The sequence below is a fragment of the Mycobacterium sp. genome (assembly GCF_049647605.1).
In the GTDB taxonomy this organism is placed as follows: domain Bacteria; phylum Actinomycetota; class Actinomycetes; order Mycobacteriales; family Mycobacteriaceae; genus Mycobacterium.
Map to the genome: position 1 here is coordinate 1 of NZ_JBARXZ010000161.1, position 57,671 is coordinate 57,671.

Below are 57,671 nucleotides of genomic sequence, written 5' to 3' on the forward strand. Positions count from 1 at the left end.
CCACCACGCCGCCACCGACACCCTACGCCGAGCCACCACCGGAACCCGCCAACCACTACACTGACCGATGCTCACAGGTGGGGATTTTCAGCGAGCACAGCTGGGGACTTTCGATGAGCGCCGTCACTGTAATGAGTCACACCCAACAGGCGGGTGGACAAGCTTCTAATCAGGACACCCGGACGCAGAGGCCGAACCCGACTCGTCCTCGGACATGTCCTTTTCCAGACACCACGTGCGTGGGTCCGCTCTACCGAGAGTCACGAGTACGAGCCAGGTCCAGCTTCTCAGCCAGCCTCGGGCCGACCACACTCATTACAGCTCTACCCGCTCGTAAGTGAGCTCGTCGCCGACGGGATTCCCGTGGCGGTGACGTCCCGGGTACTCAAGCTCGCTCGTCAGCCCTATTACCGCTGGCGGGCCCACCCCATCACCGACGCCGAACTCGTGGAGGCTTACCGCGCCAACGCCCTGTTCGACGCCCACAAAGATGACCCCGAGTTCGGCTACCGCTACCTGGTCGAGGAAGCCCGCGATGCCGGTGAGCCGATGGCCGAGCGGACCGCCTGGCGGATCTGTGCCAGCAACCGATGGTGGAGCGCGTTCGGTAAGAAGCGGGGCAAGAACGGCAAAGTGGGCCCGCCCGTCCACGACGATCTTGTCGAGCGCGACTTCACTTCTGATGCGCCAAATCAGTTGTGGCTCAGCGCTATCACTGAGCATCGTACCGGTGAAGGCAAGCTGTACCTGTGTGCGATCAAGGACGTGTTCTCCAACCGCATCGTGGGCTACTCAATCGATTCTCGGATGAAGTCCCGGCTGGCCACCGCAGCGCTTCATAGTGCGGTGGCACGCCGCGGTGAGGTGGCCGGTTGCTTCGACCGCTTGAACCCAGTCAGTTCAGATCAACGAGATTTGTGCTCGCGTTGGGCCGTTACGAGATGGTCGGATCGATGGGACGGGTCGGGGCGGCCGGTGACAACGCGGCTATGGAGAGCTTCTTCAGCCTGTTGCAGAAGAAGGTTCTGGACCGCCGCCGGTGGGACACCCGCGACGAGCTCCGGATCGCAATCGTCACGTGGATCGAACGGACCTATCACCGGCGCCGACGCCAGTCCGGGCTCGGGCGGTTGACCCCGATCGAATTCGAAGCAATCATGACCACACCGGCCAGTCAGGCCGCGTGACCAAAACTGTCACCTAATCGTGCAGCAGACCCCATTGGCGATCTTGGGGTCAAGCGACGGGGAGTCGATCAGGTAGCGCAACGCTAACCGGTTGTCGTACGTCGACAGGAGGTCGATGACTTCTTCGCGGGCCGCGTCGGTGAGCCCGATCCACGCGGAAGGTATGGCGGTGAAGGCGAGGTCGCGGAGTGCGCGGTCGTCTGGTCTTGTCATGATCGTCACCTCTTGTAGCTTCAGGCCGATGTGGAGCAGAGCCCCAATCCCGAGAGTTCTGACGGCCGATCATTTAACGGCTTTCACGGGGGAAACCCTGCTCCACTACAAAAGATAGCTTGCCGAGGGCAGGGGGAGCAGCCGTTTAAAGAGAAGCAGGGTCAGCCCGCGCGTTCAAACGGCCGGTTACTGCACAGCTAGCGCTGGGGACCCTGCTCCCGCTGGCGCAGGGCGTTGACCCCGCGTTTTCTGACGGCCTGTTATTTCAAGGCTGGCGCGGGAACGCCCTGCTCGCTCGATGGTAAGCCAGGCGGTGTAGTCCGCGCACGGAGTCATTCGTCTTCTTCGAGTAACAGGGTGATGCGGTGTCCGGGCTGCGAGATCCGCGGATCGCCGGCTTCACCTCTGTGGACGGCGGACTCGGATCCTGCTGCTCGACGGTTTCGCCGGCAGAGTTGCTGCCGGCGACAGCTTCGTCGCCGAACAGGAAACAGAACAGCTCACGACGCTGCTCGGCGTCGACCCTGGCACGACCGAAGATGATCTCGGTTGCCGGTCTGTTGACTTTCAATGACATCGGGGGCCTGGGGAATCGGGAGGGATCCGATCTGGTCCTCAGAGAAGTTGGACGTCTGGCGATAAAGCCTCCGGTTGAACGGTCGAGTGAGACGGCCGAGGCCGGAAGGGACCAGAACATGGGCCCGCGCGGGTGCCGCATCGCGAAACATGTCGGGATCTCCGAGGCCTGCCTGCATCGCCGGCTCAAGATCGCCGACCTGAGGATGGTGGTTGGTTACCTGCTCCCGAGAGGTGGTGCGAATCATCTGCGCCATTTGCTTGTTTCCATCCGTATGACCGAACTACCCGATGCCGTCGCCTCCACCGCGCTGGTTGATCCGGTGCTCCTGTCGGAGGCGCTGAGACCAGTGATCGAATCAACCGCGCTGGAAAGGGAATTACGCAGTGCCGCACCTCGGCGGCTGCGGGATGCATTGCGGGATGCGGGGGCGTTTCGCATGCTGACACCCCGAGAATACGGTGGTAGCGAAACGCCGTTGACGACTGTGCTCGGTGTCTACGAGGGATTGGGGCGGCTGGACGCGTCCACGGGATTGATTGTCTGGAATGCAAACTTCGGCTTCATCGGTGCATTGCTCAGTGATACGGGTGCACGGAAGATCTTCAGCAGCGCGCAGGAACCGATTCTGGCGAACTCAGGGCGAGCCGGCACTGCCGAGATCGTCAGCGGCGGATACCAGCTGAGCGGTGAATTCCCGATAGTGACAGGGGTTGAGTCTGCAGACTGGCTCGTGGTGTGCGCCATTGTGACTCGCGGCGGAGATCCGTGTCTGGTCGATGGTGTTCCGGACTTGCGACTGTGCGCGGTGCGCTCGGGTGACTTCACCGTCGAACAGACCTGGAATGTCAACGCCATGCGGGGCACCGGTAGTCACAATGTCACGATTCACGACGTTTTCATCCCTGCGGATCTTGTCACGCCGCCGCTGCCAGAGCCACCGCGGATCAACCGACCGCTCTATCGTGGCTTCATCCCCACCCTGGTTTTTGCCGGTTGTACTGCGGTCACTCTGGGTGTTGCCAAATCAGCGGTCGACGAGTTCACTTCCCTGGCGGAGCTGACCACCTCGTCGAAGGGCGGGTTACGGGCCGACGACATGCACTGCCAGTACACGATCGCCAAAGCAGACACCGCGATCGCTGCAGCACGGCTGCTGTTGTTCGACACGGCAGGGGCGCTGCAGATCGCTGCTCAACGAGGCGACGAAGTGACAGTTCAGCAGCGGGCAGCATTCCGTGCTGCAATGTGCCACGCAGCGGAAGTCAGCCGGGAGGCCTTGGTCGCGATTTACGAAGCCGCAGGCTCATCAGCGCTATACCGGGACAACCCGATAGAGCGCATGTTCCGCGACGGCATGGCTGCTTTGCAGCACGCCAACCATTCGCGACGCTTTCTCGTGGCTGCGGGGCGGGTGCACCTCGGCCGGGAACCAGGGTTGCCCCTGTTCTGAGTTGCGTCGCTTTCAGCCCACCACAGCGTGCTCAGCCCGAACCCCTGCTGATGTCTTCACCAAGGGTGGGTCTGCATCGTACTACCAGGAAGGCCACGGCTGGGAGTATCGGGGCCTGTCTATGTGAAGACCGTGCGCAGTGGATAGTCCTGTGCGCCGGTGGAGTTCGTGGAAATCTCTCGAAGGGACCATACAATGCAGTCCTCGACTGTTCGTGCCGGTGCCCTCGTGAGGAGCCGCTTCGGCGCGCTGCTTCTCCTCGTGATCGTGACGGCAACCGGTTGTGCGAGTGCGTCGTCCGCCCCGCGGAGGCTGTCCTTCCTAGGACAGCAGCTGGTGGCACCGGGAACGATGGTCGATGGCACGGTGGTCGGCGGGCTCTCCGGCATCACCTACGATCCGGATCGACAGATCTATTACATGGTCAGCGACGACAGGTCTGCAAAGAATCCGGCCCGGTTCTACAGTGTCCGTATCGATGTGTCACCTCCAGCGGGTCTGGGACCGTTGCGGTTTGAGTCTGTACGGCCGTGGCTAGATGTTGATGGCGCACCCTTTGGGCCACTCGATACCGCCGCGCACCCGCCTGTCGTGCCGCCCGATGCCGAGGGTATCGCTGTGGATACCCGCCGACAGCGGCTGTATTGGTCAAGCGAAGGTGAACGTCTCGTCGAAGACGGGGGCGCACCCGTGCTGGCCGATCCGTGGATTCGGATAGCCGATTTTGACGGCCGCTACCTCGGTCAGTTCACTCTTCCGGACCATTTGACGACAAGTGCCGAGAACAGGGGGCCGCGGCAGAACCTCTCGTTGGAGGGGTTGACGCTGACCCCGAGTGGGCGATGGTTGTGGGCGGCGATGGAGGCGCCTCTCTACCAGGACGGTGAGCTTGCGTCGGAGGCGCAGGGGGCGCTGACCCGGTTGACCCGTTTCGACGCGGAGACCGGACTGGCGACGGGTCAGTACGCCTATCCAGTGGATCCGGTGTCGGCCGGGCCCGGCGGTGATAACGGTGTCTCGGATCTTGCCGCGCTAGGGGACTCTTCGTTCTTGGTGATCGAGCGGGGATTCAGCACCCACAACACCGTCCGAATCTATCAAGCTGACATCGGAGACGCCGAGGACGTATTGCATCGCAACAGCTTTAGCGGTCAACCCGTTCGTGCGGTGACCAAAAGGCTGGTTGCCGATCTCACTGGAACGGACGATGTCGCCCGGATCGACAACATCGAAGGAATCACGTTGGGACCCAGGCTTTACGATGGCCGACAAACTGTTCTACTGGTCAGCGATGACAACTTCTCGCCGAGGCAGGTCACGCAGGTGTTGGCGTATGCCTTGGCGTTTCGCTGGTAGTCGCGCAGCGGGGCTCGTCAGCGTCGTTCGCCCATGGCGCCTGGCGAAGGCCACGACGGGCGCTGCTCAAAGCGGGTACGAACAGAGTCTCGACCGCAGTGGGCGAGGGTTTTTGATACAGGTCGAAGCAACTCGTGGACGCCGATCCACCAGGCGGCGAGCCGGATCGCAGCAGAGCGCAGCAGTTTCATCGTTCTCCAATCGAGTACCACACTGCCGGAGGTGTGGCGGTGTCAGGGGGTTTTGCTTCAGAGCATGGCCAGGGCGGCACGCAGCTGGTCATCCAGATTGTGGCCATCACGTGTATAGAGAGGCCCGCACCCGTTGGTGAGTACTTGTCGCAGGCGGGCCATTCCTCTGGCATTCACGGGGTGTGGCGAGTGCAGTCGGAGCGTGATCGCGTCGATCGTTTCCTCGGCTTCGGCGACATTGCGCCGGTGGACCGGGACAGTTGCAGCCGTTGTGGCGCGGCCCTCACGCGCTTCGATCACAGCGCGCCGAAGTGCTCGCGCCGTCACCTGACGTTCATTGACGGACTCGAGGTGGGTGGCGCGGAGGCCGATCGCGCTGTCAGGTGGGCCGATGATGCCCATGGCCAGTTGTCCGTCGAGGTGCCCCGCGAACAGGCGAGCCGCCAGTCGGACGCGTAACGGGAGCCGGCCGAGGGGGCCGCTGGGGATGTCTACACAGCAGTGAGGGGAGACGAAGGGCGGGTAGTAGGTCACAGAGACTCCTCCGGTGGATGGTCGTTAAATCGGTGTTACATACGTTGAGACGTGTCGGAGGCGCCATTCTCTTCACCGGGAGACTGACATCACCGACAGCGGCCGGCGACTTCTCATGTGCCAGGGATTGTGTGAGTGCACCAATTCGCCAGGGGCAGAGCGGTTCACGACGGAGCCGATGCGCACTTGTATTTACAAGTCGTTGACAGTTCACCTGCGACATGCAATATATTAGCGATCGGGAACCACTCGGGTCGATTCGGGCCCGCAGGGTGCACCGCGATTCGGGGAGGGGACAGATGATGATCAAGACCGTTCTGACGACAATGACGAACCCTCGGCGTAAGTCTGGCCATTGGCTCGCAGACCATGCAGATACTGGGTATGGCTCAAATCGCAGCGCAGAAACCGCAGTTGCTGCCCGAGACCTTGCTGGTGTCAGCACAGTCGGTCTTGGATCAGAGTAACGGTCACATCGCCCAGGAGACGGTTGACCGGATAGGGGTGGCTGTCAGGGGAAGGCCCACTGCAGAGCGCTGGCGATCGACGATATCGACGGATTCGTCGCCTCGGCTGGTCATCGGGGTGACACCGGGGTGATTGGTACAGCACGGCGTTGTACACGTCGCTTGATGATCCGGCGGCGATGTGGCGCGATCTGCGAGGAGGCATCCGCCCATCGAGCAACGCTTCTGTCAGCGGGCAGCGGATTGGCGGTCTACGACGACGCGAACTGGCGTACGGCTGCTGCCGCCGGGATCACCCGCTTCTTCGAACCTTTCACGGCCGCCGGATACGTGGTGATGTCGGCGGCAGGACTCAGCGTCCTGAATGTCTTTGTACTCGGATTGGTGCAGCGCCGGGCGCGAGCGCGCGGTTCTACGCGCAATCGAGGCTACGCAGCGGCTCGAACAAGCCGTTCTGCTCACGCACGCGAGCCTGCTGCTGATCGTGGTTTCGGTGGCAGGCGGATTGGGCGGGATCGGACTCACCTACCTTCAGTCCCTGGGATCTCCAGCCAACTACGGCATCAAGATCGAGTGGGGACTGTCGGCGACGTCCCTCAGCACAGGCGTCTCGACACTCGCGGTGTTGATCCTGACTTCAGCCGCCCTTCCAATGGTCCACGCTGGACGACTGGAGATCGGTGACCAGTTACGAACCACCGCATGATCGTTATTCACCTTCGGAGAGACTCACATCGGAGGCCCACTGCGTGATGTGGACATGCTGACGACCATCAGTTCTCAGTGAGGGGCGGGATTCGGCTCCGATGCCGGGGGCGCGGATTCTCCCCACAATCTCCCGACTGTCGCCAAGTAGATGCCAGTGCTTGCCGCCAGTATTGCTGTCGGGGCCGCCGGTGAGACGTCGCGGGTGAGAAACATTGGGACGGTGCATTGTTCGAACGGGGGGTCTTGCCCCGGCGGCCGGGCCCTTCAGCGTGATGACGAGCTGGGATCGGCGCCCACGCTGGGGCCAGAGCATGACCACAACGCGACGATGCGGGCGGTGCACCAACCAACAACGAGTTGAACGAGAGCTGACATGACAACCAGAGTGAGCTGTGACCAAGCACCGGGCGGCCAGACTTGTCTCGACTTCGAACAGGAGGTGATGCCTTTGGTGGACGATCTGCTTCGACGTGCCACGGCCTACACGCAGAATGTGGCCGATGCCGAGGATCTCGTTCAAGAGACGCTACTCAAGGCCTACCGGGGTTTCGAGACATTCGGCCAGGACCGCCACCTCAGAGCCTGGCTGCTGCGCATAATGCGGAATGCTTGGATCAACAACTACCGCGCCGGCCAGTGCCGGCCCGCGGAATCACTCATCGGTGATCTGGCCGATGGATACCTCGACACCGCATCGCGGTGGTCACTCCATGAGCGCTCCGCCGAACACCTCGCGTTGCGCGGGGTACCTGATCCGGGCATTGTCGCGGCTCTGTCAGAGCTCCCTGAGAACCTCCGGATGACAATGTATTACATTGCCATTGTTGGGCTTTCCTATCGTGAGGTCTCCGAAGCGATGAAAGTTCCGCCGGGCACTGTCATGTCGCGGATGCACCGGGGTCGGATTCTGTTGCGTCGATCTCTCGGCACGCACCGGGGCGAGTCCGGCAGCAGCGCACACATCACACCGTGTCCTGCGCACTGAGGGGGCAGAGCAGTTCTCGGCTGAAGGCGTCTCTTGCCTCTTCAGTGCGCGGCGAGCTGGATTACTCTGAGGTCGGTGAGAGCGCTGACGTATCGAGCGCCGGTCAGATCGTCAGGCAGAACGAGGCGGGCTTCGGAAAGTGGGACCTCATCCTCCGACCAGGCAACAAGTGCCGGGCGGGGTGCCAGGGCCGGTGATACTTCTGCCCAGGAAAGCGTGACCGAGTATCCGTCGGCGCCGGTGGCGAGAACGGCGAGGGTGATGTCCGGATGTTTCGCCCCCGGGATGAGGAGTGGCTGCGCGGCGGCCAGCAGTGTGTCGACCGGGGCCCCCAGGTACGAGTGTGATTGCATCCCCGATGCGGTGTGGAATGTCACGGACTCGGTGCGGCTGGTCAACGCGCGCAATGAATCTGGTGTGAAAGCCAGAGGGTTGTGCACGTCACCGGAGATGTTGACGTCGCCGGCGTTGTGCACCGCTTCTGGTGAAGGCTGTGCCTGCGATGTGCCTGCTTGACCGAGTAGCAGGGTGAGGATCGTGGTCAGGACAGCGACGACGCGCTTCAGCACTGAGGTGCATTCGGTGGTGGTTTTGGCGTCGGCCATGTGATGATCCCCCTATTTCGGAATGCAATATATCAGTCTTGGCTGCGCCTGGGCGCGGCAGGATTTTCGGTCCCGCTGGCGCGTGCGCAGCGCCCGGTCCTCGACGGATTCACCATGTCAGGAATCGGAGAGGGAAATCCCTGGCCTCACAGGGCGTTGCGCTGGATTTCGGTGAGCGGGCGCTGCTTGTCTTCGTGGCCCACCGGTGTGGTTCCGGGTCTTGCCTGGTGTACCTTCAACGCGAGCTGTAGAGGAAACCACTCCGAAGCGGCGAGAATGTCGAACCCGCTGAGTTGGGTGGCGCGACCAAGCCTCTGGTTCAGGGTATTCCGGTGAACATAGAGACTGCGCGCCGCGGCGGTTTGGCTCCGGAAGTGAAGGAACGCCGCCAGGGTGTCCAGTAATTCGGTCCCTTTCACCCGGTCGTATTCGGCAATTCTCGCGATGGCAGTCGCATAGCGATCACGAACCGAACTGGCACCCGAGACCCGGCTCAACAACAGGTGATGGCCGACGTCGTCCAATGTGAACACTCCGTTGGGGCTGGTCAGCGAACTCCCGATCGCCATGGCCTCCCGTGCTTCGGCCAACGCGTGGTTGAACTCCTCGATCGCCGAGACCGGACGGGAAATGCCGAAGGTGAGGGCGGTACCGGTACTGGAGCGGAGGTGGGAGCACACTCGCAACAGCGGCGTGCGGAGGTTATCGACGGCGTCCGCTTCACCGTTCCACGGGACAAGCGCCACGGTTTGATGTGATGTCACCGAAAAGTGGGTGGTTGCAGGGATTTCGGGCACCTCGGCCATCAGCTTTTCGAGTCGGGGATTGATCTTGACCGAACTGACATCCACACCGGGCAACGGTTGTGCGGCGACGCTGCCCACGACAAAGATGTAGCCGTAGGCGTTGTCGAGCCCGAGTGCGGACGCTCGTCGTCGTAACTCGTCGGCATTGGTCCGCCCGGCGGACAGATCTCGTAGGAACCAGGTCAGGCCGTGGCGCTGGGTCAGTTCTTCGGAGACTACCGCCAGTTTCAAGGCCACAGCGGCATGGTTGGCGATCGTCGCCACGGTGGCGACGTCGCCGCTGGCGAAGGGTGCGTTCCTGAGGCGGTAGCAACCCAGGATTCCGAGTTCGTCGGCACCGACTCGGATTGCGGCCACCGTCACTGAATGGGAGATCCCAGTCAACACTTGGCCCACTTGTTCACCGGCGGCTCGCCAACTCAACCTGCCGTGTCGGATGTCCTGATCGATGTTGAGCAGGTTGTGCCGAACGGACTCGAACACCTCGCGTGACGTTCGATCAGCCGACGGTGCGACGGCCTTGATGTGCATTCGGTCAGCGCCCGAGGGGTCGGTGACGACACAGACGGCGAAATCGGAATGGGTGGTGTCTCGGGCCAGTTCGGTGGCGCAGTCGAGGGCGCGCGCAATCGGCGCCCCCGAGGCAACTGTTGCGGCCAACTCGGCAACGCCGTCCGCCACGAGGGTGAGGCGGCGCGTGGCTTCGACGAGCCGAGCAGTCTCGAAGGTGCCGGCGACCAGCGACGCGACGCGTTCGACGAACGGCACCTCGTCAGGGTCGAAGGGGTGACCATTCGTGGCCCAGACCGTGACACACCCCAGCAGTTCTTCCTTGGAGGACACTATGGGAACGGAGAAAATCGCGCCGTACTGTTCTTCCCCGATGCCCGGGTAGGCCAGGAAGTGCGGGTCTTGCGACAACTCGTCATGGATCAGATAGCTCTGGCGTGACGCGGCGACCCACCCCGTCACTCCCTCTCCGTAGGCGACGCGAAGGGTGCCGACCTGACTGGCTGCCGGGCTCTCTGTCGCCCCGGCCAGCACCAGCTCGTTGGTTTCTGGATCGAAGACATAGAGGTAAACGTCGCGATTTCTGCGACCCCCGGCGATAGCTGCGGCAATCTTCTGGAGCACCGTGGACAGCTCATCGGGGGAGCGAAGCGCGTGTGCGATCTCCTGCACCGCCCTCAACTCGGCGTCAGCCATCCCGGTGTCGGCCATGGCTAAGGGTAAGCCGCGGCCCCCGTATCGCACAGTGCAAGCCGCAGACATGTGGCTAGATTCGATCGAAGTACCGCTTCACTTCCCAGTCGCCTACGGCTTCGCGATGACGATCTCGCTCCCAGATACGAGTGGCGAGGTAGTGGTCTACGAACGTGTCACCGAAAGCTCTGCGGGCGAGCTGGCTGGTCTCGAATGTGGCAACGGCCTCTGCCAGGGAGAATGGCAGCTCGGTGCCGGGCTTGTCGTATGCGTTACCCGCTACCGGTGCCGGGGGTTCGAGCTCGTTCTCGATCCCGTGCAATGCGCTGGCGATACACGCAGACAAGGCCAGGTAGGGGTTTGCGTCGGCTCCCGGGAGCCGATTCTCCATCCGGCACGACCGCTCGTCGTTTGCGATGACGCGCAGTGCTGTGGTGCGGTTGTCTTCGCCCCATGCTGCCGAGACCGGTGACCACGATCCTGGAACACGCCGTTTGTAGGAATTCACCGTCGGGCAATAGAGAATGGTGAACTCACGCATCGTCTCCAACTGCCCCGCCAGGATGTGTCGCATCGTGGGTGATGGACCGTTGTCGTGCCACATCGCGTTTCGCCCCGATTCGCCGGTCCGGACCACGCTTTGGTGGATGTGGGCACTGGAGCCAGCCGAATCGGTGTTGACCTTGGCCATGAACGAGGCCAGTAGACCGTGCTGCTCGGCGATGCGGCGAACGCCGTTTTTGTAGATCGCTACGCGGTCGGCTGTCTTGAGGGCGTCATCATGTTCGATATTGATTTCGATCTGACCGGCGCCATACTCGGTGTTCGACGCGAGTATCGGGATGTCGCACGCGCGCATGCCTTCTCGGATGGCACCGATGACGTCCTCGAGCGCCGCGGCACGGTGCAGACTGAACGTTGCGATCCCCGGCGTCGCTGGCGTGAGGTTGCGGAATCCTTTTGCTGCTGCCGATTCCGATGTCTCCCGGTAGAGATAGAACTCGATTTCGTAACCGGCCGTGAAGCGCAGACCCATGGCGGCAGCCCGCTCGACCTGCCGTTTGAGGACGGTACGAGGCGCGACCTCTACCGGTGTCCCAACGGCATCAGTGACATCACAGAGCACCATTGCCTGACCCGGGTCCCACGGAATCGGCCGGATGGTCGACATGTCGGGTCTGAGCACGACGTCGGAATAGCCGGTTTGCCAGCCGGAGAAGCTCAGGCAATCCATCAACGTGTCTTCGATGTCCCAGCCGAAGACGATGTTGGGCACCGTCGACCCGTGGCCGGCGATGGATTCGAGGAAGAAGTCGGCGGGAACAAATTTGCCCCGCAGCACGCCGTCGATATCGGGCATCCCGAACTGGACCGTACGAATCTGGTGCCGGGCGAACAGTGCGCGTACCTCGGCGACAACAGCCTCGTCGGCGCTCAGGGGGTTGGCAGCGTGCGCCTGTGTATCTGTCATCGTGTTAGCTTTCCGGACCAGCCGGCCCATTGCGGCACGGCGCCTCATCCCGTCTCATTGCTGATGAGTCGACCTGCCGACAGCGCCGTAGCCCGCCGGTGTCTGTCATTTGCCCAACCTAACCGCCCGACAGTCATCAGGCAGCGTGCAGGTTGCCCACATTTTCGTGGCATCCCTGTTCGGCACTGACGGTGCGCCGTACTTTCGGACAGTGCAAGGCCAGGTGGCGAGGGTCGAAAACCATTCTCTGAGAGGAATCAGCGTGTCGAACTGGTCGGATCTGACTCGCGAGGAGGTCGGTATGGCAGCGCGCTCAGGTGCGGTGGCCGTGTTGCCCATCGGTGCGGTTGAACAACATGGGGATCATCTGCCGACCGGCACCGACGCGTTGTTGGTCGCGCAAGCAGTCGAAGACGCAGTGGCGCGGACCCGAGATATCGCTTTGCCCGTTCTCGCGTACGGCTGCTCGTTGGGGCATACCGAACACTGGCCCGGCACACTGTCACTGAACGTCGCGACGATGACTGCGGTGCTGAGCGACATCGGCCGATGGGTACACGCCTCGGGTTTCCGTAAGCTCGTGGTGCTCAACTCCCATGCCACCAACGGACCTCCGTGCCAAAGTGCGCTGCTGACTTTACGGTACGAGTTACCCGCGCTGCGAACGTTGTTCGCTTCGCTCTACGACATCACACCTGCAGCCAGAGCCGGATATCACGCCGATGCGGAGGACCCCCACGCAAACGAAGCCGAGACATCGATGCTCTTGCACATCGCCCCGGAGCTTGTGCAGGGTGACCGTGCAGTCGACGAGGTCGATCGGACGGTGGGTCGCGTGCTGACCTACCCGATGCCCGAGGTGACCCTGAGCGGGGTCGTGGGCGCTCCGAGCGAAGCGAGTGCGGTCGCTGGAGATGCGCTGTTCAGTGCCATCGTTGACGGGATTGCCGACCTGCTTGCCCGCGTTCGAGCTGAAACCGACCCGCTGTCCGAGTAGCCCGGTACCAGCGCGGTATCGCACGTCCTTGTCTAACAACGCGATCGTCGAGAATCGTCGTGATCGACGGGGCTTGTGACGAACATCGCTCTCCCTCAGCGATTTTTGGCCAGAACTGAACGTTTTTCCGATCGGCTACGTCGATACATGTGTGATCATCGAATACCTTTCGTCGATCGGTGTCCGGCATGTGTTTGGCGTGGGTGGAGCCAACATCGAGGACCTGTACGACGCCGCGCACTTCCGCGACGACATCACCGCGGTCCTTGCCAAGCACGAGTTCGCCGCTGCCGCTATGGCTGATGGGTACAGCAGATCCGGTGCCGGGCTCGGGGTGGTGATGGCAACCTCGGGCGGGGCCTCGTTGAACTTGGTGCCGGGCCTGGGCGAGTCCTTGGCCAGTGGGGTCCCGGTCCTGGCATTGGTCGGTCAACCTCCCAGTGGCCAGGATGGGCACGGAAGCTTTCAGGACACCAGCGGTCGCAACGGTTCTCTGGACGCGCATGCGCTCTTCTCGGCGGTGTCGCTGCACTGTGAGCGGGTGATCGATCCGGCTGACACCTTTGGTGCGCTGTCCCGGGCGGTTGCTGCCGCTCGTACCGGCGGCCCGGCGGTTGTCCTGCTCCCCAAAGACATCCAGCAGAGCCGCCTGCGGCTCGATGACATGCTTGTCGACAGATCCGGCCACGCCACGGTCGATCACGGTGCAGATCTCACGTTGCTCGCCGGAGAACTGGCCCGCGCTGTCGGCCGGGTGACGATCATCGCCGGTGAACAAGTGGGTCGAGACGACGCACGCGAGGACCTGGAGCGGCTTCGCGTTGCACTCGGCGCCGAACTCGCCACGGTTCCTGACGCCAAGGACGTCAGCAGATCCGCGACGCTCGGGGTCACTGGGGTCATGGGGCATCTGGGTGTGGCAGACGCGGTGCGACGAAGTCAGGTGTGCCTAGTGATCGGCACCCGGCTGGGGGCAACCGCGCGAGCAGGCCTCGATGATGCGCTGGCAAGCGTGACCACCCTGTCGATAGGTGCCGAGGCGCCTTACATTTCCTGCCGCCACGCTCGATCGACCGATTTGCGGGTGTCGCTGAGCACACTGACGGCTGCCCTGAGTGCCGCAGGTTCGGACCCACTGCCTGAGTTGTGGTCGTCCGTGCATCGCGGACCGGGCATCCGCTTGCCTGAGCTACGGCCGCCCGCGCATCGGGGGCCGGGCATCCGCTATCGGGAGGCGATGGCTGTCCTGGATCAGATGCTGCCCGACGACGTCGACATCGTTGTCGACGCGGGCAATACCGGAGCCTCGGCAATCCACTATCTACCTGCCCGGCCGGACGGTCGATTTGTCGTCGCGCTGGGGATGGGTGGGATGGGGTACAGCTTCGGGGCTGCCATCGGCGTAGCGTTCGCCAGAGGCAGGAGAACCGTGGTGATCGCCGGCGACGGCTCGTTCTTCATGCACGGCATGGAGATTCATACAGCGTGTGAGTACCGGCTTCCGATCACCTTCGTGCTGTTCAACAACAACGCGCATGCCATGTGTGTCACCCGTGAACAGATCTTCTACGCCGATCAATACAGCTACAACAGGTTTCGGCCCAGCCGTCTCGGTGGTGGGCTCGCGGCGATGTTCCCCGGTCTGTCCGCCTTGGACATCTCTGAGATCAACCACCTGCCCGTCGCGCTCGAGGCTGCCTTGGATGTCGACGGACCTGCCGTGATCAGCGTCGAATGCTCGGCCGACGAGATCCCACCGTTCGCCCCGTTTCTGACCGAAACGAAACCCGCTGCACCTCAACGACAGAACAAGGAGAACCAGCACCATGTCACTGCCGGCGCTTGACGATATCGTCCGACCCCTGGACGGGGTGACCAGAATCGAGACCAGCCCGCGAGAGCAGGCGACCCCGATCATCATGGAGATGATGCGGTCGGTGTACCCACACGAACAGGTGTACGGCGACTATTGCACCGTCAACGACTACATCGACTGCCCGCCCGATGAGCTCTTCGAATATCTATCGGACACCAGAAGTCTGGAGGAGTGGACCTACAGTCTGCGTGGATTCACCCCGACGGAGCAGCCGGGCCTCTGGCTGGCATATGACAGGCTGGGCACCGAGACGGAGATCTACACCCGCACGGTGGCCAACGCCGCTGCCCGCACCGTGGACTACCACTGTGCCTGGGATCAGGGCACCCATCTCTGGATGATCTACCTGATGCGCGTCGTCGACGCGCAGACGGTGCTCAACAAACCGGGCTCGGTGGTGTTGTGGACCAACTGCCGCCACCCGTTCTACGACCAAAACCCGTACCCGGAGACCGCGCCTGCCGGGCGGCCCGTGTGGGTCGGCGACTTCTGGGACATGTTCGGACCCGGGCATCTGTTGGAGTTGCAGAACCTCAAGGCCATTGCCGAGTACCGCCACCGCACCGGACTGCCGATCACGCCGGACTGGATGAAGAAGGATCCCGAATGACCGCCGTCAGCCTCATGGACGTATCCACCTACCTACCCGCAAACAGGGTTCCCGCCCAGTACTACGCCGATTTCGCTGGAACCGACGACCTCCGGGAGAACCTGATGTTTCGGGCGCCGGAGTATCGCCATCACGTCGAGAAGGACTGGACCAACGTCGACATGGTGGAGCAGGCCGCCGCGGGTCTCCTGGGCCGCCACGGCGCAGACGTGTTGGCTGACGTAGACGTGTTACTCACGCATTCTCAGCTTCCGGATCTGCCCATCGTGGGTGCCGGCGGCGAAGTCGCCCACCGCCTTGGCATGCACCCCGAGTGGATCATCGATGTGCACAACGGCGGGTGCGCGGCATTTGTGTTGATGCTCAAACTTGCCCGGCAGATGCTTGCCGCCGGGGCAGGACGGACTGCACTGATCGCTGTGGCGCAAACCTGTGCGGGGAAGGTGTTCGATCAATCGGAGGTTCGCAAGAAAGCGCAGTCCTCGGTGCCCGGCGACGGCGCGGCCGTGGGATTGCTCAGAGTGTCCGACGAGTCGCCGATCCTGGATGTGGAGTGCCGATACTACGGTGAGTACGCGGGGGACATGACGCTGGCATCCGACCCGCCGCGGCAATGGTGGCAGGCCGGCGCGGGCCAGGGGTACGTCAGTTTCAACGAAGCCAAGATCACCAAGGTGCTGTCGCGGGGAAACCGTTTGGTTCCCGAGGTCGCGCTGGCGGTCTGCGATCGCATCGGCGTCAAATCCAAAGACCTGGATCTGCTGGTGACCAACCAGCCCAACCGAGTCTTCCTGCGGAACTGGAATGAGGCGCTGGAACTTCCACGAGAGCGCCACCGTGACACGTTCCATGAATGTGGCAATCTCTTCGGCGTTGGCATCCCGGTGAACTTCGAGGCCGCTATCAACGACGGCCAGATCAAAGCCGGTGACACCGTGATGATGGCCGGATTCGCTCACGCCGGTGACTTCGCTGGGGCTGCCGCGATCCGTTGGGGTGGCCGACCATGACGGGAGCGCTACACGCCATCAGCGACGCCGTTCCATCTCCTCAGCCGGTAGACCCGATGGCGTTGTCGCTCAACGAGAATCCGTACCCTCCACTTCCGTCGGTGCGCGCCGCCATCGTCGAGAGCATCGGTGCAGTCAACCGCTACCCGGAATTCCTTCCCGAACGGTTGCGTCGGGTCATCGCAGGACACGTCGGGGTCCGCAACGAGCAGGTGGTGATCGGCGCCGGTGCCACCGGTGTCGCCATGCAGGTACTGAACGCGGTGACCACCCCAGGTGACCGGATAGTCTTGGCGGAACCGACATTTGATGGATATCCGATTCTCGCGCGGATGGCCCACCTGACATCTGTCGCGGTGCCGCTTGACCGTTGCGGTCACCATGACCTGGACATGATGGCCGACGCCGCCACTCAGGCCAGGGTGCTGGTGTTGTGCCGGCCGCACAATCCGACTGGCACCATGGAGTCAGCCGCCAGCGTCCACCAATTCCTGTCGCGGGTGCCGAGAGACACCATTGTGTTGCTCGACGAAGCCTATATCGAGTTCGCTGCTCCGCAGCGCCGGCTGGAGACCCGGTACCTGATCAAGAAGTTCCCGAACGTCGTTGTCGTACGGACATTTTCGAAAGCCTACGGACTGGCGGGGATCCGCACCGGCTACGGCTTTTGCGGACTCGATCTGGCCCGGACCTTGTGGACGATGCAGATGCCGTTCGGCGCGGCGATCACCAGTCTGGCGGCGGTGACAGCCTCGTACGAAGCCGAGAACCAACTGCAACGACGGGTTCGGGCGATTGCGGATGAGCGGAGCTACCTGCGCTCTCGTCTGAGCGCACTCGGTGTCGTCAGCAGCGACTCACATGCCAACTTCGTCTATCTGCCCCAGCGCGGCCGGCCGTGGTCGGACGCTTTTGTCGACACGGATCTGCGCATCCGGTCCTACGCTGACGGTGGGGTCCGTATCACTGTCGGCGAACGCACTTCCAGCCGTGCGGTTCTACGGGCGATCACTGCTTCGTCGCGCTGAGTCCGCCATGCCATCCCGCATCCGGTGGATTCCGGCGGACGGGCTACTTGTCCTCCGGATGCGGGATAGAGCATCGCCTCCTTCGCGGGAAGAGAGCCGCTGGACAAAGTCGGGGCGCCGACGTTTGTTGTCTAGCGCAGAACAGCTTCGATGATCGACAGGTGACTCGCCGTCGGAATCGCCCGGTTCACCCGGAATCCTGCTGTGTCCAGGAGCGTGTCGTACTGCGGCCGGGTGCGTTCATGCCCGCCGGCGAAGATCAGCATGTCGAGATCGAGGAACTTCGACAGGTGCGGCTTGTTGTTGGACGGTAGTACGGCTTCGATCAACAGAAGTGTCGCCGTGGGCGCCATGGTTTCCCGGATACGGCCCAGGATCATCCGGGCATGGTCGTCATCCCAGTCATGGATGATGTGTTTGAGAACATAGAGATCCCCGCTCGGCGGCACTGTGTCGAAGAACGAACCGACTTCGACATCACTCCGGTGACCGACCCCTGCTGCAACAAGATGCTCGCGGCTCTTCGCTTCCGTTGAGGGGATGTCGAAGAGCACACCGCGCGCTTCGGGCGCCGCTTTCAGTATCGCGGAAAGGAGCCGGCCATTTCCGCCGCCGACGTCCACTATCGAGCGTGCTCGCGAAAAGTCGTACGCGGCCAGTATCGGGGGGATGACCAGCGAACTGGTGCAGGACATCGCGTCATTGAATACCTTGGCCACCTCGGGCTCGTGACCGAGGCATTCGAACAACGTCATGCCATAGCTTGTTTCGATGCTGGACCGCCCCGTGCGTACAGAATCAGTGAGCCGACCCCAGTGTTCCCAGTACAGCGGGTGGCTGAGCAACAGGAGAAGCGGTCGCACCGACATCGGCGTGTCACTGCGCAGCGTCTGGGCGGTTGCGGTCAACTCGAACGTTCCGTCGGTCCTATGGACGAATATCGACTGCATGGCCAGTGCGCGCAGCAGTCGATGAGTTGCCGCGGGGTCGGCGCCGACACGGGCGGCAATCACCTCGGCGGTAAGTGGACCGTCTGAGAGAACGTCGGCAATTCCCAGCCTCGCGGCCGCATAGATGGTCTGTGCGGTGGCGACTCCACCCATTGCCGCGTCGAGAATGCCGACTGGCGGCGGCACCATCTTGAAACTTGCTTTCCGGAGCCCGTTGCGGAGTGTTTCGACAGATCGCGCCAACCATACGGGCGGCACTCGCCCCGCAACCCCGGCCCCGAACTCGCGATGTGATGAAGGGGCGGAGTGGGGTCGAGAACGACTGTTGGGAAATGGCATTCGTACATCCTCCGCTGGCGCTATGGTCTGAACTGCTGGCATAGGAGATAACACGCGCCACCTTGATTCCCTTCGCCACATGCTGACGTCGCCACGACTGAAGGTTCGGGAAACCTACCCGCGATTGCCGGTGGGTATTGCAGCGATGTCACCGCATTCGTTGAACCCGAACCTGTCATGGAGCCGAACCAAGATTCGAGGCGCCCACCAATTCCATGGGCCGAGCGCATGAATGAAGGCGGGCACCAGAATCATCCGCACCAAGGTGGCGTCGACGAGCACGGCCAACGTGAGGCCAACACCGAACATCCGCATGAAGGACACCTCCGCGGTGATCAACGCTGCGAACGAAATCGACATCACCAACGCTGCTGCAGTGATCACCCGGGCAGTGCGAGCCAATCCAACAGCAACGCTGTCGTCGTTGTCGTCACGGGTGCGACCGCTCTTGAGCCAGTGTTCGCGGATTCGCGACACGAGAAACACCTCGTAGTCCATCGACAGGCCGAACGCGATGCAGAACAACAGCACCGGCACGTTGGCGACGAGGGTGCCGGTTGGCGTAGTGCCGAGGGCCCCCAGATGGCCATCCTGGAAGATCCACACCAGAGCCCCGAATGTGGCTGTCAGTGAGAGCGCATTCATCACAAGTGCTTTCAGAGGAAGCACGACGCTTCCGGTCAGCATGAACAACAATGCGAACGTGACCATCCCGATGAACCCCAGCACCATGGGCAATCGTGACGTGATCGCTTTGACGCTGTCTCGGTTCACCCGCGCCACACCGGACATCTCGACATCACGACCGCCGGGGCCCGGCACGGCCTCGAGCCTGTCCAACTGGGCCTCGGAGGCATCGGAGAACAACGGAGCCGTGCTGCTCACGGTGAGGAAGACGCTGCCTCCAGCGGCACCCGTCGGTGCCGCTGGAGGACCCGACCAGTGCCCCCCGACAAACGTCCCAGACGGGGCTGCAACCATGGAAACATCTGGCACCTGAGATAGTGCGACAGCGTAGCTATCAATGATCGTCGCCGGCAGCCCGTTGGCGTCGGGGACGACGACGGTCACCGAAGTGTCGGTATTGGCGGCGAACGAGGAGCGCAGATCGTTACCGACTTCGTGGGCGGACGCCGACGGTGGAAGCACCCGTTCGTCCGGGAAGCCCCATCTCACGCCGACAAACGGCATTCCCAGCAGCACCAGCAACGTGGCTACGGCCAGACCGAGCGGAATCGCGCGGCGCATCACGAATCGCGCTGACCGGTGCCAGAACTGTTCATCGAGAGCCGTGGTCGCGGGCGCTGGCCGACGCAGCATTCGCCGCGCAAACATGCGTACGTCGAGCGAATCGACCCGGGTGCCCAGCAGCACCAGGGCTGCCGGTGTGACCACAATCGCCGCACCAGCAGAGAATGCCACCGTGGCGAGGCCGGCAAACGCGAACGATTTCAGAACGTACATCGGGAACAGCACCAAGGCGGCCATCGACAACGCCACTGTTGTCGCGGAGAACACCACGGTGCGACCGGCGGTGATCATGGTCTGAACGAGCGCGCGCTCCGTGGTTCCACCATCGGCCAACTCGTCACGATACCTGCTGATGATCAGCAATGTGTAGTCGATTGCCAGTGCCAAACCCATTGCCGCGGAGAGGTTCAGCGCAAGTACCGAGACGTCGGTAACGACAGTGATCAGTCGCAGTACCGACATCGATCCGACGATGGCCAGTGCGCCCACCACCATCGGCACAGCCGCGGCCAGCAGCCCGCCGAATATCCAGACCAGCACCAGAAAGCTCAATGGCACAGCGATGACTTCCATCAGCAACAGGTCACTCTGAGTCTGCTGATTGATCTGCGCGTACGTCATCGCTGAACCGCCGGCACGTACCTGGACGCCTTGGTATTCGGGAACAATGTCATCCGCAACGGTGTCGGACAGCGTTTGCGCATATCTCGGCGCGTCAGTCACGCCCCCGGCCAGCTCGGCGACAATCAATCCCGTGCCACCGTCCCTGCTGAACAGGTTGACCGCGGACGCCGGAGGGGACGTCCACGGCGACATCACGCTGGTCACATTTGGATCGTTCTCCAGGAGGTCGACGATGTCCCGACCCGCGTTGCGAGCCACCGTGCCATCTGCACCGTTGTCCACGGTGAGGGTGAACATCAGTTGCATGTCGCTTCGGGAGAACTTGTCCTGGAGTAGCTGCTCAGCCCGCGCCGACTCCGAATTGGGATCTTGAAAGCCGCCTGAGGAGAGACTTTTCGCGACGGGCAGGCCAAAGATGGCCGCACCGATCATCACCGCAACCGAGAGGGCGACGACGCGCCGGGGAGCGGCGAGCGCCAGCAGCGCGATCCGGTGTAGCACGATCCATCCCCTCCGCCCCTCGAGAACACCACAAAAAGCAGCGTGTAAGCGGTCCCGACCGAGTGGCGGCGGGGAGCAGCCTCGCCGCCGTCACTTAGGACAACAAGGCGAGGACCAGAAAGCTTCGGTTCCACAGCGGCGATGTGGGTGTCGCCATGTGATCACCAGCTGATCTGATTCAACAGGAGTTGGCACGCGCTGCCGACGTCATCGCGATCCCTGGAGGAGGAAGTGCGGAATTGTCTGTCTCCGTGATTGTTACAGAACAAGACGATGACGGAGACTGCCGAACGCCATTGCTCAGCAGTCTCGGCCTCCTCTCAGCCGACCATTGCCCTGACACTCGTCCATGGTGCCGACGAACCGATAGCCACGGCCGCGAATCGTTCGGATGTAACGTTGCGATTCGCCGTCGTCGCCGAGGACTCGGCGCGCCATTTTGATGCGGCTGGTGAGAGCGGCCTCGCCCACGAAGCGACCTCCCCAGACACTGTCGAAGAGTTCAGTCTTGGTGACCAGGCGGTGGTGGTTGATCACCAAATGTGTCATGACATCGAATACCTGGGGCTCCATCGGAATCACGACCCCGTCGCTGCGCAGTTCGTAGCGCGCCACATCGAGGACAAACTCATCAAAATGCCACGCGCCCAGGTCAGTTGTGGACATTCCGGCCAAGAGCACAGTCACGTTGTTCCTTTCGAAGAGCTCGCTGTCGAGCCGGTCGACCGGTACGACGATCGCGGCCGCCGAAAGGTTCATTGAGGGTCAGATCCACGGGTGAGGCAGGAGTTACAGCCAGTGGGTGAGGGCTTATCGGACGCGTCGACCTGCCCGGGTGTAACACTCGATCGTGGCCATCACAAAGGCTCCGCTGCCACGGCCGGAGATGCCCCGGACCGAAGAGTTGAACCGTTCTGCGTGTTTGACGATCTGATACATCATCACTCCATGCAACAAGGGGGGCGGTCCTTCTCAGCCATGAACGCAGCCGAGACCCGTGCACACGCACAACACCACGTGTCAGTCCGGTGTGGATGACTCGTCGCGATGCGGAATCACCGCGAGGCGGCGGGCATGTCGACGAACTCCTCATCAGGATTCATGAAGAGCACTCCCAGGCGCTTCTTCGGTATGTGCTGCGGCTGACTCGAGGAGACCGGGAACTCGCCGAGGATGTCGTTCAGGAAGCCCTGCTGCGCTTGTGGCAGAAACCCAGCCTCCTGACCACACAGTCCAGCGAGTCCGTGCGGGCATGGCTCCACACCGTGGCCCGCAACCTGGTGATCGATGACCGACGCAGCTCGCGCTACAAGCGTGAGCTACAGACCGACAGCGTCCCCGAACAGCACGCGCCAGACAGTCTCGGGCCGGCAGTCGACAAGTGGGTGGTGGCCGAGGCGCTTCGCGCGTTGAGCCCGGAACATCGCGCAGTGCTGGTACGGGTGCACTACCTGGGTCAAACCGCGGTCGAGGTCGCTCGGCAGGAACACATTCCGCCAGGCACCGTGAAATCTCGTCTGCACTATGCACTTCGGGCGCTGCGCGTCGCCCTGGAAGAAAGGGGAGTGGCCCAATGAACTCCGATGGCAACATGTCGGACTGGGATGCTGCCTACGTTCTCGGCGCACTTACTCCGGAGGAGAGGTCGGAGTACGAGCAGCTTCGCGCGGCCGAGCCGACGAACATCGCGGCGCTGACAGACTTCGCGGACACAGCTGCTCTGCTCGACCTGCTGTCACCGCAAGAAGCGCTGGCATTGCTCGACGAGGCTGTTGAGGGTGCGCCAATTCCCGAGGTGGCACCCGCAATCCTGCTGCCGGCATTGGCGGCGGCGGCCGAAAAGCGCCGGGTCCGGTCCCGTCGTGCCGTCATCGCCAGCGTCTTGGCGTCGGCAGCGGCGTTCCTCCTCATCGGAGGAATCATCGGATACAACTCGATCGGCGCTTCCCCGTCTACCGGCGTCACATTGCAGGCGATGGCACCCGGGCAGCGCAAGGGAGTCAGCGCATCCTTGGCCGTGACAGGCGAACGGTGGGGAACGAGGCTGGACTGGCAATGCCAGTACACCAAAGACTGGGCTTCGACTGTGACCAGTTACGGCCTCGTTGTGACCACCATCGGCGGAGCAGAATCGACGGTGGCCACCTGGAGCCCGTCCGGGCACGAGGCCTCGGGCCTGGCGGCGGCCACCGTCATCCCTACCTCCGAGATCCGCAGCATCGAAATCCGGGAAACAGGCACAACCACACCACTTGCGGTCACCACGCTCAACTAGCGCAGCGTCCAGAGCCGAGAACAGGTTTCGAAGAGCAAGGCGAATGAGCGTCGGGCAGCCATCAGGGCTAGTCGCCAGGGGAAGGTGCTCGGAGACAACGAACCGGGAGCCGAGTGCGTTTTGACTGCCGCGCTGAGGTCCCCCTGAAGTGTGGGAGTTGCTCAGAAGATGCCACTGTAGGCATTGAGGGCCTGCTGGCCGCCCAGATGCGCGTAGAGAACCTTCGAATGGGGTTCGATCTGCCCAGACTGAACCAGGTCCACCAGGCCGGCCATGGACTTACCTTCGTAGACGGGATCGAGGATGACTCCTTCGAGGCGTCCGACCAACTTGATCGCATCGATTGTTGATTCGACCGGTACGCCGTAGCGATCGCCCGCCCACCCTTCGAGAACTGTCATCTCGTCATCACGAAGGTCACGGCCGAGTCCGATGAGCTCTGCAGTGCTGCGGGCGATGCGCGCAACCTGTGCGTGGGTCTTCGTCAAGGTCGCCGAAGCGTCGATGCCGATGACGCGGCGTGGCCGGTCCTGGCCGGCGAAACCGGCGATCATCCCTGCCTGAGTCGATCCTGTCACTGTGCAGACCACAATGGTGTCGAAGAAGACCCCGAGTGTTTGTTCCTGTTGCTGGACTTCGTATGCCCAGTTGGCGAAGCCGAGGCCGCCCAACCGGTGATCGGATGCACCTGCAGGGATGGCGTATGGGATACCACCTGCACGCTCGACATCCTCGATGGCCTTCTGCCAGCTGTCTTTGAACTCGATGCCGAAACCGGAGGGATCGAGACGGACGTCGGCGCCCATGATCCGTGACAGAAGGATATTGCCGACTTTGTCGTTGACCGAATCGGGCCAGTCAACCCATTTCTCCTGGACAAGGACCGCCTTGAGGCCCAGGTGGGCGGCGACGGCAGCCACCTGACGGGTGTGGTTGGACTGAACACCCCCGATCGAGACCAGGGTGTCGGCTCCCAGCTCGAGCGCTTCGGGGATCAAGTACTCCAGCTTTCGGGTCTTGTTGCCGCCATACGCGAGTCCGGAGTTCACATCCTCGCGTTTGGCCCAGATGTCAGCGCCACCGAGAAAGTCACTCAGCCTGGGAAGCGGATGGACCGGGCTCGGGCCGAAGGTCAGCGGGTAGCGCTCGAAATCTGAAATAGCCATGGGTTGTCTCCTGGAGTACGGACATAGCCGCGGTAGCTGAGTACGACTCGCAGAGCGATCCGCAGCGGATGGGATGGGTCTACGGTCAGCAACATCCAACGCGCAATATATTGCGATGCGCAAAGGTTTCTTGTCAACCGTCGATGGGCGCTTTCAACCACTTGACTCTCCCGCTGGGGGAGGTGGCACCGTGTCGCTATGACACTTGACAAGGACGTCGGTCCTGGTATCCCCATCTGGGGAACCGAAAGTGAATCAGATTCGGTCCACATACGTGTAATACGGTGTGCCATCAGCAGCCGATATCGGCCCTCTTGCGGAGTTCCTGAGAAGTCACCGTGAGCGACTTTCGCCGGAGCTGGTTGGTATCCAAACACGGGGAGTTCGCCGTGTGCCTGGACTGCGGCGCGAGGAGGTGGCCATTCGGGCCGGAATCAGTATCGAGTACTACACCCGTCTTGAACAGGGTCGCGAGCGCAATCCTTCTGGAGCCGTGTGCGATGCGCTCGCGGACGCGCTCACTCTAGATCGCTATGAAGCCGGGCACCTGCATGCGCTTGCCAGTCCTCGCAAGTCAAATGTCGATGTCCGTTCGCCCAGACCGGAAGTCCCCGAGGGATGTCGGGTACTCGTACGGACGCTCGGAACACCGGCAATCATCCAGACCCGGTACACGGATGTACTCGTCTCAAATCCCATGGCGGAAGCGCTGTCGCCGGCCTTACACCGCGGTGTGAACCGTATTCGGTCTCTGTTCATCGACCCATCGGAGCGGGCCATGCATCTCGACTGGAACCGGGCAACGGCCAATTGCGTCGCACAGCTGCGCTTTGCGGTTGGTGGGGAGCTCACGATGTCGCCTGCCCGGGAACTGATCGCCGATCTGTTGCAGCGTAGCGCCACCTTCCGGGGACTATGGTCACGCCACGAGGTCAACCACGCTCCCCTCAGTCCGATCCGTCTCCGCCACCCAACCCTGGGGCGCCTCAAGCTGTTCCGAGAGAAGCTCATCCTCGCGGGCACCGACGATCTCGCCATGGTGGTCTTCCACGCCGAACCCTCATCGCATTCCTGGTCGGCGCTGCAGCGGTTGGCTCAGCATTCGGCTATCTAGGCACAAGGATTGGCGAACTGGTGATTCACGAGTTGAGAGCTGATGCACGGAGCAGGTCGACGGCGACAAGCCGGCCGCAGGTTGGTCCATTCTCACCCACGTTATGACCTGAGTGTGGCCATATCGCAACGATGCGGGAGGTTCACCGACCGACAACTAGTTGAACGAAAGCTGACATGACGTCCATATCGAGTTTTGATCAAGTACGGGCCGGCCAGGTCCGTCCCGACTTCGAGCGGGAGGTGATGCCTTTGTTGGCAGACCTTCGTAGGCGTGCCTTGGCGTACACCCACAATGCGGCCGACGCGGAGGACCTTGTTCAAGAAACGCTGCTGAAGGCCTACCGGGCATTCGCTACGCTCGGCCGCGACCGTTACCTCAAAGCCTGGCTACTGCGCATCATGCGAAACACCTGGATCAACAACTATCGGGCGGGCCTGTGCCGGCCGACTGAGGCACTTGTCGGGGATCTCACCGATGGCAATCTCGATATCGTGTCGCAGTGGTCGCGCCACGAGTGCTCGGCTGAGCACATCGCCTTGCGTGGAATGGCAGATCCGGGAACCGTCGCGGCGCTGTCAAGCCTCCCTGAGAAGGTCCTCCTCACTGTGTATTACATCGCGATTGTTGGATTGTCGTATCGCGAGGTATCCACAGCGATGAACGTTCCGCCAGGTACTGTGATGTCCCGGATGCATCGCGGTCGGCTCCTACTGCGTCGCTCACTCGCGGCGCACCGGGGCGGGCTCGTCACGATTGGGTGCGTTACCGAGAACGCGACGGCTGAAGGTACTGAGGGGGCTGCCCGCTGCAGAGGCAACTCATTGGCCTGAGGACTACGACTCCGCCGACGGTCTTTTGAGGTGATGTGGCGCCACCGATGGCATCGGTTTTGTTTAAAAGTGCTCCGAGGCAGAATTTTTGGATCGAAATGCCAGTCGGTGCTCCGGGCTGGAACCAGGGTGGGTCTGTCACTACTAGGACTGGCAGAGATCTGGTGATCGGCAGGGCTTCGTTGGAGACTCGCTCTGGTGATGATTGCGAATTATGGCAAGGCGGGACGAAACCCGGCGGAGCCTCTCGACGAGATAGATTCATTCCCCAACGCTGGCGGTTGAAGCCGAATTGACTCTCCCCGGGGAGAAGGTGCATCGGCAATTGTTGTTCGCGTGAACGTAGGTCCACGGCAATGTGATTCGAAACGCTTGAGCGTGGGGGTCGCGCGACGGGACCGCCGATCGGCACTTCTCTGTCAGGTGCTGTCTGCATATTTTCGGCGACCCCCTTGACAAATATCGCTGTCCGACATGCAATATATTGCGAAGAAAAAATCGATGCGATGGTCCCAGGGCTGTCCAGACCTCAGGAGACACAGATGATGATCAAGTCTGTTCTGACGACGATGACGGTGGGTGTTGCGGTGGCGATGCTCGCGGCCGGCTGTGGTGGGGCGGATGCTGAGCCGCCGGTGCCCGCCAATCAGCCGACGGTGGTGTTGGTTCATGGCGCTTTTGCTGACTCCTCGAGTTGGAATGGGGTGATCAGCAAGCTCGTGGCGGATGGCTATCCGGTGATTGCGGTGGCTAATCCGTTGCGGGGACTGGCATCTGATGCTGAGTATGTGCGCAGTGTGGTCGATGGTGTTGCGGGGCCGGTGGTGTTGGCGGGCCATTCGTATGGGGGGTCGGTGATGAGTCAGGCAGCTGAGGGGTTGTCGAACGTGAAGGCGTTGGTGTTCATCGCGAGTTTCCTTTTGGAGCCGGGGGAGAGTACGGGCGAGTTGGCGGCGAAGTTCCCTGGTGGCGAGCTGGGTCCTGCGTTGGATTCGGTGCCGTTCCCGTTGGCTGGTGGTGGGGAAGGTAGTGATTTGTACATCAAGCAGGATGAGTTCCGGAGGGTCTTCGCTGCCGATGTCGGCGAGGATGTCACGGCGTTGATGGCTGCTACTCAGCGGCCCATTGCTGCGGCAGCGTTGGAGGAGCCGGCTTCGAAGGCTGCGTGGAAGGCGATTCCGTCGTGGAATCTGGTGACCACCGAAGATCTTGCGATTCCGGCCGAGTCAATGCGCTTCATGGGGGCCCGCGCGAACGCTCACACCTTGGAGGTCAAGGCGTCTCACGCGGTGACAGTGTCGGTGCCTGAGGTTGTGGCGGACTTGATCGCTCAGGCAGCCGATTCCACGCGCAGCTAGTCAAGCCGAGCCGAGCCGTGAAGCGGTCGCACGATCCGTTGAGTATGTGCGACCGGTTTGATCCTGGGCGTCCCACAGAACTTCTGACGTCAGGAGGAAGCCGACACGGGCGCCGGGGGACGTAACGGCGTGCGCGATAGAAGGGGGAGACAGATATGCAACCGATCACTGAGGAAAACATCACCGATCTTGCTGCGGCGCGGTGGGCCACCGCCCACAATCCGCGGCTGGCGCAGATCATGCAGCAGATGGTGCGATACTTACACGACTTTGCTCGAACCGTGGGGCTGACGGAGCAGGAGTGGGCGGCCGCCGTCCAATGGCTTCGCCGCGCGGGTCACATCAGCGACGACAAGCGTGACGAGTTCATTCTCGCGGCGGATGTATTGGGGTTGTCGACGCTGCTCGTCGAGCTGAATCACCACCTGGACGCGGACGCTACACCGGCGACGGTTCTTGGTCCGTTCCATGTGGATGGCTCACCAGAGCTGGAGTTCGGCGCGGACATGTCCCAAGGTGTGCAGGGCACGCCCCTCTTCATCGTGGGCAGAGTCCACGATGTGGACGGCGCAGCTGTTGGGGGAGCGGTCCTCGACGTGTGGCAGGCCGACGCGGACGGCGCCTACGAGGCCCAGCTGCAGGTTGATGGGGCACGCCTGCGCGGCAAATACACCTCGACGCCAGGCGGCGCCTTCTGCGTGCGGACAATCGCACCGCTTGGCTACAGCATTCCGATGGACGGCCCAGTGGGCGAGCTCATGGCGCGAACCGACATCAGCCACTACCGGCCGGCGCACATCCATTTCCTCATAGACGTGCCGGGATACGAGCCGCTGATCACTCATCTGTTCGAGAAGGGGACGCAGTACCTCGACAGCGATGTCGTATTCGGCACAAAGGCCGAGCTGGTGGTCGAGTTCGCACGTCGCGATCCGGGTCCGACGCCCGACGGCCGCATGTGCGAGGTTCCTTGGCTGCTAACGAGTTACGACTTCGTACTCCAGCCAAAGAGTGAAGCACACCCCCCGGCACCCTAAGCCATTGTGCAAATACGCAGGAGCTGTCGCAAGCTCTGGAAACAAGTGAGGACGAACATGCGAGACGGTATTGCCAGTCGCGGAAGACTGGAGCAGAACATCGGCGGCCCGCCCAGCGAACTGGCGCCGGACGTCCCGTCGGGACACTACGACTATGTGGTGATCGGCGCCGGATCGGCCGGTTGTGTGCTCGCTGCCCGGCTGTCCGAGGATCCGGCCGTTCGAGTGTTGCTGCTCGAGTCCGGCGCGGCTGACACAAGACCCGAGATTGCGGCTCCGCCGGCATGGCCGACGTTGTGGGGTAGCACAGTTGACTACGCCTATGACACCGTCCCGCAAGCGGGCACAGACGGGATTGCCCACAACTGGCCACGTGGCCATACTCTCGGCGGCAGCAGCAGCATCAACGCGATGGTGTTCCTGCGAGGCCACCGCAGTGACTTCGACATCTGGGCCAAGTCCGGCTGTACGGGTTGGGACTACGAAGCAGTTCTGCCCTACTTTCAGCGCAGCGAAACCGTAAGCGGTGGGGATCGACGTTATCGAGGTACCGAGGGGCCGGTAGCACCTGCGCCTGTCTCGGCCGATGTCGCCAACCCGCTGTCTCAGGCCTTTGTCGATGCGGCCGTCGCCGCGGGCTACTCGATGACCGATGATTTCAACGGGGCCTGCGCCGAGGGAGCGGGCTGGCATGACCTTTCGATCTCAATGGGGGCTCGCCAGAGCGCCGCCGCTGCCTACTTGAACCCGATAGGCGGTCTGCGACCCAACCTCACCATCTCGACCGAATCCCGCGCGCGCAAACTGCGCATCAAAGGAAAACGCTGCGTAGGAGTCGACTTCGAGCGTCGCGGTGAGCTGATCACTGTGTACGCCGACTCTGAGGTGGTGCTCAGCGCGGGTGCTGTGGACTCGCCACGGTTGCTGCTGTTGTCCGGCATCGGGCCGGCGTCCGAGCTTGAAGCCGCCGACGTGACTGTGGTGCACGACCTGCCCGGGGTAGGCCGTAACCTCCATGACCACCCGTTCTGCGGGGTCGTCTACGAGGCCACCCAACCGATACCAGTCGGCCGTGCCAACCACGCCGAAGTGTCGTTGTCATGGCGCAGCGACGAATCCCTTTCGGGCCCCGACATGCAGCTCATGTTCATTCACGTTCCGTTCCACGCGCCTCACCTGGTTGCCCCCGCGAACAGCTTCACACTCGCGATAGCCACCGTGCCCGAGGCCCGAGGCTCGATCCGCCTCGCCGGACCGGAGCCGGAGACTCCGCCACTGATCGACCCGAATTACCTCGGCGTGGAGTCGGACATCCAGCGGATGATGTACGGCTTGACCGTGGCCCGGGACATCGCGGCGACTGAGCCGTTCGCACCATGGCGCGGCCGCGAGGTGCTCCCCGGGCCGGACATCACCGATGAGAAGGGGCTGCGCTCCTTTCTGGCGCGCGGCACCGGAACCTACTACCACCCTGTTGGCAGCTGCGCTATGGGCAACGGGCCGGATGCGGTCGTCGACCCAGAGCTGCGTGTATACGGCCTTGGTGGCTTGCGAGTGGCTGACGCATCCATCATGCCCAGAATCGTGTCCGTCAACACCAACGCCGCAACGATCATGATCGGCGAAAAGGCCGCCGACCTGATTCGCCGGCAAACGGCCTGACCGAACTGGCGGCGGGTTGCTGCACCCTGGCCGAACTTGGCGGACATCTATCCGACGGAAGGCAATATGAGATTCGGTGAGCTCGGTGCGGATGTGACGGGAACCGGTGACCACAGGCCGCCGGTGGTGCTCCTACACGGGCTGACTTTCGATCGTCATATGTGGGCTCCGATGGTCAGGGAGCTATCGGGGCGCAGAGTGTTGGCGCTCGACTTGCCCGGACACGGTGATTCACTCCGGCGAAACTCCTACGACCTGAACGAGGTTGTCGAGGTTCTCCACGATGCGCTCCGGATCGCCGATGTGGAAAGGCCGGTGATGGTAGGGCACTCTGTCGGCGGTCTGTTGGCCACGATGTACGCAGGCAACCACCCGACCCGGGCGGTGCTGAACATCGATCAGCCGTTGCTCCCCGGCCCTTTTGGGGAGTACCTGCGATCAGTCGAGGCTGTCCTGCGTGGACCGGACCACCTGAGCATCTGGGTCAAACTGCTCGCCGGGATGGGCACTGAGCAGTTGGCGCCTCAACATCGGCGACTGTTGCGCACCAAACCTCGTCAGGACATTCTGCTCGGCTATTGGAAGGAGATTCTGGAGACATCCCCGGCGATACTTCGGGAACGGCGGGCACAGCAGCTGACTGCGGTGCGCGGGGCCGGGACGGCCTACCACTACGTCAGCCGAAGCGTCGTGGCCGCCGATTACGCGGAATGGTTCTTGGAGATGCTGCCCGAGGCTGGGATCACGGTGTTGCCGGGTAACGGCCACTTCCCTCATGTTGCCCAGCCGGCAGCCCTGGCGGCGATTCTATCCGGCTGGGAGTGACAGAAAGTAATTGCGGCATCGGCGCCAGTAGTGCGGCGAAAAGTATCGAAAATGATGATGATCGACTCATCGTACAAACGCTGATAGTGGTGTGGGGCAACGTAGCCCGGTGAGTTGACGCAACCAGTGCTGCTTTCCAGATCGTTGAATCGCGATGTTTTCGACCAACTTCGCCGGTACAGCTCAGCGACCTTGGCAGCGATACGACGATAGCTAACTGTCTTATCTGAAGCGTGGCCACTTGCGGTTGTGCTTCCGAAAGGCGCCAGAGAAGGAATCGCGTTGAAAAACCCACACCTGGAGGAATGCACCTCAGCTGCAAGCCAAGGACTGGATCGCTCGGCTCGCGCCGGGTTGGAAGAACGTTTCGCTTGCGAGGCCTTTCCGTTGCGGGGCGAGCTCATACGCATCGCACACCGATACACGCCCAGTATCCATGATGCTGAAGACCTTGTGCAGGAGACATTTGTCAAGGCCTGGCTCGGCTTCGAGTCCTGCACACCCAGCTCCAATCTTCGGGCGTGGATGGTGCGCATCATGATCAACACCTGGATCGACAATCACCGCAAGACTCAACGTCGCCCAAGGGAAGTGCTCGCCGGTTCCGCCACCGATGCCCAAATCTCGATCGATCGACAACAGCGCACCCATGTGCAGTCGGCTGAGGAGACGGCCTTGACACATCTGCCCAATGATCGGCTGCGGCAGAGTATCCGCGCACTGCCCATCGCACTGCAAGCTGCTCTGTTCTATGCCGACGTATGCCAATTCTCGGTGAGACAAATCGCCGAGATCGAAAGCATTCCCATGGGCACCGTAATGTCCCGTCTCCACCGAGCGCGTCGCGGGCTGCGGTCGGCTATGTCGGAAGAAGGGACGCCAGATCCGGTCCAGCAGCCGCGACCGGGAATGCGCGGGGATCGAAGTCCGGCAATTGATTCCGGGAATCATAGCTCGAACTGCGATCTGCCTGCGGCGATGGCCTGCTCTTGAGCCGACAGGCGCACTCTGCCGTATCGGGTGAGTTGGAGAACCGGCATCGGATTTCTGGTTCTGGTACCGGGGCGTGTCGGGACCGCATGTACGAGTCAACCGGAGTCACGGCGCGCCTCAGCTGCGGTTGCAAGCACCTTTCCCCGTGAGATATCGCATAGAATATTCCGCATGCCAGTCCCAGATGAGCATGGAAGACACAGACGATCGCTGCTGCGAGAGCAGGCGTACGTTTCGATCAGGGATGCAATCGTCAACGGCACGTTCGCGCCCGGAGAGAAGCTACGCGACCCCGAACTCGAGCAATGGTTGGGCATCAGCCGCACTCCGATCCGCGAGGCCATCGCCCGGTTGGAAACGGCTGGGTTGGTTCATACGATGCCGGGGCGTTCGACTGTGGTGTCGACCATCGAACGTGTGGCGGTGCTCGATGCGCAGGCTGTTGCAGCCGCCATGCACGCGCTCGCCGTCCGTATCGCGGTGCCGCTGATGGGGAAAAAGGAATTTGCTGCCATGGTGGCGGCCAACAAGGAGTTTGCCGCCGCCCTCGCGTCGGGAGATCCGGAAGCGGCGATGCAGGCTGACGATCTCTTTCACGGTGTTGCCGTCGACGCCAGCGGGAACCAGGCAATTCCGGTGGCTCTCGAGAATGTGACCCCAGTGCTCCGCCGACTGGAATTTCGGCGCTTCTCCTCCCTGTCCGGTCGCCAGTCGATAGCGCAACACAAGCGCATCATCGAACTCTGTCGCCAAGGTGATGCCGATGCGGCGGCGGAAGCCACCCAACAGAATTGGGAGACCCTGTCGCTCCTGCTGAACGGAGCTGATGAGGAGTAGCCAGGTGGCAGAAGCTGCTGCGGCCGTTGGTAATCGCACCTGGTCTAGCGGCGAATGGTCTCGGACGGCGATTCGCCGAATCTTTCCTTGTATTGCTGGGCAAACCGCCCCAGGTGAAAGAAGCCCCACCGCGTCGCCACATCGGTGACACGGAGTTCGCCTTCGGCACCACCTTTGAGTAGTTCTTCCCGGACGTGTTCGAGACGGATCTTGCGTACATACGCCATTGGTGACATACCGAAGCATTTCTGGAACGACGCATGCAGTGTCCGCACACTCATTGATCCGGCGCGGGCGAGTTCGTTGGGTGTGAGCGGTTCATCGGCGTTCATCTCGATGAAGTCGACGACGGGTTTGAGTCGACCGAGCCGGACCTGGGGTGGCGGTGCCAACAGGTCATCTTTGTAAGGGTGATCGCCGGCGTTGAGTAGCTGGCTCATGATGAAGGATTCGAGTTGATCTCGAGCCATGGGCATTTCAGCGATCCCGCCGGGACGGTCGAGCTCGCGAACGAAGAACTCGACCGATGCCAGCAGGCTGGCCCCCGCGGCTGTCGAGAGGTCGAGCCCGAATTCGAAGTCGATGGCAGAGTTCACCTGGCGCCCTAACAATTCCGACAGATGCGACTCCAGGCTGACGCGCGGCACCTTCAGGATGATTTGTTCCGCATCCGGTGTCCAGTGCACGGTGTTGGTCTGCTCAGGATGCAAGATTGCCCCGCTGTGACGGGCCTCGGTGACCACCTTCTGGCCGTCGGCGCGATCAGCGTGGGTGCTGCCGGCGGTGGTGAGGTTGACGTGGTAGCAGTCATCGGTTGCCGGCATTCGTAGAGTCGTGTTGGTTCCGTAGGTGAGAAATCCCGCGGTGAAATGCCGTTGCTCAACAGCATTGAGCGTCATGTCCAGTGCGCCTGGGTCTTCGGCGTAGAGCTGGTGGGCCAAGTACACGTCGGTGACTGCTTGGCGCGCTTCTTCCAGGTTGCGAGTGTGCAGCACAGGAAATGCGTCAAGCGGCTGTTCGCGGGTGTCTCTCACGGTCTGCTCCTTAACCTCCGTCATGACCCCAGACCGTGGCCGGGTTGCAGCGAGTTGGGCGCTACAACCCGGCCACGATAGTCGTCAGTGGCGTAGACCAGCTTGCTTGAGAAGCGGCATTACGGCGTCGCCGAAGTATTTCATCTCCTCGTTGTAGTCGATCATCCCCATGATGATGCCGTTCATGCCGGCGTCGTTGAGCTTGCCGATCTCCTCGACACACTGCTCGGGGGTTCCGACAATCGGGTATCCGCCCCAGCCGGCGATGAACCGCTCCTTGAACTCACGGGCGTGATCGAACGATTGGCTTGCGCCGGAGAGCGCCATGTTGATCACATTGCCGGCGGCGCCCCAGTCGCCATCGTCGATGACACGCTGGAAGTCGGCTTTGGCCTCTTTCTCGGTGTCGCGGCACACCACCAGCCCGTACGTCATCGGGGTGATGGTGCGCTGGTACTCGTCGCGGGCCTTGGCCACGATCGCCGTGGTGTAGGCCTTCATGTTCTCCAAGGTGTCCAGGGAGGCGAAGTTGAAGTCGACATTGCGGGCCGAGAATTCGATGCCGCTCTTGGAGTTGCCCGCGTTGATCAGGGCCGGGCGTGGTGCCTGGTGGGGCTTGGGGTAGGACTCGAGATTGTCGCCGTCGAAAAACTCGCCGTGAAAGCTGAATGAACCAGGCTCAGTCCACAGCTTGTTGACGTAGTCGATCCACTCCTGGCCGAAGGCATAGCGCTGGTCATGCTGGCGTTGTGCACCGCCGAACATCTCCATTTCCGGTGTCACCCATCCCATCACCAGATTGAGGCCGAAACGGCCGCCGGAGATGTGATCGATGGTCGTGGCCGCTTTGGCTGCGACAATTGGATGGACTGTCGGCAGATGGGACGTGGCGAAGATCGCGATGTTTTCGGTGGCTTGAGCCAATCCCGCTGCCCAGGTGTAGGTTTCGAAACAGTTGCCGTTGAAGTTCGTGGTGCCGCCGAACCCCTTCCAGCGTGCCACGGGTACCAAGGCTTCGAAGCCCAGAGAGTCGGCGCGCTGGGCGACTTCCAGTGTGTGCTTCCATGTCGCCTCATAGGTCGTCGGGGCATGCGACATGATGAGGCCGTACGAGCAGTTGGTACCGAACAATCCGAGTTTCATCTTTTGGTCGTTGAACATCGGATTGGTCGAAACCCGGTCCACCAACGGGGCGGTTTCCGCGATCGGTCGCGGTGCGGTCGGATGATATTCGAGTGTGTCGGTCATCGTGAATCTCCTTGTCAGCCGAGCTTGAACGGATCGCGGGTAGCGCCGGTGAGTTCGACCCACACGGACTTGTTCTCGGTGTACTCGTTGATGGCGTCGAGCCCGTTCTCGCGACCGAGGCCGCTGTCACCGAACCCGCCGAAGGGCACGTTGGGAGCAAGTACCCGGTAGGCATTGACCCAGACTGTGCCGGCCCGCAGCTTGGCGGCGACGCGGTGGGCACGGTGGACGTCTTTGGTCCACACCGAACCGGCCAACCCGAACTGGGTGTCGTTTGCCAGTTTCAGGGCCTGTTCCTCGGTGGAGAACTTGTAGGCGGCCAGAACCGGACCGAACACCTCTTCCCGAACGATGGTCGAGTCGGGGGTGACATCGGTGAAAACGGTCGGTTCGATGAACAGCCCGCCGTGTTCGACGCTGGCGCGGCCGCCGCTGGCCACGGTGGCACCTTCGTCGATCGCCGTGCGCAGGTAGCCCAACACCTTGTCGTACTGCGGGCGGTTGGCGACCGGACCCATCTCGGTGGCAGCATCGTTGGGGTCGCCGAGCTTGATCGCACTGGCCCGTTTCGCGACCAGTTCGATCAGTTCGTCGTGGACGCTTTCGTGGACTATCAACCGGGAGCCCGCCATACAGGTCTGGCCGGTGGCGGCAAAAACCCCCGCGACCAAACCATTTGCGGCAGCTTCCAGATCAGCATCGGGAAAGACGATTTGCGGTGACTTGCCGCCCAGCTCGAGGGTGACTCTGTTGAGATTGGCCGCGGCCGCTTGAGCCACCGCACGTCCGGTGTTCGTGGAACCGGTGAACGCAACCTTGTCGACACCGGTGTGGCTGGCCAGATGCTCCCCGATACCGCGGCTGGACCCGGTGACAATATTGACTGTGCCGGCGGGGAACCCTGCTTTGTCGATCATTTCGGCGAACGCCAAGGTGGAAGCCGGCGCATGTTCGGACGGCTTGATGACAAATGTGCAACCCGCGGCCAACCCCACCGCAAGCTTGAAGGTCATCAACAGCAACGGAGAGTTCCACGGCGTGATGGCCGCGACCACGCCGACGGGATGGCGCTGGGTGTAGACGAAGTAGTTGGGTTTATCCGACGGAATGGCCCTACCTTCGAGCTTGTCGGCCAGACCTGCGTAGTAGTAGTACCACTGCGGTAGGTACTGCAGTTGGCCGATCATCTCTCGGTACAACTTGCCGGAGTCGGAAACCTCCAGTCGAGCAAGACGTTCGGCGTTCTCGCCGATGAGGTCGCCAAGTCTGCGCAGCAGCCGTGCACGCTCGAACCCGTTCGTGGCACCCCATTCGCCGTCAAGGGCTGACCGCGCACTGGCCACTGCCAAGTCGACATCCTCGGTGGAACCATCCGGTATCGATGCCCAGGCCTGGCCCAGATAAGGGTTCTCGGACTCGAACGTCTTTCCTGACCGGGCGTCGACGAATTCACCCCCGACGTACATCTTGAACTGTTCCAGATCCCGCTCCGCCTGCGGCGGGGATCCGAGCTGGGTAGATGTCATGGCTCACTTCCTCGAAAAATTCCTGTGGTGCATATCACCCTTTCCAGACCCTAGGCAGCGTGCCGGGTGGGTCGATAGCCACAGAGTGCGCGTGACTATCCGTTGCGTGCAGACCCGGTGCGCACCGGCGAAGTGAGTTCACTGGGCGGATAGTGGCGGCACTGGGCGGATAGTGACACCAGTCACAAGGTGCCTATGGTTCGGCGAAGACGACCACCACCGAGGCTGCAGGGGATAGACGATGGAACTCTCGATGATCACCGCCGATCGCATGCGGGAAGTGCTCGGCTCCTTCTGCTCGGGTATCACTGTCATCTCCGCGCAGACCGAACACGGCCCTGTCGGCTTCACCTGCCAGTCCTTCAGCTCGTTGTCACTGGACCCGCCGCTTGTATCCTTCAGCCCAGCAAGGACATCCACGACGTGGCCGAAGATCCGAGACATCGGGACCTTCGCCGTCAACGTCCTGGCCGACGACCACCACACCATCAGTAACGGCTTCGCCCGTTCCGGTGCCGACAAATTCGCCGGGGTGCGCTGGGAAGCTGGGCCGCACGGTGCACCGATCCTCGACGGTGTGGTGGCGTGGGCGGAATGCGACCTCTGGGCCGAGTACGACGGGGGCGATCACACTGTGGTCGCCGCCCGGGTACTGGAACTGCACGGCACGCCAGACAGGAGCCCGCTGCTGTACTACCGGGGCGGCTACCACTTGGCTCGGCCACACCACCACGGCACCACGAGTCGATGACATCTGCGATTCGCCGAACGTGAGCGTCGTTTCAGCTGAGCGAACGTCGCCGACGATCTACCCCATTCCTTGACGGAGGTCCAATCATGCACGAGTTCAACGCACTTGGTGAGGCGGTCCGCCGTATCGCCCGCGGCGGGATGGTTCTGGTCGCTGACAACGAAGATCGTGAGAATGAAGGTGACCTCGTGATGGCCGCCGAGTTCACCACGGCGGCCGACATGGTATTTCTGCTGCGCCATGGCAGCGGGATCGTGTGCACACCCATGAGTGAGGCCATCGCCGATGAACTCGACCTCACCCCGATGGTGTCCGCCAACACAGACAACCATCAAACCGCATTCACTGTGACAGTCGATGCTGTCGAGGTGGGCACCGGAATTTCTGCCGCAGACCGGGCCGCCACCATCAGGGCGCTGGCCCGTCCGACGACTCGACCTGCCGATCTGCGTCGGCCCGGACATGTCTTCCCGCTACGGGCGCGTAACGGCGGCGTCCTGGTCCGGGACGGGCACACCGAAGCGTCGCTGGACTTGATACGGCTGGCCGGATGCCGCGAGGTGGCTGTGATCACCGAACTGGTCGACGACGACGGTGTTCCGATGTCCGGCACGACGCTCACCGATTTTGCTGCCATGCACGGTATTCCGATGATCACCGTCGCTGACCTCGTTACACATCGGCTACGCACGCAGGCCGCCTCCGTGCTGGGGGCCAGTGCATCGATACCCACCCGGCACGGCTTGTTCAGCGCGCAGACCCACATCGGGGATGGCGGCGCCGAACACCTCGTGCTGTCCTACGGCGACGTGCGTGCCGCGTCCACCACATCCGTCGGGGTATTGGTCCGGGTGCACAGCGAATGCCTGACCGGCGACGTCTTTGGTTCTCAGCGCTGCGACTGCGGCAGTCAACTCGACGCCGCACTCGGACAGATCGCCGCCGAAGGTGCAGGTCTGGTGATCTACTTGCGCGGCCACGAAGGCCGGGGGATAGGACTCGGACACAAGCTGGCCGCCTACATCTTGCAGGACGGCGGGCACGACACCGTTGACGCCAACACCGTTCTCGGACTGCCCGTCGACTGCCGCGACTACACCGATTCGGCTGCCATACTTCGTGATCTGGGAATCCTTCGCGTCCGTCTGATCACCAACAACCCGCAGAAAATCGAGGCCATCGCCGGCGGCGGTGTCCTCGTCACCGAACGGATCCCGTCACCGACGGCCGTGACCGACGACAACATCACCTACCTGCGAACCAAACGTGACCGGATGGGCCATGCCCTCGATCTGCCGGCGGCCCAGTAGCTGGCCCCGTGACCAGCGATTGGCGTAGCGCCCGCCGCACCTGAACCGCACACATGACACCGAAATGCTGAAGGACGGTATGGACAACATCTCGCACGGACCGTTGACCGGTTTCCGAGTGCTGGAACTGGGCAACTTCATTGCCGCACCCACCGCTGGACGACTTCTCGCCGACTTCGGCGCCGACGTCATCAAGGTCGAGCGACCCGGAACCGGTGATGAATTGCGCACCTGGCGACTCCATGGAGGAACCACCAGCCTGTTGTTTCGAACCCTCGGACGAAACAAGCGCAGCATCACCCTCGACATGAAGAGCGAGCGAGGACGCAACATCGCTCTCGCACTGATCGCAAAATCCGACGTCATTCTGGAGAACTTCCGTCCAGGCACCCTCGAACGCATGGGCCTGGGCCCTGAGGCCATCCACGCTGCCAATCCGGAAGCGGTGCTCGTGCGAATCTCCGGGTACGGCCAGACCGGGCCGTACCGAGATCGTCCCGGTTTCGGTGGGGTAGCCGAAGCCGTCGGGGGACTACGTCATATCGTCGGATATCCCGACCGTCCTCCAGTTCGGGTCGGAATCAGTCTGGCTGACACCGTTTCTGGACTGTACGCCGTCATCGGGGCGCTGATGGGGCTGTTGCGCCGCACCACCAAATCCGGTGGTGAGGTCGTTGACGTGGCGCTCTACGAGGCGGTCTACTCGCTGATGGAATCGCTGATTCCCGATCACGATGCCTTCGGAATCCAGAGGATCCCGGCGGGATCCGGGTTGCCCGGAATTGTCCCGTCCAACACCTTCGAGTGCGCCGACGGTAAGTACGTTGTCATCAGCGGCAACGGCGACGCCATCTACAAGCGGCTCATGCACGCGGTGGGCCGGGCCGACCTTGCCGAGGACCCGGCATTGGGCGACAACTCCGGACGAGTCGAGCGCCAGGAAGACATCGAAACGGCCATCGCCGCATGGACTCTGACGCTCGGCAACGACAGAGTCCTCGAGATCCTCGAAGACGCCGGGGTGCCCAGCGGTCCGATCTTCGAGGCCGCCGACATCCTTGCCGATCCGCATTTCCAGCACCGCAACATGCTCCAAACGCACCCGGTCGATATCGGCGAAGCGCAACAGCAACCGGTGCAGTTTCCGGGGATTGTCCCGACTTTGGCCAACGAACCGGGCCAGACCCGCTGGCTCGGCCCCGAGCTCGGTGAGCACACCGAGGAAGTTCTCGCCGAAGTCGGCATCGGGCCGAACGAGCTCAGTGATCTGCGCGCAGAAGGAGTGATCTGACGATGGACAGCACGGCGATCATCACGGAAGTCTCGCTGCGTGACGGGTTGCAGATCGAACCCGTGACGGTTCCCACGGCCGACAAACTTCGTCTCGGGAGCGCGCTCATCGATGCAGGATTCACAAATCTGGAGGTGGGCGCGTTCGTCAACCCTGCCAAGGTGCCCACCATGGCCGACTCCGAAGACGTGATGCGCGGGCTCGACGGCTCGTCGGCTGCCCTACACGCCCTGGTGTTCAACCTGCGTGGCGCCCACCGGGCCGTTTCCTGCGGAACCACCCACGTCCGGTTTGTGGTCTCCGCCAGCGATGGACACAGCCTTGCAAATGCCGGTGCAACCACGCTCGAGGCGATGGATCGTATCGAAGAGGCGGCGAATTGGTTGGCCGATCAGCAGGTTTCGACCGAAGCGACAATCGCCACCGCGTTCGTCTGCCCTTTTGACGGAGACACCCCCATCGAACGAGTTCTGACCGTCGCCCAGAGATTCATCGACTGCGGTATCGGCGTGCTGCATCTCGCGGACACCATCGGCGCGGCCACTCCTGGGGACATCCGCCGCACCGTCAGCGCAGTCCAGAAGTCCTTTCCCGAAACGGAGTTGGGGCTGCACCTGCACAACACCTACGGGATGGCTTCGGCAAGCGTCTGGGAGGCATTGGAACTGGGCGTACGACGATTCGATGCAGCCCTGGGTGGTCTGGGAGGGTGTCCCTTCGCACCGGGTGCCGCCGGCAACATCGCCGCCGACGACCTGGTGCATCTGCTACACCGTGAAGGAATCCAGACCGGAATCGACACCGAGCGACTCACCGCCGCCAGGGATCTGCTGCGCGGCATTGTCGGGCATCCCCTTCACTCGTCGCTCGCCGCAGTGGGGACCGCACCGGCTGAGCTCAGAACGTCGCTGGTGCCGAGCTTGTAGGGGCGAAACTCCTGGCAGTCCGGGCTGCCCGCCGCGTGTCAGCCAAACAATGTCGGGGCTTCATCCCAGCGGCTGATGGGCAACGTCTTGAGCTCCGCCACGGCTTCGGCCATGCCCATCCGGGTGGCGAGAACCCGGTCGAATGCTGTCGGTACTGCGCCTCGTTGGATCTACCCCAAGGTCGCCAGCGCTGTTCAGTATGCCCAGTCGCATGAGTTGGGGTCTCCGGTCAGAAGATCCGCAGCGCGGTGGATGCGGGCGCATCCAACAGCGCCGAGATCTCATCGTCGAGTTCGAGCACGGTCACAGAAGCACTCGCCATGTCCAGGGAGGTGCAGTAGTTACCCACATAGGACCGTCGCACCTGAATTCCCTTGCTCAGCAGCCGGTCGTGGGCATGGCCGTACAAGATGTAGAGCTCGCTGATCGGGGTGGCACCGAGACCGTTGATCATCAGCGCAACCTGCGCCCCGGATTCGAAGGGCTTGTCGGCGCGACTCCGAATTCGATCTCGTCGTCAGCCAGCTCGAACAGCGGGGCGCCCTTGGCCGGAGGTGAGCAGGCTGTGAGTGCGACTCCGAGTGAGCGGGTGTTGGCGTTGACTCGCTCGCCGATGGCGCGGACGGCATCGAGGCTGAGGCCTTGCTCGGCGGCAGCGCCGACGGCCTTGATGACAAAGAAGTTGCCCGCGACGCCACGGCGCCCGACCGTGTAGGTCGAATCCTCGACGGCGACATCGTCGTTGATGAACAGCAGTTGCGCCTCGATGCCCTCGTCGGTGGCCACTTCCTGGGCCATCTCGAAGGCCATTCTGTCGCCGGTGTAGTTGTTGACCAGCAGGAGCACTCCGGCGGCCGTTGTCGCGATGTCGTCGACCCGCTTGAGCGCCCCGGTAGGCTCACCCCGTGACTCAGGCCGATGCGGTGGCAGAACAGGGCGTGGATTTCTTTGCTCACAATCGGGCGAACTGGGACCAGCGAGCTGTTCTACACGCCGCGCGGGACGGCTCCGGCTATGGTGTTCAGACGCTCATCAACGACCCCGGCGCACTGTCAGAAGTCGTCAGATTTGATCTGCCGCTACTTGGAGACATCACAGGCATGCGTGCGGTGCATCTGCAGTGCCACATCGGTACCGACACCATCTCCCTTGCCCGACTTGGTGCTGAGGTCACCGGCCTCGACTTTTCCGAGCAGTCTCTCGAGGAAGCGCGACGTATTGCCTCAGACGCTGGGCAGAACGTCAACTTTGTTCACGCAGACGTGCGGCAAGCGGTCGAGGCTCTGGGGCCTGGCGGTTTCGATCTCGTGTACACCGGCATCGGCGCACTGTGCTGGTTACCCAGCATCGAAGAGTGGGCAATGGTGGTAGCCGGACTCCTGGCTCCTGGCGGGTCGCTGTTCATTCGGGAGGGGCACCCCATCCTCTGGGCGATGGACGAGTCTCTCGATGATGATCTACACCTGCGTTTTCCGTACTTCGAGCATTCGGCACCTCTCGAATGGGATGACGACCAAACCTACGTAGAGACCCCGGGAACGCTGACCGCAACCAAAACCTATGAGTGGAACCACTCGCTCGGCGAAATCGTCACCGCGTTGCTGGTCAACGGTCTGCGTCTTGACGCAATGGTTGAGCATGACAGCGTTCCGTGGGAAGCGCTCCCCGGTCAAATGACTCGACGACCCAACGGCGAATGGGAGCTGACCAATAGATCAGGCGTCGCACCCTTGAGCTACACCCTCCGAGCTACAAAAATCGTCTGACCGACCGAAGGTATTGCTGCGCAATGCGTGTCGCGGATCTGGATTTGTCCGCATGCCTTGGGTCGGTGACCGGTAGCCGCCGCGGCACAGCTCAGTCCAGGTCGGCGAGAACCCTGCGGGCCGCTTCCAATTCGCTCTCGAGGGCGGCGACTCTGGCGGCCTGCTGAGAGCGGGCCTCGCCGATGATCTCGTCGATCGGCGTGGAAAGGTCCTCGTGCAGTTCCTTGGCCGCCCGCGAGACGGCTGCTGCTGCAACCGCGATGTTGCGGGCCAGATAGCTCGAGCCCTGCTTCAGATCGGCGCGCCAATCGCCATCGGCGGTACCGGTCACCGTGAGGGTGAGCTCGAGGGTCTTGGTCTTCCTGCCGGAAGTCTTCTTGGCCGGAGCCTTCTTGGGCTGTTCCTCGGCCGGAGCATCGGCGCCGGGAAACACCACGCTCTCAGACGAGATGTTTTCGTCGGGAAGGGTTGAGACGTCCGGAGTGTCGGTGGGGGCGGACGGCGCTTCTGGCAGAGTGGTTACAGTCATCGGTGCGGCGAACTCCTTCTGAACATCGCCCGTGGTGTCCGGGCCGGATGCCAGCCATTAGAACACATGTTCGACCATCTGGCCCAATCTCACCCCCCGGTTGGTGTACGGCGGTGCGATGTGCGCGAGGACCGGGCGGGGGACCGCATGTGATGGCGCACGCCTCCCGAAGTAGGGTCGTGGCAATTTGGTTGCGACAGACCTTTCGAAGGAGAGTGGGGCAGTGGTGAGCCTGACCGGCGAGCTCGACCCGGCCGAGTTGGTGACGGCCTGGGATGACCAGCAAGCGGCGTACATCGCCGACCGTGAATCCCGGTTCCGCATCATGGTCGAGGTGGTGAGGCTGTCCTGCGGTGAGGCGCCGGTGGTGGTCGATCTTGCGTGCGGACCCGGATCGTTGAGCGCCCGTGTCCTGCAGGATATTCCGCAGGCGCGGGTATTGGCTGTCGATTTCGATCCGCTGCTGCTCGATCTTGCGAAGCGGACACTCACCACCGCGTACGGGGACCGGGTGACCACGGTCGAGGCCGACCTGGCCGACACGAGCTGGGCTGAAGTTGTGGCCGAGATTCTCGATGGCGCGTCGGTGTCGGCGTTCGTGTCCACCACAGCGCTGCACTGGCTTCGGCCCGAGGACCTGATCGGCGTGTACCGCGCGGCCGCCGCGATGTTGCCCAAGGGGGGAATCCTGTTGAACGGAGACCACTTCCGATTCGACAGCCGCTCACCGATGCTGAAAAAGCTTGCCGCCGCGCATGATGACGCTACTCAGGCTCGCAGCCACGCGGCGGGTGCTCTGACCTGGGACCAGTGGTGGGCCGCGGCGTCGGCGCGGCCCGGCGGTGAAGCCCTGGCGGCGCTGCGTGCCGAACGGTTTCTGCACCGCGAGTCGCCACCGAGTACGGCGGTCGACTTCCACCTGGCCGCATTGGCGCAAGCGGGGTTTTCCGAAGTCGGCACGGTCTGGCAGTTGCTGGACGACTACGTGGCTTTCGGGGTCAAGTGAAGACCGCGCTGGCTGCCGCAGCCATGGCACTCGCGGCGACAGTGGTCGCCGGATGCGGAGCGGACTCTGCCACCGGCGACGCCGCGATCACCACCGAGGTTCGCGGCACCGATGGTTTTCCGGTGTCGCTCCAGAATTGTGGGATGACCGTCGAGGTGCCGGCCGCCCCGACGCGGGCCATCTCGGTAAATCAGCCGGCCACCGAGTTGCTGCTGACGTTGGGGCTGGCCGACCGGATGGTGGGCACTGCCTCGTGGAACGATCCGGTGGCACCTGAACTGGCGGCTGCCAACGCCCAAGTGCCCGAGTTGAGTGCCGACTTCCCGTCGTTGGAGACTGTTCTGGAGCAGGAACCCGACTTCATCTACGCCACGTTCGCTTACACCTTTTCCGGTGAGGGAATAGCACCGCGGGACCGCTTCGCGAAACTCGGAATACCGACCTATCAGTCGTCGAGCGAGTGCACCGGCCAGGATGCGGTTCAGGAGAAGGCGTTGACGTTCGACGACATGTACGCCGAGATTACCGACATCTCACGGGTATTCGGGATCGAGGAAACCGGTGAGGCCCTGGTGGATTCGTTGAAGGAGCGAGTGGCCGGCGCAACGGGCGGGTTGAATGCCTCCGACGCCACCCTGATGTACTGGTACTCGAACACGCGCACACCGTACATCGCGGGTTGTTGTGGGGCGCCGGGGTTGATCACGGAAAGCGTTGGCGCACAAAATGCGTTTGCCGATAGCCGTCAGCTGTGGCCGGAAACCTCCTGGGAGGCGATCTTGGATCGCGACCCTGATGTTCTGGTGCTGGCCGATTTGACCCGAGGCGACGACGGCGACAGCGCAGCTGCCAAAATTCAATTCCTGGAAAATGATCCGCTGGCAAAACAGCTGACGGCCGTGCGCGAAAAGCGCTACGTGATCCTCTCGGGAACAGCGCTGGATCCGTCGCTGCGCAATGTCGATGCCGTCGAAACCCTGTCCTCGGCATTGCGCGACATGGGGGTTGGCTGACTCCAGGGCCGTTTTGCTATCGGCCGGCGGCCTCGTGCATCCGGCGGGTTTCCCCCCGAACGTAATCGGCAAGGCTCGTGTCGGAATCGACGCAGCGGAACCCGGTGGCCTCGATTTTTGCCAGGTCCAGAACACTGTTTGCCGGACGTGGCGCCACCGGGGCCGCGGCCTCGCCGAAGTACTCTGCGGCGGGTACGCCGCGCACTCGAGCCGGATTGTGGCCGGCCAGGGAGAACGCGCGTTGGGCTACGTCAGCCCATGAGGTCACCGACCCGGAGCCGGTCACGTTGTAGGTGCCGTACGGCGCAGCCGTCTCGGTGAGGTGCCGGATGGCTTGCGCCAGTTCCGAGGTGAATGTCAAACGTCCGAACTGATCGTTGACCACCGATGGATCGACGCCTCGATCGGCCAGAGACAGCATGGTGCGCACAAAATTTCGTCCGTCGCCGATCACCCACGAAGTGCGCAGGATGTAGTGGCGTGGCACCATGGCCACGACCTGATCGCCGGCAGCCTTTGTCTGTCCGTAGACACCGAGCGGGGCCACTGCGTCGTCCTCGCGGTATGGCCGTGTCGTGACACCGTCGAAGACGTAGTCGCTGGAAATGTGCACGACCGTCATACCGTGCGCGGTGGCGACACGCGCCAGTTCGGCGACGCCGGTCACGTTGGCGGCCCACGCCGCGAGGCGACCTTCTTCGCTCTCGGCAGCATCAACAGCGGTGAACGCCGCAGCGTTGATGATCGTGTCGTAGTCCCGCCAAGCGCGTGCGGAACCCAGGGTGCCGGAGGTGAGATCGAGGTCGGCACGCTCGGCGAACTCGACGTGTGGTGCGTCGGCATACACGGTGCGCAACGCCCGACCCAACTGACCGGAAGCGCCGAGGACCAACGTTCGTCGCGGTGCGACGGGGGTGACGTCGGCCAGGCCCGGCTGGGCGCGATCCTTCGCGGAAAGCTGGGCGTGCTCCAACGGTATCGGCCAGCTGATACCCACGGTCTGGTCGGCAGGATTCACCGACGGGTAATCGACCTCCGGCGAATAGTGATCGTTGACCAGGTAGGCATAAGCGGTATTCGGTTCCAACGTCTGGAATGAATTCCCCACTCCGCGAGGCACAAAGACTGCGCGTGACGGATCGAGTTCGGTTGTGAACACGGTTCCGAACGTCGGACCGGCGCGCAGGTCGATCCATGCTCCAAAGATTCGTCCGGTCGCCACCGAGACGAACTTGTCCCAGGGCTCGGCATGGATGCCCCGCGTTGTGCCCACCGCATCGTTGAACGAGATGTTGTTCTGCACGGGGCCGAAGTCCGGAAGCCCGGCGGCAACCATCTTCGCGCGTTGCCAGTTCTCCTTGAACCACCCGCGGTTGTCGCCGTGCACCGGCAGCTCCCACACCGTGAGTCCCGGAATTGGGGTTTCGGTGGCGCTCAGGACCTTGCCGTACTCTGTCAAAGCTGCTCCGCCACTGTAGTCATTGCCCGATTCGGGAGTAAAACGCTTCGGTGGCGTCTTTGGCGGGCGCCCACCAGGCCTCGTTGGTGCGGTACCACTCGATGGTCGCCCCGAGGCCGTGCTCGAAATCGTGATAGTGCGGCATCCACCCTAGTTCACTGCGTAGTTTCGTCGGGTCGATGGAGTAGCGGAGGTCGTGCCCGGTGCGGTCCGCGACGCGGTCGTAGGCGTCGGCGTCTTGTCCCATCATGGTCAGGATCAGCTCGACGACCGTTTTGTTGTCCCGTTCGCCATGGGCGCCGATCAGGTAGGTCTCACCGATCCGCCCTTTTTCCAGGATCAGCAGCACCGCTGACGAATGGTCATCGGCGTGGATCCAGTCGCGCACGTGGTGGCCCTCGCCGTACACCTTGGGGCGGGTGCCGCGCAGGACGTTGGTGATCTGGCGCGGAATGAACTTCTCGACGTGCTGGAAAGGGCCGTAGTTGTTGGAGCAATTCGAAATGGTCGCCGCGACACCGAAAGAACGGGTCCAGGCACGCACCAAAAGATCGCTGCCGGCTTTTGTCGAGGAGTACGGCGATGTCGGCTTGTACGGACTGGATTCGGTGAAACTGGCCGGATCGTCGAGTGCCAGGTCTCCGTAGACCTCATCGGTCGACACATGGTGGAATCTGGTGCCGTGCCGACGGGCCGCCTCCAGGAGCGTGAACGTCCCGATCACATTCGTGTGCAGGAAAGGCTCCGGGTGATCGAGGGAATTGTCATTGTGCGATTCCGCCGCATAGTGCACGACCGCATCGGCGGCGGCCACCAGCCCGTCGACCAGATCGGCGTCGGCGACGTCACCGTGAACGAAGGTCAGCCGTCGTTCGGGCAGGCCGCTGAGCGATACCCGATTGCCGGCATAGGTGAGTTTGTCCAGCACCGTGACGTGATGATCGGTGTGCCCGATGACGTGATGTACGAAGTTGGAGCCGATGAAGCCGGCACCGCCAGTGACCAACAGTTGCGCCACTAGGGGCCTACTTCGAGCAGACCGAGCAGATAGTTCCCGTATCCCGACTTGACCAGCCTCGTGGCCCGATCGCACAGCTCGTCATCGGTGAGAAATCCCTGCCGCCAAGCGATTTCCTCGGGGACCCCGATTTTCAATCCGGTGCGTCGCTCCATCGTGCGAACAAAGTCCGCGGCGTCACTCATCTGGTCGAAGGTGCCGGTGTCCAGCCAGGCAGTCCCGCGTGGCAGCACCTGCACCTGCAGCCGGCCCTGCTGTAGGTAGGCGCGATTGACGTCGGTGATCTCGTACTCCCCGCGTGCGCTCGGGGTGAGATCGCGGGCAATCGCCACCACGTCGTTGTCGTAGAAGTACAGCCCCGGTACTGCGTAATTGCTCTTCGGTTGTTTCGGCTTCTCCTCCAGCGAGACCACGGTTCCGCCGGCGTCGAATTCCACCACGCCATATGCGGAGGGCTCGGCCACCCAGTAGGCGAAGATGGTGCCGCCGTCGACATCAGTGAAGCATTTGAGCTGGGTGCCCAGACCCGGGCCGTACAGCAGGTTGTCGCCGAGTACCAGCGCTACTTTGTCGGACCCGATGAATTCCGAGCCGATGGTGAAAGCTTGAGCCAGCCCGTCCGGGGAAGGCTGTTGGGCGAACGTGATCGATACGCCGAACTGCGATCCGTCGCCCAGGAGCCGCTCGAAACTGTCGGCATCGTGCGGCGTGGTGATGACCAGGATGTCACGGATGCCTGCCAGCATGAGTGTCGACAAGGGGTAGTAAACCATCGGCTTGTCGTAGACAGGGATCAACTGTTTGGACACTCCGAGCGTGATCGGGTGGAGGCGAGTACCCGAGCCTCCGGCCAGGATGATTCCCTTCACGGCACCATCGTGGCATGGACCAGTTCGTCCGGACCGGCCCTTCGGCTGTCGGTTCCCGCCGAGATTCTGCGGACTTCGCTTGATCATGTGGCTGGCACCATTCGGGATGTCCGGAGGCTTCACTTCTTGAGGACCAAGAACTTCCTGGAGAGTTGCGGCAGCGACCTGCCGTACCTACTGCTGGCGGTCACTACGGGACGGGCGAGCCTCGGATCGGGTGCGCTCCCTGGCGGCTGGACCGGAGGCACTGCCCTCGGATTTCTCCCGGACACCGGCCTTGGTGGCTCGGTTGACCTTCGTTTCGACAGCCTCCGTTTCGGCAGCCTCAGTGCTGGTAGCTTTCGTGTCGTCAGCTTTTGTGTCGTCGGAACCGGTGTCGTCAACGGTGGAGAGCCCGGTCTCCGAGGCGTCGGTGTCGGTCTCTTCGGCAACCGAGCCGGAAGTGCCGGTGATGTCGCCGGTTTCGGTGACGGTACTCGTTTCCGGGGTGGAGCCGTTGTTGCCGGCGAGGACATCAGCAGCCGCCGCGGTCTCGGGGACGGCGCCGTCGTCGGGAGAGTTCGCGGAGTCGAGAGCCGGTATCACCGTGGTGTGGCCCGGATCGATCGAGGCCGGCGAGATCGACGCTGAGGTGGCGGCGTCGTCCTCCGGGTACCCGCCGGCGTCGGCAAGGCTGCCTGGCTGCGCCGAAGTGGCGTCGGTGATGACGGCGACCGCATTGGCGATAGCAGTCTGGATTCCGGTGACGAGTTGGAAGAGGGGCCCCCCGTCATGGCATTCGCCCACACAATCCGGGTCCTTCACCGACAGCAGGCCGGCCCACGGATTGGCTGGGCCACCGGGTCCATCGGGGTCGTGGCCGAAGAGAAAGGCGTCCACGACTGCGCCGGGCATGACAGCCAGCGCAGTGAGTGCTGCGATGAGGTCCCCGGATGACATCTTGGACATCGCGGCGCCGAGGGACTGCGAAGCTGCATTTGTTGCGCTGCTGAGCGGCGACAGCATGACCTGGATCGCGTGGCCCAGGCCGGCATGGGCCACGTTCGCACCGTTCTGGAAGATCGACAGCGCCAGCGCAAGGGCACCGGGACCGGCAGTCACGGAGTTGTTGTTGCCGAAGAGGTTGAAGGCCGCGGCCAGCAGCGCCGCGCCGGCATCTGCCCGCACAAAATTGTTGCTGCCGAATGCGTTTACGGCGGTGGCGAGGATCCCTGCCATTTCCACGGTGCTGTTGCCGACGAAGTTGAGCGCGCTTCCGATGAATCCCTGCGCCAGCACCTGACCGTCGCCGAAGAGATTGAGGGCGAGGGTGCCGAGGAGTCCGGCGGTGGTGGATTGCGTCCCGCTGCCCCCGGGTGCCAAGCCGAGGGCGAGATTGAGAAGCCCGATCGCTGAACTCATGCCCGGACCCAGTTGCAGGACCAAGTTGCCCACACCGGTGGCCCCGGTGGCCTCAGTGGCTGGTGAACCGCTGCCGTTCGCGAAACCGATGACCAGATTGAGTCCGCCGAAGGCGGCGCTGGTTCCCGGCCCTAGTTGAATGATCGTGTTGCCGCCGCCGATGACGCTGGTGGCTTGTGGTCCGCTGCCGTCCGAGATACCGATGACGAGGTTGGCGCCACCCATCGCCGAGGCGGTACCCGGCCCGAGTTGACCGAGGAACCCGAACACCGAAGAAAGCGCCGATGCCACCGCGTCGACGCCGGCCGCCGCAGCGAGGGTGAAGGCGCTGGCCGCGGCGGTGGCACTGGCATTGGGGCCGATCGCAAATGCGCCACTGAAGAGGCCAGTGGCGGCATTCGCTTGTGCCCCTTCGCCGATCCCGATCGCGAAACTTGTCAGGTTGCTGGTGCAGCCGTTGCCGTTTCCGAGCCCGAAGATCGATATACATGAGGCGTTGGCGACCGGGGCTCCATGGAGGGTCCCCGCCACGAGCGCGCCGGAGACCAACGCGGCGGCTAACGCACTTCCTTTACCCCGAACCGGATTCATCGACATCCTTGTTCCTCGCAGGTGATTCCGAACGCGCATGCTACGCCAATGGCCTTGCACCACTGACCGTTTTGCGGCAGAAACTCACGCCACTGCAAGGTTATTGCGGTGCGGCGGGGGCTACAGCGGTACAGCCAGTAAGTGAAGTGGAGTGCAACCTACCGCACAATGTGGTGCAATCAGGTTTCGGGTCGCCCTAAAACAGTGTGTGGCTGCATGTCTGACGACGAGTGTTGAAACGCCTTAACTCCGAACGTTATTGCATTCTTTTCGTGAGCGCACGATGACGCGACCCGGCTGGATCCATTCTCAACGGAGATCTCGACCGAGGAAAGGTGCGTTCATGATTTCTGCACGGTGGCTACGAGGCGTTGTTGTGGCCGGGGGTTTGATCGCGGTGGGTTGTCCGACCTTCGCAGGTCCGGCATCGGCCGACCCGATCTTGGACGCGTTGGCCACCACAACCTGTAGTTACACACAGGTGACGGATGCGATGAATGCAGAGACACCGGCCCTCGCCGCCCAGCTGAGACTGCGGCCCGACATGCAGGCCAATTTGCGGGAGTTCTTGGCGATGCCGGTGGAGCAGCGCCGGCAGCAGATCACTCAGGTGCAAGCCGCCAATTCGCAGCTTCAGGAGATCCTCGCCGCGGCGATCGGCCCGCAGGTCGCACAGGTGGCCAACTCCTGCGCGGCCTACTGACGGCGGGCCCTCCGGCGGGGCCTGGGGACGACCCGGGCGCGTCACAGTCACGCATACATCCGTAACGCCTCCGGTTCCGCGTCGAACCGCCGTGCTCGGCTGGATCGGTGTAGCCAACAGCTATCGTCCATCATCGTTTTCGTTTGCATTTAATGGCTCTGAACTGCGGATATCGACCCCCGTCTTGATCGGCCTCAAGGGTCTCGCGATGTTTGCTGACAGCGAATTCGGCCGGTGTCGTTCCTCGATGATCACGTCGGGGGAGTGGTCGCTTTCGTTGCTCGTTTGGGTCGAGTCGCACGAAACCGTCCCCGCCGTCAATTAAACGGTTTAAAGTCCCACACCGTGCGGGGTGCTCAGACTCAGTCTCATTGTGTGAACGCCGGCCCGGCGGGATTGCTCGATCCTTCCGACGTCGGTGCGGCGATAGCGGCGATACGCCGACCGATAGCGGTTGTGGAATCGCCGTATGGACCCCGTCCCGTCCCTCTCGACGGGTCGGGACGGCTCACCCCGGAGATCCTCGGCCAGGGCTTGCTGGCGGTTCTGCCACCGATCTACCCCGAATGGCTGGGGGACCGGGACTTCACCGCCGCTCACGGGGTGCGATTTCCGTATGTGATCGGCGAGATGGCCCGCGGAATCGCCACCGCAAGGATGACGATCGAGGCTGTGCGAGCTGGTGTGATGGGGTTCTTCGGCAGTGCTGGACTCGACCTCGGTGCGGTTGAAGCCGGAGTTCGGGAGATCCAGGGTGCCCTTGGTCGCGACACCGGCGGGTGGGGCGCCAACCTGATTCACAATGTCCAAGACGACGACCTGGAACTGGCGACGGTTGATCTCTTTCACCGCCTCGGTGTGCGCTGTGTTTCGGCGTCTGCTTTCATGCGCTTGACGCCCGCGGTCGTGTTTTACGCTGCAAAAGGGTTGCGCCGCAGCGCCGACGGGCAGATCATCCGGTCCGGGCGTATCTTCGCCAAGGTGTCGCGTGACGAGGTTGCGCGGCAGTTCCTGTCGCCCGCGCCAGAAGCAATGCTGCGCGCACTGGTTGTCGAGGGGCGACTCACCGCAGAGGAAGCCGCCTTGGCCGGCGAGATCCCCATTGCGGAAGACATTACCGCCGAGGCGGATTCGGGCGGTCACACCGACAATCGCGCGTTGACTGTGCTGCTTCCGCGTCTCATCGGCCTGCGCGACGCGATGGCCGCCACCTACGGTTATGCGGTGCGGCCGCGGGTCGGCGCGGCAGGAGGGCTCGGTACGCCCGCCGCCGTGGCTGCCGCCTTCGCGGCGGGCGCATCGTATGTGCTGACCGGCTCGATCAATCAGTCGGCGGTGGAAAGCGGTCTGTCCGAGGACGGCCGAAATCTGCTTGCCGTGGCCGAATCGACCGATGTGGCAATGGCACCGGCCGCCGATATGTTCGAGATGGGGGTGACCGTGCAGGTGCTCAAGCGCGGCACCATGTTCGCCCAACGCGGCCAGCGACTATCCGACTTCTACCGCCGCTATTCCTCTTTCGAAGAAGCCCCAGCAGACGAGTTGACGAACCTCGAGACAACCGTCCTCGGCCGAAGCGTGCAAGATATCTGGGCCGACACCGAGTCGTACTTCTCCGAGAACGACCCTCGGCAGGTGGCGCGCGCGGGTGCGGATCCGCGCCATCGCATGGCACTGGTGTTCCGCTGGTATCTGTTCAACGGCGCGCAGTGGGCGCGCGAAGGCCATGTCGCCCGGCGCGCCGACTACCAAATCTGGTGCGGCCCGGCAATGGGCGCCTTCAACGAATGGGTGCGGGGAAGTTTCCTCGAGCCGGTTCAGGGGCGCACGGTTCGCCAGATCGCACTGAATCTCCTCGAAGGAGCCGCCACCGTGACGCGTGCCGGACAGCTACGTGCTGCCGGTGTCGCGATGCCGGCCGCCGCCTTCGATTTTTGTCCACGTCCCCTCGGATGACTTCGTCCACATCCCGTCGGATCAGAGGTGCCATGACTGTCCAGAATCAGCACTCCATCGCCACCCCGGTTGCCGTTGTCGCCATGACTGCCCTCTATCCGGGGGAGTCGGGGCTCGACGGATACTGGCGCACCGTCTCCAGTGGTCGCGACGCCATCAGCGACGTGCCGCCGTCGCACTGGCTGATCGAGGACTATTTCGACCCCGATCCCAAGGCGGTGGACAAGACCTACTGCAAACGCGGCGGTTTCATCGACCCAGTGCACTTCGATCCGGTCAAATTCGGATTGCCGCCCAACGCGTTGCCCTCGACAGATTCGGCCCAGATACTGGCGCTGATCGCCGCCAAGCAGCTGCTCGACCGGGTGACGCGCGGCGAAGCGGACGTCGACCTCGATCGGGTGGACATCGTGCTCGGGGTCGCCTCTACCACCGAGCTCGTCGTGCAGATGGGTTCGCGGTTGCAGCGGCCGATCTGGCGTAAAGCGATGCTGGAGAACGGTTTACCCGAGGACGAGGCGGACGAGATCTGTCGCGATATCGCCGATCACTACCCGCCGTGGGTGGAGAGCACCTTCCCGGGTCTGCTCGGCAACGTCGTCGCCGGACGCGTTGCCAACCGCCTCAACCTCGGCGGCGCAAATTTTGTGACTGACGCCGCTTGTGCGAGTTCGCTTTCGGCGTTGCAGGCGGCGCTGCACCGGCTCTATCTGCACGAGGCCGATCTGGTGCTGACCGGCGGCGTCGACGCCCTCAACGACGTGATGATGTACATGTGCTTCTCCAAGACGCCGGCATTTTCGCAGACCGGGGACTGCCGGCCGTTCTCCGACGGCGCCGACGGGACCATCATCGGTGAAGGCGTGGGCATGGTGGCGCTCAAGCGCCTCAGCGACGCCGAACGTGACGGGGATCAGATCCATGCGGTCATCCGTGGTCTCGGTTCCTCCTCCGACGGACGGGCCTCCAGCGTCTATGCGCCGCGCTCCGAAGGACAAGCCAAGGCACTCCGCCTGGCCTACGAGCGGGCCGGATACGAGCCGTCGACCGTCGGCCTTCTCGAAGCACACGGCACCGCCACCAAGGCCGGCGACGTGGCCGAATTCGCCGCGCTCAAGTCGGTGTTCACCGATGTCGACTCCCGATGTGCAATCGGGTCGGTGAAATCCCAGATCGGCCACACCAAGGCTGCGGCCGGCGCCGCGGGTCTGATCAAAGCGGTCCTCGCGTTGCAGCACTCGACCCTGCCCGGCACGTGCAAGGTGGAGAATCCCAACCCAGCACTCGGTATTGCCGAAACGCCCTTCTACGTCAACGCTCAGACCCGCCCGTGGGTACGAACAGGGGATCGGCCGCGGCGCGCCTCGGTCAGCTCTTTCGGCTTCGGCGGCAGCAACTTCCACGTGACGCTGGAGGAGTACCGCGGTGTGCAGCGCGCGAAGCGGCTGCGGACCCTGCCGACCGAACTCGTGGTACTCAGCGCGGGCAGTGAGGCTGAACTCAAGACGCGGGCCGCGGAGATCGCCGCCGCAGTGCGCACCGGAGAGAGCCTTGCACGCATCGCTTTCGAGTCCGCAGGCCGGTTCGATGTGTCGATGCCCGCACGCGCAGGCTTGGTGGCAGCGGATGCCGATGCGCTCGAGGCGCTGGCCGAGCGGCTGGCGAAGGCACTTGCCGACGGCACGGCCGGCCAGCTCACCGATCCCAATATCGCGGTCGGCTTCGGACCTGCCCGTGAAGGCAAGACGGCGTTCCTCTTTCCCGGTCAGGGCAGCCAGTACGTGGGGATGGGCGCCGATCTGGCGCTCGATTTTTCCGAAGCGCTTGCGGTGTGGGACGGGCTGGAGGGCGACCTTGCGGACCTTGCCGACGTGGTGTTCCCGGAGCCGGTGTTCGACGCGGCATCGGTGGAAGCGCAGAACGCCGAGCTGACCGCGATGGCCAACGCCCAGCCCGCGATCGCCGCGAGCAGCCTTGCGCAACTGCAGCTCCTCGACGTGCTCGGCGTATCCGCGGATGCCGCCGCCGGTCACAGCTTCGGCGAGGTCACCGCCCTTGCGGCCGCAGGGGTCCTGCCGACAGAGCGACTTGTGGAAACGGCGCGCACCCGCGGTGTCCTGATGACCGAGGCGGGACAGGGGCACGACGGTGCCATGCTGGCGATCGCTGCCAGCGCCGAGGACGTGCGGGCGCTGCTCGATTCGCGTCCGGAGTCTGCTGGTTCGCTGGTGATCGCCAACAACAATGCCCCGCTCCAGGTGGTGCTGGCCGGACATGGTTCCGAGATCGCGTGGGCGGAGACGGCTGCACAATCGGCGGGGTGGACGTCGCGTCGGCTGCCGGTGGCATCGGCATTCCATTCGCCGATCGTGGCGGCCAGTTCCCCGGCGTTGACCAAGTATCTGAAGACGCTCAAGCTCGGGGAACCGCGGTTCCCGGTGTATGCCAACGCGACGGCACAAACCTACGGTGAACAGGTCGCAGAGCAGCTGGGCGACCAAGTGCGCCAGCCCGTGAAGTTCCGCGAAATGATCGAAACGATGGCGAGCGACGGGATCACGAGGTTCATCGAGGTCGGGCCGGGCCGGGTTCTGACCGGACTTGTCGGGAAGATCCTCGAGACCACCCCTCATCTTGCGGTGGCACTGGACGATCCGAAGGCCGGCGGTCTACGCGGCTGGCATCGGGGTTTGGCGAGGTTGGCCGCCGACGGCGTGGCGCTGGACCTGGCTTCCCTGTTCGACCACTATGACGAGCCGGCCAAGCATGTTCCGGCGCCGCCCCACGCAGTCCTGGTCGGCGGCGCCAACGTGGGGAAGCCGTACCCGCCCGCTGACGGCAAGACCTCGATCACGCCGAAGCGCAGCCGCTCCACCTCGCCCGCCCCGTCGGTACCCGCAGAAGGGCCCCCGTTGACCGCAACAGCTCAGCGCATCACCGAACCAGCGCCGACCCCGGAGCTTGGGCACACTGCGATGCCGGCACCGACCGTGCACGTGGTCGCACCCGCTGTTGAGGCGGTGCAGACTCCGGTGACCGAAATGGCGGAACTCTCCGAAGATGCCTGGAGCATCATCGACCGCATCCAGAAGGAGACCGCCGAGCAGCACCAGCGCTATCTGGACGTGGTCACGCAGAGCCATCAGGCATTTCTCGATGTGTCAGCGCAGATGATGGCGGAAATCATGAGCGATCCTGCTCCCGTCCAGCACGCACCCAGACCGGTCCTCAACGGGGCCGTCCAGGCCCCCAGGTCGGTACCGAACGGGGTGCCGCTGATCTCGAACGTCTCTGACGTGGTGGCCATTCCGGCGCCCACTGCTGTGGCGCCGCCCGCAACGGTGCGGACGGCAACACCGCCACCGCCACCGCCGGCTCCGGTGCCGGTGTCGGTTCCGGTGGTTCCGGTGGAGTCGGCGGGTGAGGTTGTGTTGGCGATTGTGTCGGAGAAGACGGGTTATCCGGCGGAGATGCTTGGGCTCGGGATGGAGATGGAAGCCGAGCTGGGTATTGATTCGATCAAGCAGGTGGAGATTTTGGCTGCGTTGCAGGGTCGGTTCCCTGGTGCGCCGGAGATTCCTGCTTCGGAGTTGGCTGGGTTGCGCACGTTGCAGGATGTGGTGGATTCCGTTGCCGGCTTCACTTCCGGAGGTCGCACTGAAAAGGTTGCACAGGAAAAACATTCGATTCCGGTTGGTGGAACCCGCGTCGGCCTGAGCTGTACCGAGGCGGAACTTCAACCCGTCCCGCCGGCGGGATTTGCCATGGCAGGTCTGCGTGACGGCGAAGTCTTCATCACTGGTGAACACCCGGTCTTCGCCGCCGCCCTGGAACGGGCGATGCAGGCCCACGGGATCAAGGCCAGAGCCGTCGACGACGTGCCGGACGAAGCGGGCGCGGTCATCTCACTTGCCGCCCTCGGAACCGTCGCCTCCCCAGAGGACAGCGTTGCGCTGCACGTGCGGGCGTTTCACGCCGCACGCAGCGTAGCCAAGGGCAGCTCCAAGACACGACTCTTTGTCACTGTGCAGTCCACGGGCGCAAGCTTCGGTGGATCAGACGTGCCGATCGGTGTCGCGAGCCTGGTGAAAACCGCTGCGTGGGAATGGCCCAACGCCTCCGTCCGGGCGATCGACCTGGAAACCCTCGACGCGGAGCGGTTGACGGCAGAGTTGCTCACCGGCGGTAGTGGTATCGAGGTGGCTCTGCGTGACGACGGCAGCCGGATGGTT

Annotated in this window: 48 protein-coding genes and 3 pseudogenes (1 of these 51 running past the window's edge); 30 read left to right on the forward strand and 21 right to left on the reverse strand. The window is 63.0% G+C overall.

Going from position 1 to position 57,671, the window contains the following annotated elements; genetic code table 11:
- Window positions 1-321: 321 nt before the first annotated feature.
- Window positions 322-1,187 (forward strand): annotated as a pseudogene (locus tag WBB07_RS20810) (IS3 family transposase); the annotation flags it as partial.
- A 9-nt stretch (window positions 1,188-1,196) separates the two neighbouring features.
- On the opposite strand, the gene WBB07_RS20815 reads toward WBB07_RS20810, so the two are convergent.
- On the reverse strand, window positions 1,197-1,400 hold the full coding sequence (locus tag WBB07_RS20815) for a hypothetical protein (RefSeq protein WP_526310260.1): 204 nt from the start codon (window positions 1,398-1,400) through the stop codon (window positions 1,197-1,199).
- Between the two features lie 265 nt (window positions 1,401-1,665).
- Window positions 1,666-1,977 carry a hypothetical protein gene (locus WBB07_RS20820; protein WP_526310261.1) on the reverse strand — a complete coding sequence of 104 codons (312 nt, stop codon included), beginning with the start codon at window positions 1,975-1,977 and terminating at the stop codon, window positions 1,666-1,668.
- 118 nt (window positions 1,978-2,095) lie between these two features.
- On the opposite strand from WBB07_RS20820, the gene WBB07_RS20825 reads away from it, so the two are divergent.
- Window positions 2,096-3,430, forward strand: coding sequence for an acyl-CoA dehydrogenase family protein (locus WBB07_RS20825; protein ID WP_526310262.1), 1,335 nt, complete (start codon window positions 2,096-2,098; stop codon window positions 3,428-3,430).
- Between the two features lie 159 nt (window positions 3,431-3,589).
- Window positions 3,590-4,786, forward strand: a complete 1,197-nt coding sequence (locus WBB07_RS20830; protein WP_526310263.1) for an esterase-like activity of phytase family protein — start codon at window positions 3,590-3,592, stop codon at window positions 4,784-4,786.
- 248 nt (window positions 4,787-5,034) lie between these two features.
- Here the strand turns inward: WBB07_RS20830 and WBB07_RS20835 are convergent, their stop codons facing one another.
- Window positions 5,035-5,511, reverse strand: coding sequence for a hypothetical protein (locus WBB07_RS20835; protein ID WP_526310264.1), 477 nt, complete (start codon window positions 5,509-5,511; stop codon window positions 5,035-5,037).
- A gap of 831 nt (window positions 5,512-6,342) precedes the next feature.
- On the opposite strand from WBB07_RS20835, the gene WBB07_RS20840 reads away from it, so the two are divergent.
- Window positions 6,343-6,684, forward strand: coding sequence for a hypothetical protein (locus WBB07_RS20840; protein ID WP_526310265.1), 342 nt, complete (start codon window positions 6,343-6,345; stop codon window positions 6,682-6,684).
- Between the two features lie 375 nt (window positions 6,685-7,059).
- A complete protein-coding gene (locus WBB07_RS20845; RefSeq protein ID WP_526310266.1) occupies window positions 7,060-7,671 on the forward strand; it encodes a sigma-70 family RNA polymerase sigma factor in 612 nt (203 codons plus the stop codon).
- Between the two features lie 41 nt (window positions 7,672-7,712).
- On the opposite strand, the gene WBB07_RS20850 is transcribed toward WBB07_RS20845, so the two are convergent.
- From WBB07_RS20850 to WBB07_RS20860, 3 genes are all read right to left on the reverse strand, one after another.
- Window positions 7,713-8,276 carry a molybdopterin-binding oxidoreductase gene (locus WBB07_RS20850; protein ID WP_526310267.1) on the reverse strand — a complete coding sequence of 188 codons (564 nt, stop codon included), beginning with the start codon at window positions 8,274-8,276 and terminating at the stop codon, window positions 7,713-7,715.
- Between the two features lie 146 nt (window positions 8,277-8,422).
- A complete protein-coding gene (locus tag WBB07_RS20855; RefSeq protein ID WP_526310268.1) occupies window positions 8,423-10,303 on the reverse strand; it encodes a helix-turn-helix domain-containing protein in 1,881 nt (626 codons plus the stop codon).
- 55 nt (window positions 10,304-10,358) lie between these two features.
- Entirely contained in the window at window positions 10,359-11,756 is a 1,398-nt protein-coding gene (locus WBB07_RS20860) for a glutamine synthetase family protein (protein WP_526310269.1), read from the reverse strand.
- 262 nt (window positions 11,757-12,018) lie between these two features.
- On the opposite strand from WBB07_RS20860, the gene WBB07_RS20865 reads away from it, so the two are divergent.
- The 5 genes from WBB07_RS20865 (at window position 12,019) to WBB07_RS20885 (ending at window position 17,277) form a co-directional block, all read left to right on the forward strand.
- Entirely contained in the window at window positions 12,019-12,753 is a 735-nt protein-coding gene (locus WBB07_RS20865) for a creatininase family protein (RefSeq protein ID WP_526310270.1), read from the forward strand.
- Window positions 12,754-12,868: 115 nt separating this feature from the next.
- Complete coding sequence (locus tag WBB07_RS20870) at window positions 12,869-14,599, forward strand: thiamine pyrophosphate-binding protein (protein ID WP_526310318.1); 1,731 nt, start codon at window positions 12,869-12,871, stop codon at window positions 14,597-14,599.
- A complete protein-coding gene (locus WBB07_RS20875) occupies window positions 14,580-15,239 on the forward strand; it encodes a DUF8713 domain-containing protein (protein ID WP_526310271.1) in 660 nt (219 codons plus the stop codon). Before WBB07_RS20870 ends, WBB07_RS20875 begins: the two co-directional genes overlap by 20 nt.
- On the forward strand, window positions 15,236-16,249 hold the full coding sequence (locus tag WBB07_RS20880) for a 3-oxoacyl-ACP synthase III family protein (protein ID WP_526310272.1): 1,014 nt from the start codon (window positions 15,236-15,238) through the stop codon (window positions 16,247-16,249). The genes WBB07_RS20875 and WBB07_RS20880 overlap by 4 nt, the downstream gene beginning before the upstream one ends.
- Window positions 16,246-17,277 (forward strand): pyridoxal phosphate-dependent aminotransferase, encoded by a 1,032-nt coding sequence (locus WBB07_RS20885; RefSeq protein WP_526310273.1) that lies wholly within the window; start codon window positions 16,246-16,248, stop codon window positions 17,275-17,277. The genes WBB07_RS20880 and WBB07_RS20885 overlap by 4 nt, the downstream gene beginning before the upstream one ends.
- 131 nt (window positions 17,278-17,408) lie before the next feature.
- Here WBB07_RS20885 and WBB07_RS20890 read toward each other — a convergent pair whose 3' ends face one another.
- The 3 genes and pseudogenes from WBB07_RS20890 to WBB07_RS20900 all read right to left on the reverse strand — a co-directional run.
- On the reverse strand, window positions 17,409-18,416 hold the full coding sequence (locus WBB07_RS20890; protein ID WP_526310274.1) for a methyltransferase: 1,008 nt from the start codon (window positions 18,414-18,416) through the stop codon (window positions 17,409-17,411).
- Window positions 18,417-18,680: 264 nt separating this feature from the next.
- The gene (locus WBB07_RS20895; protein ID WP_526310275.1) at window positions 18,681-20,942 is read right to left on the reverse strand and encodes an MMPL family transporter; all 2,262 of its coding nucleotides are present in this window, start codon (window positions 20,940-20,942) and stop codon (window positions 18,681-18,683) included.
- A gap of 348 nt (window positions 20,943-21,290) precedes the next feature.
- Window positions 21,291-21,608 (reverse strand): annotated as a pseudogene (locus tag WBB07_RS20900) (winged helix-turn-helix domain-containing protein); the annotation flags it as partial.
- A gap of 368 nt (window positions 21,609-21,976) precedes the next feature.
- Here WBB07_RS20900 and WBB07_RS20905 point away from each other — a divergent pair.
- On the forward strand, window positions 21,977-22,519 hold the full coding sequence (locus tag WBB07_RS20905; protein ID WP_526310276.1) for an RNA polymerase sigma factor: 543 nt from the start codon (window positions 21,977-21,979) through the stop codon (window positions 22,517-22,519).
- The gene (locus WBB07_RS20910) at window positions 22,516-23,217 is read left to right on the forward strand and encodes a hypothetical protein (protein ID WP_526310277.1); all 702 of its coding nucleotides are present in this window, start codon (window positions 22,516-22,518) and stop codon (window positions 23,215-23,217) included. Before WBB07_RS20905 ends, WBB07_RS20910 begins: the two co-directional genes overlap by 4 nt.
- Window positions 23,218-23,378: 161 nt before the next feature.
- Here the strand turns inward: WBB07_RS20910 and WBB07_RS20915 are convergent, their stop codons facing one another.
- A complete protein-coding gene (locus WBB07_RS20915; protein ID WP_526310278.1) occupies window positions 23,379-24,383 on the reverse strand; it encodes a 1-aminocyclopropane-1-carboxylate deaminase in 1,005 nt (334 codons plus the stop codon).
- A gap of 286 nt (window positions 24,384-24,669) precedes the next feature.
- On the opposite strand from WBB07_RS20915, the gene WBB07_RS20920 reads away from it, so the two are divergent.
- From WBB07_RS20920 to WBB07_RS20955, 8 genes are all read left to right on the forward strand, one after another.
- Window positions 24,670-25,497, forward strand: coding sequence for a helix-turn-helix domain-containing protein (locus tag WBB07_RS20920; protein ID WP_526310279.1), 828 nt, complete (start codon window positions 24,670-24,672; stop codon window positions 25,495-25,497).
- Between the two features lie 176 nt (window positions 25,498-25,673).
- Window positions 25,674-26,330, forward strand: a complete 657-nt coding sequence (locus WBB07_RS20925; protein WP_526310280.1) for a sigma-70 family RNA polymerase sigma factor — start codon at window positions 25,674-25,676, stop codon at window positions 26,328-26,330.
- A 452-nt stretch (window positions 26,331-26,782) separates the two neighbouring features.
- Window positions 26,783-27,688 carry an alpha/beta fold hydrolase gene (locus WBB07_RS20930; RefSeq protein WP_526310281.1) on the forward strand — a complete coding sequence of 302 codons (906 nt, stop codon included), beginning with the start codon at window positions 26,783-26,785 and terminating at the stop codon, window positions 27,686-27,688.
- Between the two features lie 155 nt (window positions 27,689-27,843).
- A complete protein-coding gene (locus tag WBB07_RS20935; RefSeq protein ID WP_526310282.1) occupies window positions 27,844-28,725 on the forward strand; it encodes a dioxygenase family protein in 882 nt (293 codons plus the stop codon).
- A gap of 57 nt (window positions 28,726-28,782) precedes the next feature.
- Window positions 28,783-30,387 (forward strand): GMC family oxidoreductase, encoded by a 1,605-nt coding sequence (locus WBB07_RS20940; RefSeq protein WP_526310283.1) that lies wholly within the window; start codon window positions 28,783-28,785, stop codon window positions 30,385-30,387.
- Between the two features lie 66 nt (window positions 30,388-30,453).
- Window positions 30,454-31,212, forward strand: coding sequence for an alpha/beta fold hydrolase (locus tag WBB07_RS20945; protein ID WP_526310284.1), 759 nt, complete (start codon window positions 30,454-30,456; stop codon window positions 31,210-31,212).
- Window positions 31,213-31,494: 282 nt separating this feature from the next.
- A complete protein-coding gene (locus WBB07_RS20950) occupies window positions 31,495-32,205 on the forward strand; it encodes a sigma-70 family RNA polymerase sigma factor (protein WP_526310285.1) in 711 nt (236 codons plus the stop codon).
- Between the two features lie 171 nt (window positions 32,206-32,376).
- Complete coding sequence (locus WBB07_RS20955; RefSeq protein WP_526310286.1) at window positions 32,377-33,042, forward strand: GntR family transcriptional regulator; 666 nt, start codon at window positions 32,377-32,379, stop codon at window positions 33,040-33,042.
- A gap of 44 nt (window positions 33,043-33,086) precedes the next feature.
- On the opposite strand, the gene WBB07_RS20960 is transcribed toward WBB07_RS20955, so the two are convergent.
- The 3 genes from WBB07_RS20960 to WBB07_RS20970 all read right to left on the reverse strand — a co-directional run bounded on the left by WBB07_RS20960 (window position 33,087) and on the right by WBB07_RS20970 (window position 36,850).
- Entirely contained in the window at window positions 33,087-34,076 is a 990-nt protein-coding gene (locus WBB07_RS20960) for a helix-turn-helix transcriptional regulator (protein ID WP_526310287.1), read from the reverse strand.
- A gap of 84 nt (window positions 34,077-34,160) precedes the next feature.
- On the reverse strand, window positions 34,161-35,324 hold the full coding sequence (locus WBB07_RS20965; protein ID WP_526310288.1) for an LLM class flavin-dependent oxidoreductase: 1,164 nt from the start codon (window positions 35,322-35,324) through the stop codon (window positions 34,161-34,163).
- Window positions 35,325-35,338: 14 nt separating this feature from the next.
- On the reverse strand, window positions 35,339-36,850 hold the full coding sequence (locus WBB07_RS20970; protein WP_526310289.1) for an aldehyde dehydrogenase: 1,512 nt from the start codon (window positions 36,848-36,850) through the stop codon (window positions 35,339-35,341).
- Between the two features lie 241 nt (window positions 36,851-37,091).
- On the opposite strand from WBB07_RS20970, the gene WBB07_RS20975 reads away from it, so the two are divergent.
- The 4 genes from WBB07_RS20975 (at window position 37,092) to WBB07_RS20990 (ending at window position 41,128) form a co-directional block, all read left to right on the forward strand.
- Window positions 37,092-37,601 (forward strand): flavin reductase family protein, encoded by a 510-nt coding sequence (locus WBB07_RS20975; protein ID WP_526310290.1) that lies wholly within the window; start codon window positions 37,092-37,094, stop codon window positions 37,599-37,601.
- A gap of 86 nt (window positions 37,602-37,687) precedes the next feature.
- Complete coding sequence (gene ribB, locus WBB07_RS20980) at window positions 37,688-38,911, forward strand: 3,4-dihydroxy-2-butanone-4-phosphate synthase (protein ID WP_526310291.1); 1,224 nt, start codon at window positions 37,688-37,690, stop codon at window positions 38,909-38,911.
- Window positions 38,912-38,990: 79 nt separating this feature from the next.
- Window positions 38,991-40,202 (forward strand): CaiB/BaiF CoA transferase family protein, encoded by a 1,212-nt coding sequence (locus tag WBB07_RS20985; RefSeq protein WP_526310292.1) that lies wholly within the window; start codon window positions 38,991-38,993, stop codon window positions 40,200-40,202.
- Between the two features lie 2 nt (window positions 40,203-40,204).
- Window positions 40,205-41,128: a hydroxymethylglutaryl-CoA lyase gene (locus WBB07_RS20990; RefSeq protein ID WP_526310293.1), complete on the forward strand. Its 924-nt coding sequence runs from the start codon at window positions 40,205-40,207 to the stop codon at window positions 41,126-41,128.
- Between the two features lie 38 nt (window positions 41,129-41,166).
- On the opposite strand, the pseudogene WBB07_RS20995 reads toward WBB07_RS20990, so the two are convergent.
- The 3 genes and pseudogenes from WBB07_RS20995 to WBB07_RS21005 form a co-directional block, all read right to left on the reverse strand.
- Window positions 41,167-41,298 (reverse strand): annotated as a pseudogene (locus WBB07_RS20995) (6-phosphofructokinase); the annotation flags it as partial.
- 59 nt (window positions 41,299-41,357) lie between these two features.
- A complete protein-coding gene (locus WBB07_RS21000) occupies window positions 41,358-41,582 on the reverse strand; it encodes a dihydroxyacetone kinase subunit DhaK (protein WP_526310294.1) in 225 nt (74 codons plus the stop codon).
- Window positions 41,582-41,974: a dihydroxyacetone kinase subunit DhaK gene (locus WBB07_RS21005; RefSeq protein ID WP_526310295.1), complete on the reverse strand. Its 393-nt coding sequence runs from the start codon at window positions 41,972-41,974 to the stop codon at window positions 41,582-41,584. Before WBB07_RS21005 ends, WBB07_RS21000 begins: the two co-directional genes overlap by 1 nt.
- Window positions 41,975-42,033: 59 nt before the next feature.
- Between WBB07_RS21005 and WBB07_RS21010 the strand changes: the two genes are divergently transcribed.
- A complete protein-coding gene (locus WBB07_RS21010) occupies window positions 42,034-42,894 on the forward strand; it encodes a class I SAM-dependent methyltransferase (protein WP_526310296.1) in 861 nt (286 codons plus the stop codon).
- 91 nt (window positions 42,895-42,985) lie between these two features.
- Here the strand turns inward: WBB07_RS21010 and WBB07_RS21015 are convergent, their stop codons facing one another.
- Window positions 42,986-43,423 (reverse strand): DUF6319 family protein, encoded by a 438-nt coding sequence (locus WBB07_RS21015; protein WP_526310297.1) that lies wholly within the window; start codon window positions 43,421-43,423, stop codon window positions 42,986-42,988.
- 226 nt (window positions 43,424-43,649) lie between these two features.
- On the opposite strand from WBB07_RS21015, the gene WBB07_RS21020 reads away from it, so the two are divergent.
- Window positions 43,650-44,429 (forward strand): class I SAM-dependent methyltransferase, encoded by a 780-nt coding sequence (locus WBB07_RS21020; RefSeq protein ID WP_526310298.1) that lies wholly within the window; start codon window positions 43,650-43,652, stop codon window positions 44,427-44,429.
- Window positions 44,426-45,442 carry an ABC transporter substrate-binding protein gene (locus WBB07_RS21025; protein WP_526310299.1) on the forward strand — a complete coding sequence of 339 codons (1,017 nt, stop codon included), beginning with the start codon at window positions 44,426-44,428 and terminating at the stop codon, window positions 45,440-45,442. Before WBB07_RS21020 ends, WBB07_RS21025 begins: the two co-directional genes overlap by 4 nt.
- A gap of 16 nt (window positions 45,443-45,458) precedes the next feature.
- On the opposite strand, the gene WBB07_RS21030 is transcribed toward WBB07_RS21025, so the two are convergent.
- The 4 genes from WBB07_RS21030 to WBB07_RS21045 form a co-directional block, all read right to left on the reverse strand.
- A complete protein-coding gene (locus WBB07_RS21030; RefSeq protein WP_526310300.1) occupies window positions 45,459-46,901 on the reverse strand; it encodes a sugar nucleotide-binding protein in 1,443 nt (480 codons plus the stop codon).
- 19 nt (window positions 46,902-46,920) lie between these two features.
- Window positions 46,921-47,919, reverse strand: a complete 999-nt coding sequence (gene rfbB, locus WBB07_RS21035) for a dTDP-glucose 4,6-dehydratase (RefSeq protein WP_526310301.1) — start codon at window positions 47,917-47,919, stop codon at window positions 46,921-46,923.
- Entirely contained in the window at window positions 47,919-48,788 is an 870-nt protein-coding gene (gene rfbA / locus WBB07_RS21040; RefSeq protein WP_526310302.1) for a glucose-1-phosphate thymidylyltransferase RfbA, read from the reverse strand. The genes rfbB and rfbA overlap by 1 nt, the downstream gene beginning before the upstream one ends.
- Before the next feature lie 174 nt (window positions 48,789-48,962).
- Complete coding sequence (locus tag WBB07_RS21045) at window positions 48,963-50,786, reverse strand: hypothetical protein (protein WP_526310303.1); 1,824 nt, start codon at window positions 50,784-50,786, stop codon at window positions 48,963-48,965.
- 337 nt (window positions 50,787-51,123) lie between these two features.
- On the opposite strand from WBB07_RS21045, the gene WBB07_RS21050 reads away from it, so the two are divergent.
- The 3 genes from WBB07_RS21050 to WBB07_RS21060 all read left to right on the forward strand — a co-directional run.
- Entirely contained in the window at window positions 51,124-51,483 is a 360-nt protein-coding gene (locus WBB07_RS21050; RefSeq protein ID WP_526310304.1) for a hemophore-related protein, read from the forward strand.
- Between the two features lie 375 nt (window positions 51,484-51,858).
- Entirely contained in the window at window positions 51,859-53,439 is a 1,581-nt protein-coding gene (locus WBB07_RS21055) for a PfaD family polyunsaturated fatty acid/polyketide biosynthesis protein (RefSeq protein WP_526310305.1), read from the forward strand.
- 32 nt (window positions 53,440-53,471) lie between these two features.
- Window positions 53,472-57,671: the 5' portion of an SDR family NAD(P)-dependent oxidoreductase gene (locus WBB07_RS21060; RefSeq protein ID WP_526310306.1), read on the forward strand. The gene runs 1,689 nt beyond the window's last position; the window shows 4,200 of its 5,889 coding nt (coding positions 1-4,200); its start codon is at window positions 53,472-53,474; its stop codon lies off the right edge, out of view.

What these genes read in the sequence shown, in the direction of transcription:
- WBB07_RS20850 (WP_526310267.1), bottom strand. Translation starts at nt 8,276, where the DNA reads ATGGCCGACGCCAAAACCACCACCGAATGCACCTCAGTGCTGAAGCGC.
- WBB07_RS20975 (WP_526310290.1), top strand. Translation starts at nt 37,092, where the DNA reads ATGGAACTCTCGATGATCACCGCCGATCGCATGCGGGAAGTGCTCGGC.
- WBB07_RS20915 (WP_526310278.1), bottom strand. Translation starts at nt 24,383, where the DNA reads ATGGCTATTTCAGATTTCGAGCGCTACCCGCTGACCTTCGGCCCGAGC.
- WBB07_RS20925 (WP_526310280.1), top strand. Translation starts at nt 25,674, where the DNA reads ATGACGTCCATATCGAGTTTTGATCAAGTACGGGCCGGCCAGGTCCGT.
- WBB07_RS20885 (WP_526310273.1), top strand. Translation starts at nt 16,246, where the DNA reads ATGACGGGAGCGCTACACGCCATCAGCGACGCCGTTCCATCTCCTCAG.
- WBB07_RS20905 (WP_526310276.1), top strand. Translation starts at nt 21,977, where the DNA reads ATGACTCGTCGCGATGCGGAATCACCGCGAGGCGGCGGGCATGTCGAC.
- WBB07_RS20845 (WP_526310266.1), top strand. Translation starts at nt 7,060, where the DNA reads ATGACAACCAGAGTGAGCTGTGACCAAGCACCGGGCGGCCAGACTTGT.
- WBB07_RS21015 (WP_526310297.1), bottom strand. Translation starts at nt 43,423, where the DNA reads ATGACTGTAACCACTCTGCCAGAAGCGCCGTCCGCCCCCACCGACACT.
- WBB07_RS20985 (WP_526310292.1), top strand. Translation starts at nt 38,991, where the DNA reads ATGGACAACATCTCGCACGGACCGTTGACCGGTTTCCGAGTGCTGGAA.
- WBB07_RS21045 (WP_526310303.1), bottom strand. Translation starts at nt 50,786, where the DNA reads ATGTCGATGAATCCGGTTCGGGGTAAAGGAAGTGCGTTAGCCGCCGCG.
- WBB07_RS20940 (WP_526310283.1), top strand. Translation starts at nt 28,783, where the DNA reads ATGCGAGACGGTATTGCCAGTCGCGGAAGACTGGAGCAGAACATCGGC.
- WBB07_RS20820 (WP_526310261.1), bottom strand. Translation starts at nt 1,977, where the DNA reads ATGTCATTGAAAGTCAACAGACCGGCAACCGAGATCATCTTCGGTCGT.
- ribB (WP_526310291.1), top strand. Translation starts at nt 37,688, where the DNA reads ATGCACGAGTTCAACGCACTTGGTGAGGCGGTCCGCCGTATCGCCCGC.
- WBB07_RS20880 (WP_526310272.1), top strand. Translation starts at nt 15,236, where the DNA reads ATGACCGCCGTCAGCCTCATGGACGTATCCACCTACCTACCCGCAAAC.
- WBB07_RS20855 (WP_526310268.1), bottom strand. Translation starts at nt 10,303, where the DNA reads ATGGCCGACACCGGGATGGCTGACGCCGAGTTGAGGGCGGTGCAGGAG.
- WBB07_RS20955 (WP_526310286.1), top strand. Translation starts at nt 32,377, where the DNA reads ATGCCAGTCCCAGATGAGCATGGAAGACACAGACGATCGCTGCTGCGA.
- WBB07_RS20840 (WP_526310265.1), top strand. Translation starts at nt 6,343, where the DNA reads ATGTCTTTGTACTCGGATTGGTGCAGCGCCGGGCGCGAGCGCGCGGTT.
- WBB07_RS20860 (WP_526310269.1), bottom strand. Translation starts at nt 11,756, where the DNA reads ATGACAGATACACAGGCGCACGCTGCCAACCCCCTGAGCGCCGACGAG.
- WBB07_RS20990 (WP_526310293.1), top strand. Translation starts at nt 40,205, where the DNA reads ATGGACAGCACGGCGATCATCACGGAAGTCTCGCTGCGTGACGGGTTG.
- WBB07_RS20935 (WP_526310282.1), top strand. Translation starts at nt 27,844, where the DNA reads ATGCAACCGATCACTGAGGAAAACATCACCGATCTTGCTGCGGCGCGG.
- WBB07_RS21000 (WP_526310294.1), bottom strand. Translation starts at nt 41,582, where the DNA reads ATGATCAACGGTCTCGGTGCCACCCCGATCAGCGAGCTCTACATCTTG.
- WBB07_RS20970 (WP_526310289.1), bottom strand. Translation starts at nt 36,850, where the DNA reads ATGACATCTACCCAGCTCGGATCCCCGCCGCAGGCGGAGCGGGATCTG.
- WBB07_RS21050 (WP_526310304.1), top strand. Translation starts at nt 51,124, where the DNA reads ATGATTTCTGCACGGTGGCTACGAGGCGTTGTTGTGGCCGGGGGTTTG.
- WBB07_RS20965 (WP_526310288.1), bottom strand. Translation starts at nt 35,324, where the DNA reads ATGACCGACACACTCGAATATCATCCGACCGCACCGCGACCGATCGCG.
- WBB07_RS20825 (WP_526310262.1), top strand. Translation starts at nt 2,096, where the DNA reads ATGGGCCCGCGCGGGTGCCGCATCGCGAAACATGTCGGGATCTCCGAG.
- WBB07_RS20890 (WP_526310274.1), bottom strand. Translation starts at nt 18,416, where the DNA reads ATGGTGCCGCCGCCAGTCGGCATTCTCGACGCGGCAATGGGTGGAGTC.
- WBB07_RS20945 (WP_526310284.1), top strand. Translation starts at nt 30,454, where the DNA reads ATGAGATTCGGTGAGCTCGGTGCGGATGTGACGGGAACCGGTGACCAC.
- WBB07_RS20875 (WP_526310271.1), top strand. Translation starts at nt 14,580, where the DNA reads ATGTCACTGCCGGCGCTTGACGATATCGTCCGACCCCTGGACGGGGTG.
- WBB07_RS20815 (WP_526310260.1), bottom strand. Translation starts at nt 1,400, where the DNA reads ATGACAAGACCAGACGACCGCGCACTCCGCGACCTCGCCTTCACCGCC.
- WBB07_RS20910 (WP_526310277.1), top strand. Translation starts at nt 22,516, where the DNA reads ATGAACTCCGATGGCAACATGTCGGACTGGGATGCTGCCTACGTTCTC.